The sequence below is a fragment of the Calothrix sp. CCY 0018 genome, assembly GCF_963920925.1.
GTDB lineage: Bacteria > Cyanobacteriota > Cyanobacteriia > Cyanobacteriales > Nostocaceae > Rivularia.
Map to the genome: position 1 here is coordinate 1 of NZ_CAWUDI010000010.1, position 57,671 is coordinate 57,671.

The following is a 57,671-nucleotide window of genomic DNA, read 5'->3' on the forward strand; positions in this document are numbered from 1 at the left end:
GTCGTAACCCAACATTGGTATTTGAGATATTATGAAATACCAATAATAAAGATGTAGGTTGGGTTAGACACGAAAATAATTTAAGTAGGCAACGTGAATTGATGATTATCGTGTCGTAACCCAACATTGGTATTTGAGATATTATGAAATACCAATAATAAAGATGTTGGGTTACGGCGCATAGATTAATATCTAGTCAAAAACTACCATTCTTCGTGCGCCTAACCCAACCTACAAGCTAACAACTAACGACTAACAACTAACCACAAAAGGTTTAAATACCTCAATTAATTCTGGTTTACTTACAGCCAAAGTAGGTATAGATTTCGCGCTATAATCTTCACCTACAATCAAAGGAAAAGGCTCGGATTTCAAAGATATCCAAAAACCTCCCGCAGCTTGTAAAATAACCCAAGCTCCGGCAATATCCCATACCTTGGGTGTCGCTTCAACAGCACCCAATACTGCTCCCGTTGCTACCGTGAGAAAATTATAGCTAGCAACACCAAGCATTCTAATTTTAGAAGGAAAATCTGGAGTAATTATCGACGTGCTGCGAGAGCATACGTTGAAAAAATGATTTTTACTAATTTCATCATCACTGGTTTTAATTAGAAGATTATTGCGAAATGCTCCCTGTGGTAAATCCAATCCAGAATCACCTTGCCAATAACCGTGAAAAGCTTCATTGGTAGGAGGAGCATAAACATAACCAAATACAGGTGTACCCTTGTAAAGCAAGCCTAGAGAAATACACCAGATAGGAATTCCCCTCGTAAAGTTAGTAGTACCATCCAAAGGATCGACAATCCAGCACCACTCATTATCAGGAAAAACTTTATCATTCTCCTCGCTGAGAACACCATGATTGGGAAATTGAGCCTTAATAAACTCTCGAATTTGATTATCAGCCCATTTATCGGCTTTCGTCACCAAACTACCATCAGCTTTATTATCGGCTTGCACCTTACCAAAATCTTGCATTAACTGCTTTCCGACTCTAACAGTAGTAGTTTGACAAAATTCTAAAATAGTATTCCAATCGTTCATATCTGAAAAGGTAATTGATAATTGATAATTGATAATTGATAATTGATAATTGATTTAATCTAATTCACCTTCCAAAATCGAACTTATCGCCACCTTCGCATTGCTTTGAAATTCTTTAACACTAATTCTACGTAGTAATAAAATTGCAAAAATCATTCCTATTGCTTGCAGTAAAAATACCAACCCATAAGCCATTGCTGGTAACTCAAACAGCATTTTACCTAAATTTAGAAAACCTCCACCAAGCACTGTCGCAGAACCTCTAGCCATTGATTGCGCTAATCCCCAAGCACCGATAAACGTACCCGCAGTTTCCGCCGCAGTCAAATCCAGCATTAAACTTGTAGCTCCTGCTGTCAGCATTCCAGATGATAAACCGAAAAATAGTAAACTACCCATCAATAAGCTTTTGCTAGCAGTCAATCCCGCCATAATAATAAAAATATTGCTGATTGCTGCGCTAATACATCCAAATTTAGTAGTATTTTTCTTTCCCAAACGAGGTACTACTAAAAAGCCACTTGAAGCAATCCCGATTAAAGTACCGATACCAAAAGGAACGTTTAATCTTGTGGTTTCAGCAATACACATTCCAAAAACTTCACCACCATAAGGCTCTAATATTGAATCTTGCATAAAAAGACTTATACTTAATATCAGTAAAAATCCGAAGAATAAACCTGTTTGACGGTTAGCGGTAAGAACTTTTAGTGCTTTTTTTAAAGTTATTTGATCTTCTCTTTCAACAGCTTGAGAACGTAAAGAGTAACGCGAATATTTTTTTTCTACCCCAAAAGTTGCTAAAATACACAGCCCAAAAACTATGGCTGGCATAATAATAAATACGGGATTGATTACAGCTTGGAGTTGCCCAATATCAGCTATTTTTTCAGTTTGAGCAGGATTGTAAGATAATATAGCCGCGCCGCAAACTTCTGGTGTTTCCAATAATCTAGAACTGACAATCGCTCCTATTACAATACCAACCATCAACATTGACCAAACAACCCCAATCAATTTAGAACGGTTGTCTTCGTCGGTTACATCTACTAACAAAGCCGCAAAAGGAGTAGAACTTGCACTGAGAGCTAAACCGTAAAGTGCAAAAATTAATGCCAATATTGCAGTCCAAGCGTAGGTTTGAAAACTCCACCCACGAGCCTGCAAACTAAAGCCTAACTGCCACACAACTTGCAGCGCTACAAATGAAATAACAGTAAAAAAAGCTGCTCCAATCCATACATACCCAGAACGATGATAGCCACCAATCGGCTTTGCATCGGACATTTGCCCAAACCAAATTCGCGCTGGGCTGACAAACTGGTACATGGCGATCGCACCTGCTGCAATCAAGGGTAAAACCTTAAGTTCGTCAATCATGACTCTGTTAAGTACACCCAATGTCAAAAGTGACATAATCCCCAGCCCCATTTGAAACAAACCCAAGCGAAACATTGTTAAAAGCTTGATTCTAGGAAGCGATTTTATTTTTTCCGAGTTGTTAGATTCTGGATTCGGTAAAGAATCGCTGTTTGCCATAACTACTTAAACGTAAAAATATAAATAAAGTCGAAGTAACCAAAATTAATTGGTTGCTGCTTTGCTATTATCCCACTAACGATTCATCAATAAAGCTTTCAATATCAACAACAGCGATACACTTAAAGTAAAGTATTGTAAAAATATTTAGTTACCAGTGGAAAACATCACATTAGGACAAAACGCTGTATCAGTCACCCCTTTGTGTCTTGGTACTTGGGCTTGGGGCGATAAACTATTTTGGAATTATGGCAATGACTACGGTTCGGAACAGGTAGAACAAGCTTTTGACGCTGCGATCGAAGCTGGCATTACTTTTTTTGATACTGCGGAAGTCTACGGGTTAGGACTATCAGAAGAATTGCTGGGAAAATTTATCAAAAAAACGGACAAAGAGGTGCAGGTAGCTACAAAATTTGGTCCTTTACCTTGGCGATTTTCGGCTGAATCTGTCAGTGAAGCATTAACAGAAAGTCTTAAACGTCTTCAAGTAGAGCAAATCGCTTTGTATCAAGTTCATTGGCCTTTTACTTTTTTCATGAGCCAGGAAACATTGATGAATGCTTTAGCAACTGAGGTAGAAAGAGGCAGAATTAAAACAATTGGTGTAAGTAATTACTCTCAAGAGCAAATGCAGGAAGCACACCAAATTTTAGCTCGTCGCGGCATACCTTTGGCAGTTAATCAAGTGCGTTATTCTTTATTAACTCGTCAAGTTGAAAGTCAGGGAATTATTGCTACGGCGAAACAATTAGGCGTGACAATTTTAGCTTACAGCCCTTTAGCTCAAGGTTTACTTACAGGTAAATATTCTTTAGATAGCAGTGTGAAACCTACAGGAGCAAGAAGCATAGATCCGCGTTTTAGTAAAGATAACTTACAAAAAATTGACCCAGTAATATCTTTATTACGCATCATCGGCGAAAAATACAATCGTACTCCCGCACAAGTTGCTCTTAACTGGTTAATTGCTCAAGGTAATGTAATCCCAATTTCCGGAGTAAAAACAGCAGAACAAGTTCAACAAAATGCTGGTGCCCTAAATTGGAAATTAAGCGACGATGAAGTTACTCAATTAGAGCAAATTAGTCGTCCTTGGTTAAATTAATTATTATTAGGTTAAAGGTCAAAACTCCTAACTCCTAACTCCTAACTGTTCCCTGTTCCCTATTCCCTATTCCCTATTCCCAACTCCTAACTCCTAACTCCTAACTCCTAAAAACAATAACTGGCTCCATTGCTTTCTTCTAAACTTACTTCTGAATTATCCAGAAGTATGAAGCTTGCATTGAAACCAGTTGCTTTGCGATTTAACACGCTTGGCTTAATTTTTTGGAAATATCAAGTTCGATTGATTCTACATTTATCTTCGGTTGTAGTTCAACTCATAACCGTTCAAAATTTTCCAGCTACCTATCAGTCTTTAACAGCCTTGTCAATAATTTAAGTAGTCAAACGAACCTGATATATTTGATGATTTCTCTACCAGTATTGCTCTATATGAAATATGAAATCAAGTAACCAGTAGAGATCCCGCCTTCTAGAAGAAAACCAAATCTAAATTTAAGATGCTGATTCTTTAGCAGCACTAGAAGATGTTTCCCGATCGTTTGATTTTAGTTTTGGCTTGGAGCTTGTACCACCACCGGCATTGCCACCACCACGTTTTCCATCTCTATTTTTACCTTCTCCCCAACGACGGCCGCCTCGATCGCTATTTGAACGACGCGATCCTCCACCACGAAGTTTGGGTTTTGCTGAAGAAGTAAAATTCTTTGCATCTTCTTCAGGTATGCTATCTGCTTTTAACCAATCTGGACGGGTTTGATCGTAAGCGATTTGTAATGCTGCTGCTGCGATCGCATGAGCATCATATTCTTCACTTAGTTCGCGCACTATCGGTAAAAATGAAGCCAAACGTTCGCCACTTAAAGCTTCTTTAACCTGAACTTGCAATTTTACCAACTGTTTCGCTTCAATTTGAGCGCGGGTTGGAATCGAAATCATTTCCCAGTTCTGCTTGTTATGGCGTTCGATAACTTGCTGTTTGCGTCGCTCGAATGACTGTACCAAGGAAATCGCAGTTCCTTCTTTTCCGGCTCTACCAGTACGACCAATACGGTGAACGTAAGTTTCTACACTATCAGGTAAATCAAAGTTAATTACGTGGGTAAGTTCGTCAACATCCAAACCTCTGGCAGCAATATCAGTTGCTACAACCCAACGAACTTGACGATTGCGGAAGCGTCCTAATAACCTTTCCCGCGCTTGCTGAGATAAATCGCCGTGATATTCATCAACGCTATGACCTGCTCCTTGCAACTGATTTGTTAGTTCTGCTGCGGTGCGTCGGGTACGAACGAAAATCAACGCCGTATCGGGATCTTCCATTTCCAAGATCGGCTGTAAAGCTCTTGCTTTCGTCCAGTGACGCGGTATTAAGTAAGCGACCTGATTAATTTTATTCGGAGCCGCTTTTGGCTGTTGAACCGTTACCGTTACGGGATCGTTTAAGTATTTATTCACCAACTGGCGAATTGAAGGCGGCATTGTGGCGGAGAATAAAGCGGTTTGACGTTCTTTTGGTGCCCGAGAAAGAATTTTCTCTACATCATCAATAAAGCCCATGCTCAACATTTCATCGGCTTCATCCAACACAAACCATTTCACCTGGTCGAGCTTCAAACAGCCCCGATCCAACAAATCAATGATTCGTCCTGGAGTTCCGACGACAACGTGAACGCCGCGCTTAAGCTGCATCATTTGACGGTCAATTGATTGACCACCATATATTGCCAATATTTTCAATCTTTGACTGCCAACAAATTCAGCAACAGCACTATGAACTTGAATTGCTAGCTCGCGGGTTGGAGCTAAAACTACTGCCTGTACTGCTTTGTGATCGGCATCTATTCTTTCCAAAATTGGTAAAGAAAATGCTGCTGTTTTACCCGTTCCAGTCTGGGATTGACCGACTACATCGCGACCGGATAACAGTTGAGGAATTGCTTGTTCTTGAATGTTTGTAGGTGTGCTAAAACCTAGTTTCTCTAATTGTGCAAGGCGTTGTTCTGAAATTCCTAAATCTTCAAAAGTAAGACTCATCAATTCTCCTATGTTTTAAGTTTAATCTTCAATAAATCATTTTTTGCGTTAATTGTTGACCATTAGTCAAGCAAAATTGATAACTAACAGCCAAAATTTACAGCTAAAAAACTTTTACGACTTCACCATATAAGTCGTATGCATCCGCAGCGTCAATCTTCACTTTGGCGATGCTCCCCAAACTTGCTTCCCCACGAACATATATTTGTCCGTCAACTTCTGGAGCAAATCGACTAGAACGACCGATTAGTTCTGCCCGAATGGGATTTTCTTGCTCAATTAACACATCAACTACTTTGCCAACTTCGAGTTGATTATTTTTCAAGGAAATTGGCTGCTGAGTTTGCATTAATATATCTCGCCGCTCATCCATTATTTCTTGCGGCAACTGGTTCGGTAGATTATAGGCTTTTGTTCCTTCCTCCGGTGAAAAAGTGAAAACACCCACATGATCGAACTCGTGACGTTCAACAAACTGGCGTAGATCCACAAAATGCTCGTCTGTTTCGCCAGGAAAACCCACAATGAAGGTTGTTCGCAATACGGCATTTGGCAATGCCCGCTTTATATTTTCAATAACTGTATCGTTCACCTGTCCTTGCCAGGGACGATTCATAGCGCGAAGAATTTCAGGGTGGGAATGCTGTAATGGCAAATCTAAATAAGGTAAAACATTTGCTGTTTCTTTTATAGCCGCAATTACCTCTGGGGTTAACCCCGTTGGATAAGCATAATGCATCCTAATCCACGGTACATTCACTTTACCCAGAGCGCGAAGTAATTCTGCTAACTGCGGTTTACCGTAAATATCTATACCGTAATTTGTAGTAATTTGGGAAATTAATATTATCTCCCGTACTCCTTGAGATGCCAACTGTTCTGCTTCAGCAACAATTGATTCAATGGTACGCGAACGTTGGTTTCCTCTTAAATGAGGAATTATACAAAACGCGCAACGATAATCACATCCTTCAGCAACCCTTAAGTAAGCTACACCTTCTGAAGTAGTCCGATAGCGAGGCGTTGTTTCATCGGCAATAAAAGTTGGTTCGGCACTTACTTGCTTGACACGTTCGCCAAGCTGGGTTCGCTCAATGACATTTACGATTTTATCGTAATCGCCCGTACCTACAACTGCTACTGCTTCAGGCAACTCTTCCAATAACTGCTCTTGGAAATGTTGCGCCATGCAACCAGTAATTACTATTTTCTTATCAGCTTCTGCTAATTCAACTAAAGTTTTAACAGACTCTTCTCGCGCTGCTGCGATAAAGCTACAAGTATTGACAATAACGTAATCCGCTAATTCTTCATTGCTATCTACGCCGTAACCTGCTTCTACCAGCAGACCAAGCATATGCTCTGTATCAATGCGATTTTTCTCGCAGCCAAGGTGAGAAATTGCGATTGTTGGCTTATCACCCATATTATAAAAGATATTTTACTGTTTCGAGTTGAACGTTTAAGCGAACGAAAAGGCGAGTGAAGGAATTTTGCCATGAAATATCGCAAAACTCATAGATGCTTAGTCTACTCTTTTTACCCGACATCAACCAACTATAAATTAAGGTTTTATCTAAATCGGAAATTAAGCAGATTGTGCTATGACATCGTATGTACTTTTAATTACACATAAGATATTGAATAGTTTTTCACGATCGCTCAGCCTGTTGTAGTTTTCTTTTACATACTGTTAATAAATGGTATTCGACATTACCGCAGTCCCTACAATACTGATTTACTCCTTAGGAAGCAGCCGACCGAAGTCGGTTTATGTAGAGAAGTCGCTACCCTATGATGTAATCCCAGGCTGAGTTACGCTTTAGTCAGCGGTAATATTACCCTTTTCCCTTTGGATTACCTGTATCCGTTGCAGCCTACACTGTTATAAATAAAGCTGCAAGCCGCTGCATCTCGGAGCGGCAGACTCCTCTTTTACCATGTTTTATCTTAACATATCTTATGAAATATTTTTTGCCAAATTACTTCTCTTGGAGGAGGTATCTGAACTATTTTATCTAAATATTTGACAAAGACAAATACTTTCATATTGCTGCTTACTTAAAAAGGGTACTCGAAGAATTTATTCGTTTTTGATTCAGAGATAGCGGTAATCCGGTTGACGTTCTTCCTGCTCGTAAACGAGCGGGGATTCACTTCATTACTGAAGTGGTTTCCTCTTTCTACGAGTCGGCTTGCGAGGTTGTGTTTCCACTTCCACGTAGAGGTCATTCTCTCCGGAGGCGTTAATTCCGTTGCGCCCCAACGTATTTGATAATTGGCTTAAAGCAGCTTTTAAAATATTTATTGCGGCGTTTTCGTCTCTATCGGCAACATAATTACAATAGGGACATTTATGAGTTCTAGTACTTAAAGTTTTTACTACTTTTTCACCACAGTTAGAACAATTTTGTGAGGTATATTTCGGCTCCACAGCTATTACCGGAACGGAATAAACTGTTCCAAAATACTCAAGCCATTCCCTAAATTTATACCAAGCTGCATCACCGATTGATTTAGCCAGATGATGATTTTTGATCATATTCCGCACCATTAGGTTTTCAACTGCTACCAAGTCGTTAGACTGTATGACGCGCTGGGCTAACTTACATACCCAATCGTTACGTTTGCGTGAAACCTTGAGATGCGCTCTACCCAATCGATTTTTAGCTTTAATCCGATTTTTACTTGCCTTTGTAGTACGAGATAAACGACGTTGATACTTTTTTATTTTTCGTTCGGACTTGATTAAAAATCTCGGATTATCTACCTTGTTGCCTTCAGAATCGGTGTAAAAATGATTTAAACCAAGATCTAAGCCAGTTTGTTTTTTAGTTAATTCTTTATTCTCCTTTCTCGTATAGTCAATCAAAAACTGAGCATAATAACCATCATGTCTTCTAACAATTCGTATGCGCTTTATTTGTTTGAGTTGATAAAAATGTAGATTACGAGTCCCCCATAATTTAAAAGTTCCTGCCCAATGTTCGTCAGTTAAACTTAGATCACGCCTATCGTCAGATAATTTCCAACCAGAAGTTTTATATTCAACTGATGCTCTAACTTGATATTTTTTAAATTTAGGATATCCTTGTTTCCCAGAATTTTTGGCTTTACAATTACGATAAAATCTTTCAATTGCTGCCCAAGCCCTTTCGGCATGAGCTTGTCTAGCCATTGAGTTTAATTGTTTTACCCAGGGATATTCGGGATTATCGGATAAAACCTTACAATAAGCATAGGCTTGGTTACGACTTTTAATTTTTTTGTCTATCCAAGCACGAATTATAGAATTACGCACGAATCGACCAGTACGAATCGCTTGGTCTAACTGTTCATATTGGTCGATGGTTCCTTCTAATTTTGCTTCGTAGACAATCATTTTATCGTAGCCTGCAACGATAAAATTGTAGCCTAGATGTTGGCTGGCTTACATCATCGCCCGCCCTATAACGATGAGGCTTTACGCGCCTTGTCAGGTAAAATAGTCTTCGTGTGTTTTTTTGTTTGGTTTAACCAAGCATATAGATCGCTGCTTGGCTGGTTAATTCCTCTACTAAAGAAAGGTTTACGGCCGGTGTTTTTTGCTTTCTGTCCTTGCTACAGAATACATTTAGGATATTGGTTGTAGTAACACAATTGTTGCTAAGGCTAAATATTGGCGCAAAAGAGCGTTGTCCGTTCGGGAAACCACACAGAGTCCGTAAAAAAAAAAGACGTGGATTTATATCATTTATTTAAAACACGAAGACCCGTTATTGGTGTGGTTCACTTGTTACCGCTACCAACTTCACCGCGTTGGGGAGGTAGTCTCAAAGCGGTAATCGACCGTGCCGAACAAGAAGCTGTTGCCCTTGCTAGTGGGGGAATTGACGGCATTATTGTCGAGAATTTTTTTGATGCGCCGTTTACTAAAAATCGGGTAGACCCTGCGGTTGTAAGCGCTATGACTGTTGTAGTGCAGCGCATACAAAACCTGATTACTTTGCCTATAGGTTTAAATGTATTGCGAAACGACGCTCACAGCGCGATCGCCATTGCAAGTTGTACTGGAGCGCAGTTTATCCGCGTTAACGTGCTGACTGGGGTAATGGCAACAGATCAAGGATTAATCGAAGGAGAGGCACATCAGTTACTAAGATACCGTCGAGAATTAGGTAGCGAGGTGAAAATTCTCGCGGATGTATTGGTGAAGCACGCTCGCCCTTTAGGTTCGGTTAATTTAACTACTGCCGTCCAAGACACCATCGAGCGTGGATTAGCAGATGCAGTGATTTTGTCAGGTTGGGCTACAGGCGATCCCCCAAATCCCGAAGACTTGGAACTAGCATCGAGAGCGGCAAAAGGTACTCCAGTATTTGTTGGTAGTGGAGCTAGTTGGGATAATATTGCTACACTCATGCAAGCTGCTGACGGTGTAATAGTTTCTAGTTCTTTGAAACGCCACGGCAATCGCGACCAAACAATAGACCCAATCCGTGTCAGTCAGTTTGTGGAGGCTGCTCGGCGAAATTTTAACCTAGGAGCGAGAACCGAATCAGTATCTTCTTTAAAGCTACATTCGTGACGTACTCCCAACACTCAACACTATATTACTTAGCATTACTTAGCGATCGCTAAGTAATATAGTGTGGGCTTCTCAACTCACATTAAGAACTTGGTGCTTCATTGGGAATCTATTGATTCTTCCTCCACATCCAGCTTGACCGCTAGACCTTTAACGGCTGCAATGGCCCTGTTTACTATGATTTTTCCACTAGTACACCACGGCTTAAATAAGGCAACCATTAAAAATGGCTGAAAAGCTTAGAAAATCAAACTTCTTACTTCTTACTTCTTACTTCTTACTTCTTACTTCCGCCAAGCGGTACTAGCCACATCACGAGGCATGATGACATGACATTCTGGACAATTATGTACCCTGACACTCAAGTCTTTAGGCACATCGGTCCCACATTCGGGGCAAAGTTGACTCTACACTTTCTGCTATTTATCCAGTCTTTTCTTTGTCGCAGTGCGTAATTATAGACACGGCGACATTGTTCAAGCCAATCAAGCATCTTAGCTTCTTGGTCGATATCTGGATGAATGCGGTATGTATAAGTTAAGATTTCCATAATCATATTCTTACAGATTTTGCTGCCTTGTTAGAAAATCTATGGATTGCAAAATTTTCAGGCATCGAGGCTTCAATTTTGCTCAGGCGTGGCTGTATCCTAACGGCAACACCTTGGGCGCAACTACTGCTCCCGTCTTAAATCGCCCTAGCTTTTCGCACGGACTTATCCACCCCCGAACCCACGACAGTTAAATGCGGAAATTGGGAATAATGGTGGTTTGCATTTGTAGTAGTTACCAACAAATCTGCGGAACAGCAATAAAAAAGATTTTTATTGTTTGATTTATTGTTTGAATGCTTGAGGTCTAATTATTTTAAGTCTAGTTACACTAAAAGTAACTTCGGATTCTTGCAGCTAATTTTAGTTTTAACTAAATTAAGCTATAGCAATCCGATTTTAATTACGGAACTGTATATAGATTTAGAATAATATTTCCTAAATTATTCCCCTTAACCGATTTATTAATCCCAATTAATAATGTTTTAGCTTATGATTCGTCGTCGTTCTACTCCTTGGATTCATCGCTTCTCACGTTTGCTCATCGCAGGAATCGCTTCCTGTGGTGCTTTAGTCACTGGTTATCTGACCATTGTTAAGCTATCGGGAGGAGAAGCGGCTTGTACTGCTTCTTCTGCTGCTGCGGGTACGGGTGCTGGATGTAATAGCGTTCTTTCAAGTCCTTGGGCAGAAGTTCTTGGGCAACCATTAGCGTTATTCGGATTTCTAGCATATTTCAGTATGCTGATTTTTGCTCTTGCGCCTTTACTTTTAAAAGGCGGAGAAAATAAAGAACAGCGTCAGAAATTAGAAAACTTAACATGGACTTTTCTGCTGATCGGCTCAATTGCCATGACGGTTTTCAGCAGCTATCTAATGTTCGTATTATTTAGTTATCTCAAAACTACTTGCCCCTACTGTATTGCATCGGCTCTGTTTTCTCTAACTATGTTAGTGCTGACAATTATTGGCCGTAGTTGGGAAGATATCAGTCAAATCTTCTTTACCGCAGTTATCGTGGGAATGGTAACGCTAATAGGCACTTTAGGCGTTTACGCTGGTGTGACACCAGGTGGTAGTGTTCAAACCGATTCTCCTAACGCAGCACAAGTTGCTGAAGATGGAAAAATTACTTTTACTCCTACTAGAGATAATCCTCCTCAACCAGGAGTTGGCTGGGAAGTTACCACCACTTCTGGGGAAGCGGAAATAGCATTGGCGCGTCACCTCAAAGAAATTGGAGCCAAAGAATATATTGCATGGTGGTGTCCTCATTGTCACGATCAGAAGCTATTGTTTGGCAAGGAAGCTTATGAAGAAGTTCCCCATACAGATTGCGCTCCTGCTGATACTCCTAACGATCAAAAACCGGAGTGTAAAACAGCTGGGATTCAAAGTTATCCCACTTGGAAGATAAAGGGTAAAACTTATACCGGAGCGCAGAGTCTTGAGGAACTAGCAAAAGTTTCTGGTTACGAAGGTCCGACTAATTTCAAGTATTATCTGAATCGTTAATTTTCTTTTGATTTATTGTCATAAAGGTACAAAAGATTAAGTTTTTAAGTCAACAGAGGTATATACTTCTGTTGGCTTTTTTATAAGAGGATGTTTTAAAAGTGGGGGGCTATTGTAAGAAAGCTCACAAGGTTTAAGCTCAAATTGAAGACATATGCATCATTAGAGCCATGAAAGACAGCATATCTTATGAATCTGACATGGGAACAGTGGTTGTTAATTGAAGACCTGTTTCCGGAACCATTGCCTGGTGGTCGTCCACTCGTCCACGTACTGTAGCAATTTATGCAGTAGTAAATGCGATTTTATACGTTTTGATTATTGTTTTTAAAAACTGGATTTATTTTAGGGACAATTAAACCAAAAATCCCCACATTCCAATAAATGCAGGGATAAAAAATATTATTTGAAATAAAGGTGAGCAAAAACCTCACCTCTATATAACTACTTAGACTCGGTGAAGTCAGCGTCAATTACATCATCACCACTTGGGGAAGCACCTGCATCACCAGTCGCACCGTCGGGAGCTTCACCACCGGGAGCAGCACCATCGGGAGCAGCACCAGCTTGTTGATACATATTGCTACCAACTGTGAATAATGCTTGTTGCAATTCTGGCATTACCTTTTGAATTTGCTCGTCGTCTTCTTTGGTGACGGCTTCTTTCAAATCTTTGACTAAACCTTCGATTTTGGTTTTGTCTTCTTCGGGGACTTTATCTCCCAATTCTTGCAACTGCTTTTCTGCTTGATATGCCAAGGAATCAGCTTGGTTTTTGCGGTCAATTTTCTCGCGACGTTCTTTGTCGGTTGAGGAGAAGCTTTCAGCTTCATTAACCATTCTTTCAACTTCGGTTTTATCCAAAGTGGAAGCACCAGTAATACTGATGGATTGTTCCTTACCAGTACCTTTGTCTTTCGCGGTAACGTTCAAGATACCGTTAGCATCAATATCGAAAACAACTTCAATTTGAGGTACTCCACGAGGTGCGGGAGGAATTCCATCAAGACGGAAAGTTCCCAAGCTCTTGTTGTCGTTGGACATTTCACGCTCGCCTTGGAGTACGTGAATTTCTACGTTGGTTTGTCCGTCAACTGCGGTGGAGAATACTTCTGACTTCTTGGTAGGAATGGTGGTGTTGCGAGGAATAATCTTGGTCATTACGCCACCAAGGGTTTCTACACCCAAAGACAACGGACTTACGTCTAAAAGTAAAATTCCGGTAACTTCACCAGACAGTACGCCAGCTTGAATTGCAGCACCAACAGCTACAACTTCGTCAGGGTTAACTGTTTGGTTGGGTTCCTTACCTAATACGCGCTTAACTACTTCTTTTACTGCGGGAATACGAGTAGAACCACCAACCAATACGATTTCATCAATATTATCTTTGGTTAATTTTGCGTCGCGCAATGCATTTTCAACCGGAATGCGACTGCGATCGATTAAGTTCGAGCAAATTTCTTCAAACTTACCGCGAGTTAAGGTTGTATCCAAATGCTTGGGACCATCCTGAGTTGCGGTAATGAATGGTAAGTTAATTTCGGTTTGAGTAACGCTCGAAAGTTCGATTTTAGCTTTTTCTGCGGCTTCAGTTAAGCGTTGTAAAGCTTGCTTATCCTTCCGTAAGTCTAAGCCTTCTTGCTTTTGAAATTCTTCAGCTAAATAATCAACAATCTTTTTATCAAAGTCGTCACCACCAAGGTGAGTATCTCCAGAAGTAGAAAGTACTTCAAATACGCCGTCGCCAACTTCTAAGATCGATACGTCGAAGGTACCACCACCAAGGTCAAATACCAAGATGGTTTCGTTGCTCTTCTTATCCAAACCATACGCCAAAGAAGCAGCAGTAGGTTCGTTGATAATCCGCATTACTTCAATACCGGCAATCTTACCAGCATCTTTAGTTGCTTGACGCTGAGAGTCGTTAAAGTATGCAGGAACGGTGATTACTGCTTGGGTAATAGTTTCGCCAGTGTACTTACTAGCGTCGTCAACTAGCTTGCGGAGAACTTGCGAGGAAATTTCTTCCGGAGCAAACTGCTTACCAGCTTGAGGACAATCGAGTTTAACGTTGCCGTTGCTGTCTTTAACTACTTTGTAAGAAACTTCGGTTGCTTCGTGGGTGATTTCTTCCTGCTTGCGCCCTAAGAAACGCTTAACCGAGTAGAAAGTGTTCTCCGGATTCATCACCGCTTGACGCTTAGCGATTTGTCCGACAAGGCGATCGCCATTTTTCGCGAAAGCAACAACACTAGGTGTAGTGCGAAAACCTTCGGCGTTAGCAATAACTGTGGGCTTCCCACCTTCCATTACTGCTACGCAAGAATTAGTTGTACCTAAGTCAATTCCAACTACTTTTGCCATTTTCTTTTTGGCTCCGTATAACTACAAAAACAATGAATGAGAATATAAAAGGTTTAATTTTGAGGTAACTGGCTCTTAAAAGCAACCACTAAAGGCATCAATATGAAAGCATTTATTGAGCATTGAGCCACTGGCTATCCTATTTACACTGTTATATATACTGAGCCTGTGCAGCCAGTGAATGAAGGGTGGTTTCCCGAACCCGTGAATGGACGGTTGTGCAACAATCAGGTGTTGAAGGCTCAATCAGTGTTTGCTTGTACAATGACTAATGTATGAGAATTAATACTATGAGTAATTCGGGTGAACCGTAATATTAATGTGGTGTTTGCCGTCTTTTTGCTAAAAAAAGCAATTATTTATTAGTTCTATCGCTAAAAATCTAATTAAAAACTATTTTTTTACCCATTGTTAACTCTATTTTTAATTAGAAGTAAAGCAACTGGCAATATCTATTTGAAGAGTAATGATTTTTTCTAAAGCTATTGGGAAGAAATTTGATTTGAACTTGAGATACTAGATATAAGTTATACCGACTTTCAAATTAACTCGAAACTTTGCAATAGTTAAAGATTATTTTTCCTACTTAAAATCTAGTACTTTCGATATCAACATAATATTTCTTTGGGAAGTAAAAGGTATGGTATCTGCTAGCTAGCGTTGGAATAGGCTGTTTCAAATCAACAAATAGCAGCCTGTAGAAAAGCTAGATAAAGGACTTTCCCGAATGTTCCCAATCACAAATATTGTTGAAAACTACTGGTTAATAGGACAAGCGCCAATAATCACAGAAGGATATGTAACTCCTCAAGAAGCATCGCTGATTTTTTCAGGGCCGCAATTTTTAGTTGCTTTAGCCTCTGGAATCGTAATGGCGATCGCCTTTCAATTACTGCTGACTAATTTCTCAATCGCTATCGGAATTTCATCGTTAGGAGAGTGGGATTCTGACGATGACGATACTGACACGGTAGGTGGAACTGTTAAGAAGGTAGAAGCGAAAGTCGGTATTTGGGCATTAATTACCGCGACGATAGCTTTATTTATCGCTAGCTTTTTGGCGGTGAAGTTAAGTTTAATCGAAAGTACGCTTTTAGGCGGAATTATTGGTGTAGTAATTTGGTCTACATACTTTTCGCTGATTGCTTGGCTGGGTTCGTCGGCTGCTGGCTCGCTAATTGGTTCGCTCTTGAGTACTGCCAGTTCTGGCGTGCAAGGTATTATCGGTACGGCGACAGGTGCTTTAGGTGCCAATGCTGCCAAAAATCAAATGGTTTCTACCGCAGAAGATATTACCGCCGCAGTTCGTCGGGAGTTAACTTCTGGGATTAATACAGATAGTATTAAAAATACTGTAGAAACTTCTTTGGGGTCTGTAAATTTACCCAATCTTAATTTAAACGAAATTCGCGGTCAATTTGATCGGGTTCTTCAAGATAGCAATTTAAAATCTCTTGCTAATAGCAATTTATTACAAAGCGTCAACCGCGATACTTTTATTAACTTAATTAGCAATCGGACAGATTTTTCCCAACAGGATATTAACAAAGTTGCAGATCAACTCGAAGCAGCTTGGACTCAAGCTGTAGGAAGTCAAAATCCGACGCAGCAAGTCATGGATTTGATTGAAAAATCTACTCCCGAACAATTAAATTCAGAAGATTTAGGTTCGCAGCTGGAGAAACAACTAGCAGGAGTTGCAGCAACTGGCGGTACTGGTTTATTAATGCAACAAGCGCTTAAATATGGCTTGGGTGCAGCGGTTCCGGCTGTGATGAAGAATGTTCATTTATCCGATTTGGATATTGATAAAATCAAACCTCAGTTGCAAAAGCTCAAGGAAAAAACTCCCGAAATCGATATTGATAAGATTAGCCAGCAGTTGCAAAATCTTAAGGAACAAGCTACTCAGAAAATATCTCAAGCATCTGCTAATAACAATCCCATTAAGGAAGATGTGGAAGGATATATTCTTAATTCTTTCCCTTGGCATTTCAACCGTTTAACCCTCAAGGATGAATTTAAAGAAGCCATTTACGATACCGATGCAGATCCCAAACAAGTTAAACAGCGGTTAGAGGAAATTGATCAAGACTATTTAACCGATTTACTCAAGCAGCGGGAAGACTTGAGCGAAGCTAGGGTAAAAGAAATCGTCGGACAAATGGAAGAAGTTCGTAACGAAGTTTTACAAACTGTAAACGAAGCAACATCGCAAAATCTCCGCAGTCAAATTGAAGATTATCTTAGTTCCACAAGTAAAGATGAACTCAACCCCGAAGCAGTTAAACGCGATTTTAGCCAACTGCTAGAAGATTCCGAAGCCAGCTTTGAAGAATTGAGCGATCGCCTTTCAAATTTTGACCGCAACAATTTGGTAGAAGTGCTTTCTAAGCGTGACGATATCAGCCAAGAAGAAGCCGATAACATAGTCAATCAACTTGAAGGTACCCGCGATGAAGTTTTAAATAAAGCTCAAGAATTGCAGCAGCAAGCGGAAAATAAAACCAACGAATTACGCGAAAAAGTAGAAAACTATCTGCTTAAAACCAATAAAGACGAACTCAACCCCGAAGGAATCAAACGCGAATTCAAGACACTTATAGACGATCCAGAAGTCGGAGCTAAACAGTTACGTAAAAGGCTTTCGCAATTCGATCGCGATACGTTAGTTCAGCTACTTTCTCAGCGCGACGATTTGAGCGAAGAAGAAATCAACAAAAACATTGACCAATTATTGTCTGTACGCAATAACGTCTTGCAAGCACCGCGAAAAGTTGCAGGTAAAGCTAAACAGCAATACGAAAAAACAGTACAATCTATCTCAGAGTATTTACGCAACACTGAAAAAGAAGAACTCAACCCCGAAGGAATCAAGCGCGATTTACAAAAACTGCTTGACGATCCAAAAACAGGAGCTTCAGCAATAGGCGATCGCCTTTCCCAAATAGATAGAGAAACCTTGGTAAAATTGCTTTCTCAACGCGACGATTTGAGTGAAGAGAAAATCAACCAAGTAATTGACGATGTACAAGACTCAATCAGCGACATTGTAAAAGCACCTCGTCGTTTAGCAAAGCGTACCGGCGAAAAAGCTAGAAGTTTCCAAAGCCAAATCGAAGAATATTTGCGTAACACCGACAAAGAAGAACTTAATCCCGAAGAAATCAAACACGATTTACAAAAACTGCTTGAAGATCCAAACACAGGAGCTTCAGCGATACAGCAACGCTTCTCTCAAGTAGACAGAGAAACATTAGTTAAATTGCTTTCTCAACGCGACGATTTGAGTGAAGAGAAAATTAACCAAGTAATTGACGACGTACAAGACTCAATTAGCGATATCGTAAAAGCACCTCGTCGTTTAGCAAAGCGTACCGGCGAAAAAGTTGCCAGCTTCCAAAGCCAAATCGAAGAATATTTACGCAATACCGACAAAGAAGAACTTAACCCCGAAGGAATCAAACGCGATTTACAAAAACTGCTTGACGATCCAAAAACAGGAGCTTCAGCAATAGGCGATCGCCTTTCTCAGATGGATAGAGAAACCTTAGTTAAATTGCTTTCTCAACGCGACGATTTGAGTGAAGAAAAAGTCAACCAGGTAATCGACAACGTACAAAACACAATTAACGACATCGTAAAAGCACCGAGTCGTTTAGCAAAGCGTACCAACGAACAAGTTGCCAACTTCCAAGCCAACATAGAAGAATATTTACGCAACACCGACAAAGAAGAACTTAATCCCGAAGGAATCAAACGCGACTTACAATTACTATTGCAAGATCCACGCGCCGGAATCGCAATACTAGGCGATCGCGTTTCTCAGTTTGATCGTTCCACATTAGTTTCGGTACTTTCGCAAAGAGAAGATATTTCCGAGGAAGAAGCCAATCGGATTGCAGATCAAATCGAATCCACTAGAGACTCAATTGTGCAACAGTATCAGCAGGTGCAGCAACAGGTGCAATCTGCGGTTGACGGCAGTTTAAATAAAATTCGTAATTACCTCAACTCTTTGGAGCGTCCAGAGCTAAATTACGAAGGAATTAAACAAGACTTTACAAAGCTATTTGACGACCCACAAATGGGCGTTGAAGCATTACGCAGTCGTTTATCAGAATTTGACAGAGATAGCTTAATTGCCGTACTAAGTTCCCGCGATGATATTTCCCAAAAAGATGCAAACCGCATAGTAAATCAAATTGAATCAGCCAGAGATAGCGTCTTAGAAAGAGGAGAGCGCATCCAGAAAGAAACCAAGAAAAGATTAAAAGCCGTTAAAAAACAAGCTAAAAAACAAGCCAAAGATGCCAAAGGAGCCGCAGCAAGTGCCGCATGGTGGTTATTTGGTGCAGCCTTGGCATCACTTGCAGCAAGTGCTGTAGCCGGAGTATTAGCCGTCAGAAGCATATATTGGTGGTAGTCGTTTAATCTTGAATTGAATCACAAACCCGGTTTTTTTTATTGAAAAGCCGGGTTTTTCTATATCTCAAATTCTTATTATAGCCCCCCTTAAAAAGGGGGGTTGGGGGGATCTAACGTGTGATATAAAAGAATTTTTGAGAATTAACTTTAATATTACAAACAACAGCGCGATAAAATCCTTTAAGCGCCAAATTATTACCATTTCATCAGCGTGAAAACAGATAGCATCTTCTACCGGCTTTTTAAAGAATTCCCCAGCATCTTTTTTGAATTAATCGGCAATTCACCACAAACAGCAAATGATTACGAATTCTCTTCCGTTGAAATTAAACAAACAGCATTCCGAATCGATGGAGTTTTTCTTCCCAAACAACAAGAAGAAAACCCAATTTATTTTGTAGAAGTCCAATTTCAAACCGACGAAGAAATTTATTTAAGGTTATTTTCAGAAATATCTTTATACCTCCGGCAAAACAAACCTAAAAATCCTTGGCGAGGAATAGTCATTTATCCCAGTCGTAATGTAGATACAGCAGATATCAATCACTACAGCGAATTTTTTGCAAGCGGACGAGTTACCAGAATTTATCTAGATGAATTAGGAGAAACAGCATCATTACCAGTAGGAATTGCTACCATAAAACTAATAATTGAAGATCGAAATACTGCCATTGTTGCCGCAAGAGATTTGATAGCTAGAACCCAGCAAGAAATCAACATCCAACAGCAGCAAAGGCAGTTATTAGAATTGATAGAGACAATATTAGTTTATAAATTCCCCAAGATGAATAGAAAGGAGATTGAAGCGATGTTTGGATTAAGCGACTTGAAACAAACCCGAGTTTATCAAGAAGGAGTAGAGGAAGGAAAACAAGAAGGAAAGCAAGAAGGAAAGCAAGAGGGGCGTGTAGAATTACAGATTGAATCTATACCTAGATTATTAAAGTTGGGTTTAAGTATAGAACAAATCGCCCAAGGTTTAGATTTGGATTTAGAACAAGTTAGAAGACAAGTAGAAAATCAAGATAAATAAAATTAGGACTTACGCAGCGATGATCCACACCCTGGGGGTGAAAACATAAAATATAGCGTTCCACCAGATATTAAGATCCCCCCAACCCCCCTTAAAAAGGGGGGCTTTGCGTCATTTATTTAGTCCACGGAGGTGGACTTTGCTTGTGTAGTAGCGGTTTCAACCGCCAATTATTTACAATCCCCCATGCCCAATCCCCAATCCCCAATCCCCAATCCCCAATTCCCATGCTTTCCCCCGCACTAAAAACAAAACTTTCAACTCCTTTAAAAATTGGCTCGGTGGAAGTCAACAGCCGAGTTTTACAATCACCTTTATCCGGCGTTACCGATTTAGTATTTCGCCGTTTGGTACGTCGCTATGCACCTGATTCGATGATGTATACCGAGATGGTTCACGCTTCGGGTTTGGCTCACGTCAAGCAGTTACCCAAGGTAATGGATGTTGATATAAATGAACGTCCAATAAGTATTCAATTATTTGATTGTCGTCCGGATTTTCTTGCCCAAGCTGCTCAAAAAGCCGTCAAAGAAGGTGCCGATACTATCGATATTAATATGGGCTGTCCGGTAAATAAAGTGACAAGAAAAGGCGGGGGTTCTTCACTTTTAAGACAGCCAGAAGTCGCCGAAGCAATAGTAAAAGAAGTTGTTAATGCAGTAGATATTCCTGTTACAGTAAAAACTCGCATTGGTTGGGATGATGCGGAAATTACTATTATCGATTTTGCAAAACGAATGCAGGATGCAGGAGCGCAAATGATTACTATTCACGGACGTACTCGCGCTCAAGGATACAATGGTAACGCTCGCTGGGAATGGATTGCTCACGTTAAAAAAGTGCTTGATATTCCGGTTATAGCTAATGGAGATATTTTTTCTGTTGAATCAGCTATTAAGTGTTTGGAATTAACTGGTGCTGATGGGGTAATGTGTTCGCGTGGTACTTTGGGCTATCCGTTTTTAGTCGGAGAAATCGATTATTTTCTTAAAACAGGAGAAAAGTTACCTTCAGCAACAGTTATTCAGCGTTTGGAATGCGCTAAAGAACATTTAAAAGCTTTGTGGGAATATAAGGGAAATAGAGGAATTTATCAAGCACGAAAACATATGGCTTGGTATGCCAAAGGTTTTGAAGGTGCTGCTGAATTACGACAGCAGTTTAATACAGTTGAAACGGTGGTTGATGGGGAAGCTTTGATTGATGAAGCAATTGAAAATTTGGCAAAAAATAATTTGTTAATCGCGTGAAAATTATTTTGTTGACATCCCAAACCTTTAGCGCTAAAGCACTTACTAAAAACCTTATTGCCCGTTCCCTGTTCCCTATTTTCAAATCTCTAAAAAGCTCCAAATTCTTCAAATTCACCCAGCATTTCCTCAAAAATCTCATCAACTATTTGTTGATTTCTTTGTAAAACAGGAGGGCCACCAAGAAATTGTTTAATTGTAATTTTCTTATCTCTAAAATCTTTCACGAAGTTACATATTGAAGAAATTACTTCGATTTCAGATTCTACTTGTTCGACGGTTTGAGAAATCGGATCTATTCCTCCTTTAACGGCTTTTCTATAACCTGAAACCATTTGTCCTTCGTTCGTATTCTTCGCTAATCGCAACTCGCTTTTTAAATTTTCATACTGAGTTTTAAGAAATTCGTTATGCTGTTCTAATTTATTACATTGTCTGGTTAAGTCATCCTCACTGTTAATTGAAAATGATTCTTCTACCTGATGCAATCTTTCAATTTCTAATAATTTGGCTAAATCACCTTCTTGATAGGCTTTATTAATTTCTTTCATGATTTCTGTATGGTGCATCTGGATATCACTATCTTTTACTTTGTCGGGGTGAAATATCTCAGCTAACCTTAGAAATATTTGACGGATTTTCTTGGATTCACTACTTCTTGTCGCAGAAGAAAAATCAGGTTGTGTTTGTTGATATTCTTGTTCGGAATCCCCAAAGCTATCTCTATTTTCATTCCCCGACTCGGAGAAATCACTTTCTTCTTCCTCTCCCTCAAAAAAATCTTCTGGGAAATCATCTTCTATCGAACTTAGTTTGACGCTGATTATTCCGGCAACTTGAAGGCTACGATAAACTTGCTCAATATTTTTTCTAGTTTGCTTGCCTAACTTTCGTGCAGTCAAAATTTGATCAAATAGTGAATGTATTTCCTCATCCAGAGATGCCATTTTTTGGAAGCAAGGAGTGCATCTACCGTGTATTTCTGTTGCCACAGCACGCATCTGTTCGAGAAAGTTCTTCTGCTCGGTGCGTTTTTTCTTAATTTGCTTGAGTAACCACTGATGTTCTTTTTCTAAGGTTTCCAGACGAATATGGAAAGATGATAGAGCAAGTGAGGTTGCTGGTGAAAACGTAGATGGGGATGAAACTTGTGTAGACATAAAAAATATGGGTTTGTTCCAGGCTAATGTACCAATTAGAACTGCATTCAGGAAAGTAGTTACTTCCTGATGGCTACCAAACTTCTAATAATCTACTACTTTTTGCCATTTTATCAACGCAGGTTAGTAAGTAATTAAGCAGAAAAATTTTTATATTTACTACTCAGTTATATAGCTGCTGCCCGTTGCCCGTTGCCTGTTCCCTTACAAAAATTTCAGCCCCAACGTTGTTTAAGTCCTGAATATACACTAATCAGTTCAATCTCTGATTCCTTTAAAGATAATAATAAAGGTTCTCTACTATTACTAAAAGGATTATTGATTAATCTAATTATCCAACGCCTCGCTTTATCTTCTGGAGCCTCAACTATACCGTGAAATTTTAATGCGTATTTGGGGTATAGTATTTTAACTAAGCTTCCTATTTCAATTATCTCTACCATTTTCAAACTTGCTTGATAGTGGATTTATTTAAAAGAAGTTTTGTATTTATTTATTTGTATTTATTTTTTTACTATTTTGCGTTCGGGAACCAACTTGCTGAAGCTTGTTGCAATTCAGTCAAATTATATTCAGATTTCCAGCCACAATGGAAACATTGGAATCCAAATGTACGATTTGTGATATATTCACGATACTTTATTCTTACAGAACCGCAACAGGGGCAGATTCCCATAAGTACCAGCGATTTTAACTCTTTTACTGTTTGTTGTTGTTTTTCAAACATATACTTAATCCTTTGTATTTTGAAGTGAACTAAGCTATTTACTTTTAAAGTTTTACAAATAACTGTGCAACTTAATTACTGTATCGATATAAATATATATTGTAGCTTTTCGCAAATCATTTGCAATAAAGGTTGAAAAAAATCAGTTTAAACTAGTTTTTATTCCAACTTATTATATATCTATATTAATTTTAAGATAATTACTTGATCTTTTTTCTGAAAATTATTATTAATATTATTGTGCAAAGTAAATAACTTATTTTTGCTTTTTATAATTACGATTCATTGAAAAAAATAAAAAACTTATTCTCACCCTGTTATTTACTGGCTATTCTTTGAATTACCATACAGCAAAGCTAGAAACGATAAATTTATTACTCATCGAAGATACAACAATTTTTAATGAGCAACAAAAACATTCCTTTTCTCAATGCTCAAAGAATAAATAAAAATAAAGGAAATACTTTCAGAGATTTAACTTTCAATCAACTTGATTGTTCGTACTGAACAATCCGCATCAAAGCTTCCTATTATATTTAAAATTGCCATAATATTAATTCCTCGTCTGTACGTTATCGTACTTACTTCTTAAGTTTGTTTCGGTTTGAGCAAGCGAGTATACTCATTTTTTATGACTCTATAGCATTCGCAGGCTGTAGCATTTAGAGCTTCTCGATCTAGAATACTAATTTTACCACGGGTATAACAAATCATTCCCGCTCGTTGAAGTGTGCCTGCTGCAACAGTTACACCCGAACGACGAGTACCTAACATTTGAGAGATAAATTCTTGGGTAAGATGTAATTCATTTTTCATCACGCAATCTTGCGTTGTCAGCAGCCAGCGAGCAAGTCTTTCTTCAATATTATGTTGTCTATTGCACGCAGCGTTTTGTGAAGCTTGGGTGAGTAATGCTTGCGTATAAAGTAACAAAAGTCTTTGCAGTTCCCCACCCTTATCAAACTCGCTTTTTAATATATTGCCGTTAAGCTTTAGTGCAGTACCCTCAATTTGAACTATGGCACGGCTCGTAGTCGAATTACCTCCTAAAAATACGGGTAAACCCACCAACCCTTCTTTACCTACCAAGCTTATTTCTGTTGTGGAACCGTTTTCCATTATTGAAACTAAAGAAATCATCGCCAAAGTAGGGAAATAAACTTCTGTCATTTTTTCCCCTGGTTCCCATAAGACTTCTCCGGAGGTTAAGTAAACATATTCTAAATGAGAAACTAACCGTTGATAATCCTCTGAAGGTAAAGCTGCTAGCAATTGATTGACTATTGCACCACTAATATCGTCCGACATATGAAAGAACACAATCTTCTTAATTGAGTCGTATTTGTAAAAATATCTAACGACACAAGAAGAATAAAAATATCTAAGTCATGTCTAAAGGCATTTTTACATTGAATTGCCTACCATATCAACACAGCAATAATATCAATATCAATGTTCAAAAAGAATTCCATAGCTGGATTGTTGGATTTATCGAAGCCTCATAAGCTTGCTACAACGAATAGAACCTAGAATCAAAAATGGGATTACTTCTGCTGACACCGTATATCTGTAAACAAAAGAATACCTCTATCCCAGGAAAAAACAGTACGATATCGTACATAGAGTTGGGAAAGTTTAAGAAAATATAAAAATTTCACAATTCAGATGTCACGACTCAAGCGATTGAACTCATTCTGGATTAACCCATAGCATTCGCAGGCTGCTTGCTCAAGTTCATTTCTCTTCAAAATAGTAATTTGTCCCCTGCTATAGCTAATCAACCCTGCTTTCTGAAGTGTTCCCGCCGCTTCTGCAACGCTAGCGCGACGTACTCCGAGCATTTCGGAGATAAATTTTTGGGTGAGCGGTAACTCTGGCTTATTTACACAATCATTTACAAAAAGCAGCCAACGAGCAAGTCTTTCCTCAATCAGATGATGCGATTTACAAGCAGTTATTTGCGATACTTGGGTTAATCTTGCTTGAGTGTACAGTAAGAGCTTTGTTTGTAATTGTTTTTCTCTTTCAAATTCGCTTTTAACTATCGAGGCATCCATTTTTACAGCATTACCTTCTACCTGCACGATCGCACGATTTGTAGCAATATTTCCTCCTAAAAATGTAGGAAGCCCTATCATTCCTTCAGTACCTACTAAACCGATTTCTGTAGTTGAACCATCTTTCATAACCGAAACTAAAGAAATCATTGCTCCTAAAGGAAAATACACTTCTTTTATCAACTGTTTCGGTTCATAAATAATTTGCCCTAAAACCAAATTGACAGGCTCTAAATAAGGAATAAGACGCTTGTATTCTCCAGGGGGTAAAGCCATCAGTAGTTGATTAGCCGATATTTGAGGCGAATCAAACATAGGGTAATAAAATCTCTTCTTGTTAACGTTTTACTCAGGCAAAGCCAATATTACTTTCTTATAAAATTATTAAAGGAATATTCTGTTTAGATAACCATCTACCTTATTTAAAAATAAGTTACGCTTTTCTTGATTGAATAACACTTTTCCAATAATTAGAACCTACCTCTAATAAGATATAGTACGTTACGATTATTTTAAAGCTCATAATGTTTTTTTAATAAACAAGAATAAGTATTATTTATAGTGGCGATAACTAATACTTGTATTCTGTACAAAATTTAGATAATTTGAAGTAAAGCCTTATCTTCTAATATCAATCTTTGGCTGTAGATAATTCACCGCTTTGATATAAATCTTCTAACACTTGAGTTGCACAAACGAAAGCTACCAATCCAATTATTGCGATAGGCTGTAAACTTATCCCAACTACAGCCAGAAATATCAAAATTGCAGCAGCACCAAGTCTGTACTTTGCTCTTACTTTGCATCGAAATATCAACCCGGTTCGATGGAGAATGCTTAAACTTAGCATACACATGGCTACTCCACCACAGATCAGCCAGCGATATGGAGTTGGTAGCGCTTGATTTACATTGCTCATTATTACTTTTTCCACACCAACTCCTGTAGTAGCAAGTCCAATTACTAACGGTAAATGTCCGTAAAGCCAAACTTGAATTAATCCTAATTTTCTATCAACATTAGCACTTAAAATAGAGCCGCTAACATTTTCAAAATAAATCCACCACAAACTAAAAGCAATACTAAACCCAAACACCGCAGAAATTGCGCTTTGTGTGTCCCATTTTTGTTCAGAAACTCCATGTACAACGGCAATGATTGCTTCACCCAAAACAATAATTGTAAACAGTCCAAAACGTTCCGGTAAATGTTCGGGATGGGGAAGTAAAGCAACTTGAAAACGTTTTGCAGTGATTCCGGTAATGAAGTCTACAGCTAAACCCAATCCCCAAAGTACAAAACGTATAGGAATTGGGATAAAAGCTGATATTAACCACAAAATCGCAGCAATAGAGAAACCAAAACAGTAATATTTAGCTAAACCTCTGGCTTCCGGAATATGTTTAATGACTCGCAGGTATTCTAAAACTAGGGTAAATCTTGTTACAGCATAAGCAATTGCAAAACCAGCAGAACTTTCGCTTAAACCATGATGAATATTAACAGCAAGAGCCGCCACTGCCAGCATTTGTAAACCAGTTAATAGCCGATGTTTAATATCATCGCTATCAAATCGATTTGCATAAAATGTAGTTCCAATCCATGCCCACCATACTGGTACAAATAAAAATACAAACCCAAGAAAACCTTTTAGAGAAGTATCTTCATATAGATAATGGGCAATTTGCGAAACAGCAACTACATAAACCAAATCGTAAAAAAGTTCTAACCAAGTAGCATGACGGTGTTCGTCTGCTGCTTCTTCACCTATACGTAAACGGGGAACTTGCAACCAGCCTTTCATATTAATAATTAGTAATTAGGAATAAAAATAAATATCTCATCAGTATCCGGCGGTTGAAACCGCTACTACACAAACAAAGTCCACCTCCGTGGACTAATCAATTATTTAACCCGCGCAGGCGGGTTTTGCTTGTGTAGCCGCGACTTATAGTCGCCAGGTGAAGTATATAACTTGACTTTTCTGAATCCAAAATTAAATTGTTTCAATCTACTACCAATTACCGATTACCTACAAAACTTTCTGTCGCTTATTATTAATAGTTAATAATGCAATTACAGCACTAGCAACTGAAGCAGCTGCGGCAATAAACATGATTAAACGAAAACTATCTACATAGGAAAGTGCAATTGCTTTTTCTATTGCATTTGTTAACTCATTGCTTATATTATCTGGAACTTTTGCGGCAGCTAAATTTATTCTTTCTGTCGCTAAGGCTTGCCTCACTTGAAATGGTACGTTTAACTTTGCCAAACGTCGATCTAAACTAAAATTAAAAGTATTGAAAACAAAGATATTAAAAATAGCGATCGCTAATAATCCAGCGGTACGAGAAACGGCGTTGTTGACTCCGGAAGCAACACCAACTTGACGCTTTCTCACCGAACCCATAACGGTTGTTGTTAAAGGAGCAACGCTAATTGACATTCCCAATCCTAATACTACAATAGCGGGAAAAAATGTTATCCAATAACTACCGCCGATTCCGGGTATTGCAAAGAGGATAAAACCAACTGCTGCGATTATTGGCCCTACCACCAAAGGTAACTTAGCATCGTAGCGATTAACTAGATTACCAGACCATCGCGACAAAAAGAACATCAGCAGAATAAATGGTAAAAACACCGCACCAGCAGCCATCGGAGAGTAACCTTGAACCTGAATTAAATTGAAAGGAACAAAATAGAAAACTCCTCCCAAAGCTGAATATAGTAATAATGTCAGTAAATTAGCACCCAAAAAGGTACGGGATTGAAATAAAGATAAAGGCATCATCGGGCTATAGATATTGGCTTCTACAAAAACAAACGCACCCAAAATAATTATTCCAAATACCGTGCTGCCGATCGCTAAAGGATGAAAAAGTCCTAAAGCAGAAGATTCAATTAATCCAAAAACTGAGCTTCCCAAACCCAAAGTTGCCAGCGTTGCTCCCCAATGATCCAATCGGGTAAACTCACTATCGCGACTTTCGGGAATGTGACTAAATAAAATTGATAGGATTGCGATCGCGAACGGTACATTAATAAAAAATATCCATCTCCAAGATAGATTTTCTATCAGCCAACCACCTAAAATTGGACCAAAAGCCGAAGTTATAGCTGTAAAACCCGACCAAGTACCAATAGCTTTGCCGCGCTCGGAATCGATAAAAGAAGCACTTATAATCGCCAAACTTCCGGGAACCAATAATGCACCTCCAACTCCTTGAAAAGCACGAGCAACTATTAGTTGATTGATATTAGGCGATAAAGCACACCATCCAGAAGCAACAGCAAATAAAGTAACTCCACAAGCATAAATCAATCTTCTGCCAAATCTATCTCCTAAAGAGCCACCTACTAAAATTAAAGCAGCTAGAAACAAAGCATAAGATTCAACTACCCACTGTACTTGAGTAGCGTTTGCATTCAAAGATTTTTGCAGTACTGGCAGCGCTACATTGACAACAGTGCCATCAATCATTGCCATACTCGAACCCAGTATAGTCGCCACTAGTACCCAGCGTTCGGTAGTGCGAGAACAAGAAGTAGAGCATCGTTTAGCATTGATGACTCCGGTATCACATGGCGATTTAACAATGTTTGACATTTCAAGCACTAACGCGACTGTCAAAATTCTACCGGACTTTGTTAATTTTTCTCTATTAAATATAAAATAGTCATTTTGTCAATTATCTTTTTGTCGATTTTGAATATATTCTTAGAGATATACTGGAGATATCTAAGCTTGCATAAGTCCGATTTTTTATAATTAACAAAAAAGCATTTTTAAGCAAGCAGAATCTAACGATTTTGTACTAAAATAAATTTAAGGTAGAAACGCTTTTAAATGATTAAATCAGAAGCGTTTCTACTTGTTAAGAATGTTTGCTTTATCTATTAACCGTAAAAATGGCTGAAAAATCCGACCGTCAAAAGCGAATTATGGAGCATCTTGCTCGCAGTACAAACGATTTTATTAAACCTAAAATTAATTCTGTTGAGAGACAGCAGCGAATTTTAGAGCATGTTCGTATGACTAAAGGTTAAATTGATTTCAAGGTGGGAGATTCCCGCCTTTTTTTATGCTAATTTGTAATATTTAATTGTTTTTTTATTATCAAAATTATTATCGTTTACGCAAAGCCCTGCCTAAAAAAGGGGGTTGCGCTTGCATAAATTCTTTAAAATTCACATCTTGCACCCCGAATTCGTCTTTGCCCTAATTCTCGCCTTGTAAGCCGGAGGCTTTCTCGCAGAGAAATAAATTGATGCGGCTAATAAACAAAGTACGTTAAAACGCACTATAATCACCTCAAAGTTCTACCTAGTACCGCTTGGCGGAAGTAAGAAGTCAGGGCAAACGCATCTAAAATTGAGCTAGGTGCGGCGTAGCCGCACCAGCGCGGGCAAGCGATGGTAGAAATCAGCCCATAACCCATAATTTAGCCTCAACAAAAATAGGAGTATTAAATAATACAAAGTAATCTGGAAACTAGGCAGTGAATACCAGTAGATATAATCATCTAAAATAACTAAAAATATAATTTTAATTAAAATGAATCGATTAACAACTTAATCCTAAAACTTTCGCAAGATAGTTATCATCCATAGCAGCTAAAAATTGTTTATTTTTAATTCCAAGCTTTTTACTTTTTTCTTGACCTAAAAGATTAACTGCAATGTGACGGAGGACAGCAAAATTTTGCGGTGCATTATCTTTCCTAATTCTACAACCATCTTCATTTAACGCTACATCTAATATCCAATGCAATGAATTTTCAATACCCCAATGGCTGCGAACTGAGTCTCCAAACTTTTTTGCATCCAAATTTAAACTACTAATATAATAGCGAGTTTCAACAGTTGTTTTACCGTTCTCAGTTCTAACTGATTCAACCATACCTATACTGTTTAATTTGCTCCATTTATGATCTGAATCAATTCGATTAGAGATATTAGAAAGCATTAAATAATTACGTATCTCTTCGCGTCCATGACCTAACTCACGAGTGCTGTAATGACTTGCATACTCGCCTTTATTACGTTTTGATATTGCTTCTTTAAATAGTAATTCCGTACTTTCATAGAGGCTTTTTTGGTTCTTTTTTAGTGAAATTATATAATCTCCATCTTTTTGTGATATAAGATTAACTATTTCTTTTTGACATCCGATTGCGTCAATTGTGACGATACAACCAGCAATATCTAACATTTTTATCAATTCTGGTATCGCTGTAATTTCATTCGATTTCTTATCAACTTTTATTTGACCTAAAACTAATTTAGTGCTTGTTGCCCAAGCACTTACCATGTTAATCGCACGATTTCCAGTTTTCTTATCATATGAATGTTTTAAGCTTTTACCATCGATCGCAATCACTTCACCATCCGTTACAATTGCAACTGATTTTATCCAGTAGGAGAAACATTCCTGAAATTTTTCTGGATTAATAAGAGCAAATACTCTTGCAAATGTATCATGTGATGGGATTCCGTTTGGCAGTTTTAAAAAACGTTTTAACCACTCTTGTTTTGCTTGTCCATATGTTTCAATTGCTACCCAAGATTCAGCCCCACAAATTACTGCACAAATCGCAATCGTGATTACATCAATTAACTGATGCCGCTTTGTACGCTCAATTCTAGGGTCTTCAAGATCCACAAAATAATCGCTAATTGTCTGCTTTGGTTTCAGTTTCACTATTTACCACTCCGCACCCATCCTAATTTTTTTAAGCTACCACAGATTGACAGAGCAGCAGTCCTCCCAGAGGGCGATCGCACGGACGGTGCTGAGTGCAGCTACGCTGCACCAGCACCTTTTAAATTAAGATGCGTTTGCCCTGAGTAAGAAGTAAGAAGTAAGAAGTAAGAAGTTTGATTTTCTAAGCTTTTCAGCCATTTTTAATGGTTGCCTTATTTAAGCCGTGGTGTACTAGTCTGATTTATCAGACTTTGTATATCAGCCTGGGAATTTATTCCAAGGCGGTTGTGAAGCCCAACTGAGAATATTGCAAGATGTCTGAATAATCAGAGTTTGCTTATAAGAGAGGGGAATTTATTCCAAGGCAATATTGAGAATGGTGCAAAACGTGAATCAAAAGATACTTTAAAAAATAATATTTTAACTAAAAACACTTTCTTTGTTGGATAACTTTTACAGTATTTACTTAAGGCAAAGAGCTTTCTGTTACATTAATGTCTTTTGGGGAAAGCTTATAGTCATACAAAAGATTCAATTTTTACAAAATAAATTGTTTTAATAATTACTTTTGATAAGTTTACTATTTAAACGAAAATAAATTTAAGATTTTAGATAAAATAAGTTTAATCAAAATAGTTAATATATTGCTTTAGTTGAGGTCAGGAATGGTTTCATACCATTTTGCTAATAGTTTATATCTATTATTCTGTTTTAATTATACATCTATATACCGATTAGCTCAGTAATTATCTCTAAAAAATAATTTATTCGTAAATTCAATCTTTATTATCCGAACGCTTCAGTTATCATAATTTCTCTACAAGCCATGAAACCCTCTGAATCCCAAACCGAAAGTCAAGAAAATAGCTCTTTAAAATCTAGACAATCGCCACGATGGACGCAACGTTTAATCTTGATACTGATACCAGTAGCTTTAACTATTGGTGGAGTCGCAGTACTTTTTAATTTGCTCGCTCGCGAAAAGAAATCACCTTCAAATATTACCGTACAACAAGCACCGCGCACCGTTAAACTAGCCGATGTACAAGCAAGTCAAATAAAAGAAAGCTCGGAGTTTATTGCCAGTTTACAATCATTAAACTCCGAGAGTCTGCAAGCAAAAACTCAAGGTAAAGTATCACAAATTTTTGTAAAAAAAGGAAGCCAAATTACAGCGCAAGCTCCATTACTACAAATTGACTCTAACAATCGAGATGCTGTTAATAATAGCAGTAGTGGTAATAGCGCAATACAAGCAAAGCAACTACAGCTACAAAATGCTCGTACCCAGCTTCAAGAGTTAAAAGTTCAACAATTATCGAAGCTGCAAAATTTGAGATTGAGTCAAGAAACTTACGAAAAATATTCTAATTTAGCTGCACAAGGTGCCGTATCCAAACAAACCAAAAATCAATACGCTGAGAAACTTAACGCTGAAAAACTCGAATTTAATAATTTAGGTGCCAAAATACAAGCACAGCAAGCAACTGTATCTAGTTTAGAAAAAGCATTACAGCAAGCACAATTAAAAACTACAAATAACCTTCCTGCACCACAGACACCACAGAAGCAGCAGTACAAAATTAATGCTCCCTTCAAAGGTACGGTAGCAGATATTTCAGTGAAAATTGGAGATTTAGTAAACCCTTCAAGTAGAGTTGCTACGGTTACTCAAAATCAACCTTTAGAAGTTGATATTCCAGTTTCCCTTGAACATAAATCGCAGCTACGTAAGGGAATGGCAGTAGAAATCATCAACTCCCAAGCTGAAAATATAGGCACGGGTAAAATATTCTTTATTTCCCCAGAAGTTAATCAAAATACCCGCACTATATTAGTAAAAGCATTATTTGACAATAAAGAAGAAAAAATGCAAGCGGGACAATTTGCTAAAGCGAGAATTAATTGGAATCAGCATTCCGGTTTATTAATTCCTACTACAGCAGTATTTCGTATAGCTGGGGAAGCTTTTGTATATGTAGCGGAAAAAGTAAACTCTACAACAGCAACCTCAACCCTAGTCGCCAAACAAAAACAGGTTAAGCTAGGTAAAATTGTAAATAATAAATATCAAGTCATTGCAGGATTGCAGCCAGGAGAAAAGGTTGTTATTTCCAAATTATTGAACATCAAAAATGGTGATGTTTTGATAGTTAAATAATTGCAATTTTACTCAGTTGCACCTTTACGTACAAAAAGTGCAAGAGTTCCAAGTATTAGAAGAGCGACTCCCCACCAAAGAGAATCACCGGGAAGAACTTTTAGTATAAGCGTAGTTATTCCAGAACTCAGCAGCGACCATCCAATTGTTGATTGATTACCCATTGAATTATTTTCCTTACATTACTTACTGTTCCAAGATTAATTATTCATTTTGGAAAAATAATCTACTAAAAGCATTAGAACAGAACTGGTCTAAAGTCGTATTTTCTACAGTTTATACTCAGCCTTGTAAATTATGTTGATATTTAAGCTATGGTCGTTTGTTTCTTAAAAATCTATTGTGTAAGCATTTTCATTTGAACTAGCTTTACCAATCTTTATTATCTAAATATCTCTAAGTACCGTTTTTAAAGAAATGGCGAGTAGTTCAATATATAATACGGTAATAATTTATATTGGCAGATTTAGACCACTTAGGTTATATTATTCAACCTATGCCGGTGCATCCCTCAAATCTGTCTGCTAGAGGTTGCCCAAACACCAAAACCATATATCATACAGATAAATTAACAGAAATTAACAATGGTAGAACCTCCAATTAAAAAATCCGATCGCCAACCAAAACCGGATCAAGGCAGTTCTGAAACTAAGAGTTCTGAAACTAAGAGCTTTACTCCTCCGGTCAAATCAGAAGGCAGTTCTGAAAAAAAGAGTTTTACTCCTCCGGTAAAATCAGAAGGCAGTTCTGAAACTAAGAGCTTTACTCCTCCGGTAAAATCAGATCGTAAAGATAGAGACAGCGATAGAGATAACAATAGAGGTGGAGGCAGAGGTAAAGGTAGAGGTAAAAAATCATCTGAAAGAGATGAAATCAAGGCTCCAGTTAGTCTTGCATTAGCACGCCCACCCAAGCCAAGCAAACCTCCTGTTAAGGTTGAACCTGAACCAGAAGAAGTTTCAGAAACTGTTGCAGAAGAATCTCAAGATTCCCATGAAGAAGCACCAGAAGTTGTTGCAGAATCTCAAGATTCCGGTGAACAGCAAAACAATTCATAGTTTGTGCTTTTAGTTGCAAAAGGGGAAATGGGTAATAGGTAATAGGTAATAGGTAATTGGGAAAAATTCAATTACCAATTCGCAATTACCAATTCCCAACTCCTAACTCCTAACTTTTCACTTCTTCACACGCTCCCCAAACTGGATTAATCTTTCAATCATTGCCAGACGATTTTCCCAGACTCCTACTTGATAGGGGTTATCTAAAGCATTTTGCTGCATTAATGTTCTAAATTGAAATTGGAATCTAATTAATGATGCTTTGGTTGTTTGTAAATTAGCTGGCGATGGAGATTTTGCCAGCTGATTTAAAGCGTTTTCTAATACTTCTGCTTGACTGTTGAATTCGGAAATTCTGCTAGCAGACATTTTTAGTTGCTTATTTTGTAATGTAAATTTCCATTCTTTTTGTAGGGAAGCATAGCGCAAAGCAGCAGTTTTGTATGGTTGGCGGTAGGGAATCGGTTCGCGTTCGGTACTACCTTGAGTACTGCTGAAAATTTGCTGTAGCTGTTGATTTTGTAAGTTTTCGGCAGCGAATAATGCATAACCACCTACTTGTAAATCCCTGATTAATTGTACTTGGTCAAATGCTCCTAAAGTCGGTAAATTTAAGAGACGAATTCCGGGAACTAACAAGGTAGATCCTAGTTTTTTCGATAGAATCCAGGGCTGTGCTAATCTGCTGAAAGTTGGAGTATCTAAAGCGTAAGTCATGGGAACTATTAAGTCGATATCGCCTCGTTGTGCCCAAACTTCCCAATGTTGCTGTAATTTACTAATTCTTTCTTGTTCCGGTAGAGGAAATACCGCCACAGACATAATTAAATCGGGTTTCTTTTGTCGCATTTTTTGCGAAACTTGAGCGACAAAGCTATCTATTTGCTGAGTACGAAAAGCCGTCCAATTTTGCCACATATCCCCTTGACTCGGCGAAATTGACAGTGGATCGATTCCATAACGCTGTTGAAATTGCGATCGCGCTGCTTTACCATAACCATAGCTGCGGTTTCGTTGATGATCTTGAAAGGGATAGCGAATGTAGTCTAAATGTAAGCCGTCTACGTTGTAACGGGTAACAATTTCTTCGTACTGATTTAATAAATACTGTCGTAATTGCGGATTTGCAGGGTCAAAAAACGGTTTATTTTGACCTTCAGGAATCATCTTTCCCTGGCGATCGTAACCAGCCCAATCGGGATGAGCGGCAAGTACTGGACCGGGATAGTTGGAGTCAATACCCAATATTGTATTATGTCGCTGGTTTCCTGCTGCAAAAACCCATACCCAAGCGTGTAATTCCATACCTCGGTCGTGGGCTAATTTGACGGCGGATTTTAATGGGTCCCAGTTACGAGTTAAAGGATTTTGCTGAGGTGCAACTTGACTGGGATAAACTGTATAACCTGCATTTACTGTTTCAAAAAATACCGTATTGATTCCGGCTTGCGAAAGTCGATCAAAAACTTGGGCTAATCCTTGCTCGTTTTTAGCTTTAACAATAGTTCCTCGATCGAGCCAAATTGCTCGAATTTCTGGTTGAGCAAACCTTTGATTTACTGGAAAGTGATTCCACAAAGAATTTTTTGCAGCTAACCATTGTTTGCGAGCTTCAACGTATTTTCTATTCGCTACTAACTGCGGTAGTTGTTGGACAACTTCTTTTGCTTGCGATACCGCTTGCTGGCTGTTGAAAGCTAACGCTCCGGGTTGACTGGATGCAAATTGTGCGGGTTGAGCTTTTGCGGTTTGAGTACTTCCGTTATTTATCGCTGCAACTGCTAGATTTGCGCTTTCTACTCGACCAATTAATTTTAGTAATTCTTGCTGTAGTACTAGTGTTTCATTACGGCTTATTGGTTTACGGGAATTAGGTTCAATATCAAGACGTACCTCATCCTGCAAATTATCTATTGCTTCATCGGATAGCTCATCGGAACGTTTGAAGTTGATATTAGGAGAAGAATTATCGGGAATGACGGCAGTAATATTAAAGGAAGTAGAATTTCTATTTATTTGTGTCAGGGTATTGGAATTTGTCGCAGGTGTTTGGGCAACAGCAGAGTTATTACATTCAGTTGCACCACCTGGAATACTTTTAACGGCATCCGGCGAACTTGCGTGTCGGTTTAAAGCAGCTTGTAACCAAGCACTATCTAAACTAGGATTTGCAGCGCTATCAACTCCCCATCTCCAGCCAAAAAAAGTAGATCGTGAGGTAGCTAAAACGGCTGCGGAATTATCTTGATTCCATAGTGCAGCAGCTTGAGTAGTAGAGTTAGGAACCACTACACCACCACGCACTTCTCCGATTAAATTTTTATTATCGGCCCATCGCTGCAACTTATCTTGAGAAGGCTGAAGTTTCTGCGGTGAATCAAAACTAAATCCCCAGTAACCCCCCAAAAGGGTTTTAATTAATTCACGTACCCCCGGAGCAGATAAACTTCCCACGGGGCCACTTGCAATTACCTTTCCACCTTTATCTACCCATTCTTCCAAACTAATTGCTTGTGATGGCGTTAATGTTTCTACATTAGGTAAAAGTAGCACCGAGCGGCTTCCCCAATCAGCAGTATTTCTAATGCTATTTAAAGGAATCACGCAGTAATTAACCCCAGCTTGTTCAAGACGAGTAGTTATACCCTTCCACTGGTTAGCATTTTCGGGGCTTTGAATAACGCTGATAACAGGTTCAGTTGCCGCCGTAGCAGGCAAAATATTAAATAAACTACAAACTAAAAACTGGCATTTTACAAAAAATAATCCAGTTTGAATAGATTTTAATTTAACTTTTCTAATTCCTTTAACCTGGTTTGCCACTATTTATTCCCTAATTTGATTTTGAATTTTAACAACGGATGCTTTTGTTTTACGGAAAGCTCGCAAGGTGTAGATTGTCTTCCCCCTGAACTTTCCAAGACAGATTTTAGATTTTGAAGACACTGTATTGCTAAGGAACACCACAGTTTAAGAAAGTACATGGGATTTTACGGAAATTTTGCGGTGATATGGAAACCCGCAAAACACAGTGGCTCTCCATATTAGTGGAATGCCTTCCCGTAAAATACAACTATTATAGTTTTTGGTATTTGGTATAAATCCTAGCAAAAGCTGCTCGCGATCGCGGTGCGGCTCAGGTGCAGTTTACACAAAGTACTGCGAGCGCGTCTCCGTCAGAAGATACCTACAAAGGGAAATGTTGTTTTCGCCAAACTTTCCTGCACCACTCGCAATAATCGGAGGCAGAGCCTAAGCTGTTGAGAATGGTGCAAGATGCCCGCACTACAATAATTTGATATTTTTGTTTTAAAAAGACTTAGGATTTGTTAGACAGATGCATTGACTAATTTAGCAATCTTCTGGTAAGACTCCTCTGGCACTGCCAAAAAATCGTGACCAATTAGTTGATTGGAGCGATCGGGATCGAAAGACTCTAAATGCATCCGAACCAAGCACTTTGGAATAGAGAAAAATTTATAGCCGAAATCGCGTAGAATTTTAATCGCGGGTTGTTCGCTAGCTTTTCCTTGTAACTTTTCATTTAGCTCAAAAATAATTGCTTCAGGACGAGTTTTCAGCAATACTTCCCTTCCACCCTTAAACACTTCAGCTTCAAAGCCTTCGACATCAATTTTGATCAGTTTTATGGACTTTATACCTTGTTCATCCGCAATTTTAGACAGACGACGTACTAGCACTTCAACCACATCGCAGTTACCCGTCTCTCTATTACGAACAAGCGAACCCATTCCTGGATGATTTTGAGGAATTCGCAATTCGAGCGAACCTTCCTCTGCACCTAAAGCGATTGGATGCAACCGAGTATTAGACATCTTATTGCGAGCAAAAGTTGTTTCCAGAATACTCTGCAACTCCGGATTTGGTTCAAAACTATGAACTTGTCCGCGATCGCCAACTAATTTAGAGAGCCAAACTGTAACCGCACCGATGTTTGCACCAATATCCAACACCGTATCACCCGGTTTTACGATTTGAGCGCATATCCACGTGAGTTTGCGATCGCGTTCACCAACGTAAAATGCAGCACGCCCATTATAGTCATTTAAAGAAGCTAGAACTTCACCACCAGGAACGGCAGACCATACCCGTTCGTTACTAGCACCAGCAAGCTTTATAATTAATGAGTTATTTGCAAAACTTGCACATCCGCTGTAAAACGGATAAAACTTAGTCAAACTGGCTACCAATGACTGTCTAATTGTTGGCATCTTTAATTTCCTATTCAATAACAGGTTTTTATTGTTTGTTTAACACCACAAAACTCGTCGCTTTAGCTTCAGCCAATAGCAACTCAAACCCGATTGCCTTATTGACTGTACTTTCAATTATGTAATACAAGTTTTTATTAACTCTTCAACAGTTGCCACAGGATAAATTTTTACTTTTAAATTGTTAGTAACTTCCTCCACTGTTTTATCATCGAGAAATACTGATTCTCCATGCTTTAACATTACGCTCGGCAATAAAATTCCGTCTCCTAAATTTTCATTCTGTAATTTCAAAAGTAAATCGTGACCAGTTAATAAACCAGTAACGCTAATATCTTGTCCCCAATAATCGCTAGATAAAGCAAGCATCTTAACAGACAAACCTTCAACCGAATTTAACTGTTTGACAAGAGGTTGAAAAGCTTGCTCAACTGCATTTCCTACTACCCAAGTTAACTTTCTAGGTTCAACTTTCTGCGGTAATAATTCTCGCGCTGTTTGCAAAAATTCCTTAATAAAAAAACGAATCGAACCAACACCATTATCAATTTGGGGATAATCTTGGTATTCAGCTTCACATGGTAGTTCCTCACCTGCAATTAAAAACCATTCGTCGGCTAACCAAATGCAATTTGCACCAATAGTTTCTTGTAATTCTTGCTGCAACTTCCGCACTTGAGTAATTACTTCTCGTGCTTTCTCCTGGGTTACTGGTATAAGTTCATCCTCTTGGGGACGAAACCGCGTTAAGCCCACTGGCACTACTGCAACAGAAGCTACAGCAGGTAATTCGCCACTATGAAAAGACGCTAAATCGCGCAAAGTTTTGTCTAGATGTATGCCATCATTTATAGCAGGGCAAACAACTACTTGTGCGTGGATTTGCAGCCGTCTTTCCTGAAACCACTTTATGTGTTCTAATATTTCTCCCGCACGTTGATTTTTTAATAATCTAATTCTTACTTCGGGTTCGGTAGCATGAACTGATACATAAAGTGGGGACAATCGCATCTGTTCGATTCTTTCCCATTCTCGTTGCGGTAGATTAGTTAAAGTTAGATAAGATCCGTAGAGAAAACTTAAGCGATAATCATCATCTTTAAAGTAAAGACTAGAGCGTTTACCCGGTGGCTGCTGATCGATAAAACAAAAAGGACAGCGGTTATTACACTGGATTAAACCATCAAAAAGCGCCGTTTCAAACTCTAAACCTAAATCGTCATCGTAATCTTTTTCAATTTCAATTTGATGAGTTTTACCCTTCTGATCTAAAATCTCTAATTCTAAAAATTCATCAGCGCATAAAAACTGATAATCAATCAAATCGCGAGGATGCATACCATTAATACTAACGATTGCATCACCCACCTCAAATCCGATTTCAGCGCCAATAGAATCCGGTAATATTTTTGTAATACGAGCGGGGTTAATGTTCATGAGTTAAAAGTTAGGAGTTGGTAGGTTGGGTTAGGCGCACGAAGAATTATAGTTTTAATTAAAAATTGATGTTACGGCGTAACCCAACATTGCATTTTTTAATCATCAATATCCTACATCCTCGCCACGATAATGTTATTTATCAAAATGCTGATGTTGGGTTACGACACGATTAACAAATATTGTCGTCAGAAGCATTCATCTCTTTTCGTGTGTAACCCAACCTACTCTCTAGTCTTACAACTCCTAACTCTTAACTCTCATCCTAACTATTTTGCAAAAAGCCCGCAGCAATACCACCTAATATAAAAATTCCAAATATTAATCGATACCAAACAAACACCCAGGTACTTTGATTTTTCAGAAAACGGAGCAAACTAGCGATCGCCAAGTAAGAAAATACTGCCGATGAAATTATCCCTGCCACCAAAGAAGCGATCTGACTTCCATCAACCCCTGCGGCAAAAAAATCTTGTAATTGTACCAATCCAGCTATAGAAATAGCCGGAATACCCAGCAAAAATGAAAATCTGGCTGCGGTTTCTCGTTCTAAATTTAAAAATAATCCTGCCGTTAAAGTCGAACCAGATCGAGATACACCGGGAATCACCGCTAAAGCTTGAGCAATACCCATTAGCAAGCCATCTATCATTATTAGATGTTCAAAATTACGTTGCCGCTTGCTGAATTTTTCCGCCAATCCTAAAAGTATTGACATCACGATAGAAGCAATCGCGATCGCGCTCATACTCCGCAGCGGTGAATTATTAAAGTCGGGTATAAAAATTTTGAGAATTATTCCGCAAAATAATATCGGTAGCGTGCCAAAAAGAATACCTATACACAAGCGAAAATCAAAATCCATATAGTCCGAAAGAGCCATAGCCCTGCTAGCACCTTTGAAAATCCTCGATAAATCCTTCCAGAAATACCACAGCACCGCCGCAATACTTCCTAACTGAATCACGGCACTAAAAGCGACTCCAGGATCTCCCCAACCAAGCGCTACCGGAACGACTTTTAAATGAGCGGTGCTGCTAATCGGTAAAAATTCGGTTGCGCCTTGTATAAAACCTAAGAAAACAGCTTGCCAAATGTTCATTTGCTGCACGCGATCGGCAACTGTGGAAGGTTCGTTAGCAAAAGTTTTTAACGGATGTATTGTAATGCTGAATATGGCGGATGCTAAAGTTAAAAACCAGAATAATTGACGTTGAATAAAAGTCCGTATATTTGTTCTCGCCATTAAAACAAAACCAAACCTTCGGGTTTTACGAAGCTTTTTGTCATTATTCATCACAATGGGCCACTCATTAGATTTTGGATTTTGGATTTTAACAACGGATGCTTTTGTTTTGGCTTGAGAGTTAGGAGTTAGGAGTCAAGAGTTATGAGTTATGAGTAGCAAGTAAATTACCATCGCTACTGGTTACTCCTTACTCACTACTCGCTACTTTAAGAATCTCCCCATGCCCCATCCCCAATTCCCAATGCCCTGCGGCCGAATGTCTATATCTTGCACAAACAATCAGTAGACTCAAGGCTACGACAATACAAACAGTTACCAGTTACCAGTTATTAATCAACAACTGATAATTGTCTTTTAGTTACGCATTCTGAAGTACACCGAAATATAATCCAGCTAAGATGGCGATACCGAATATTACGCGATACCACACGAACACCCAAGTGCTTTGGGTTTTAAGAAATTCCACTAACCATGCAATTGCTAAATAAGAAAATATTGCGGATGATACTATACCTGCTAACAAGGTAAGCATTTCCGAATTAGCTATATTTCCTTGTTGTACATCTTTAATTAAACCTAAAAGTTCTACTAACCCAGACAAACTAATCGCGGGAATTCCTAATAGAAAGGAAAATCTTGCTGCTGTTTCCCTTTCCAAACCCATGAATAATCCCGCTGTCAAAGTTGAACCGCTTCGAGAAGCCCCAGGTACTAACGCCAAAGCTTGAGCGCAGCCCATTAATATTCCATCACCCATTGTTAATTTGTCAAAATTGCGCTGTCTGGTACCTTTTGTTTCCGCTAATCCTAAAAGCAGTCCCATCACAATTGACACAACTGCGATTACACCCATACTTCGTACAGTATTTTCATAAAACTCTCCCAACACAATCTTGACTAAAAGCCCCAAAACTACTATTGGCAATGTTCCAATCGCAATTCCTAGAGCAATGCGAAAATCGGTATCTTGATAATCTTTTCGTCTAATAGCAATCCACGCACCTGTCAAAACCCGCTTCAAATCTCCCCAAAAGTACCAAAGCACAGCCACAATACTACCAAGCTGAATCGCTGCACTAAAAGCAGAACCTGGATCTCCCCAACCTAATACGACTGGTACGGCTTTTAAATGCGCCGTGCTGCTGATGGGCAAAAATTCTGTTGCACCTTGCACAAAGCCTAAAACAATGCCTTGCCATAGGTTCATTTGCGAAGCTCCATCAACAACAGGAGTACTCGCATCTTGGCTCAGAACTTTTAATGGAAATGTCGCTACTGATACAACGCCACTTCCTACCATCAACAAGGGAAATAGCAAACGTTTGGATACAGCCATGAATATACCTATCTACCCGTAATTACCAACAATCACACTTTCAACTAATTCTGTAGTGTTTACAGGAAAAAAATACGACAGTTGAAAATAATGTTTCCTGTTTACTTAGAATTGTGAAGCTAAATTCTCGCTACAGCATACCCGCAAACCTCACTTTATTCTTTGTGTTTTTTTTAAAGATTTCATATTTGGCTACAATTGAGATACTATAAATATGCCCCCCCCCTGGATTCACAAATCTATTAGGAGGTTGCAAAAAGACCTTAAGAAAAGTTAAGCTTTGTAAAGAAAATTAAAATTTTGACTAATAATACGTTGTATTCATATACATTTTTTAACCCCGTGACTCAAACCGTTGAAAGCCTCGAATCCTTAAAAATCAACTCTATAGCTAATCAAAAAGCGATAAGTAGGGCAATACCCTTACATAAAGAGAAAGATGAGAAATTAAGGTCTTTCTCAACTTCTTCGTTAATACCTCTCTCGTTTGGGGTTAGATCTCGACAAGCTCTACTAGTATTTACTGCTGCGGTATTTCTGGTATCGGTGCCTGTATTTATTGAAGCGCCGCTGGTAAGAGTACTGCCGTGGTTGAGTGTAGCTCTAACATTGGGATGGATATGGCTGAGTAAATTATTGATGTCGCGGAATTCAACTTATGTTTGGGGAGATTTACTGCTAGGTTTCAGTTTGACTTGGTTGGCTGGTTCCATTTATTGGGGTTGGCTACGCTGGGAACCTTTATGGCATTTACCCGTAGAATCAATCGGTTTACCCTTTGCCATGTGGTGTTTGTATCGGAATTGGGGCAAAGTCGGTAACTGGTTTTATTTTGGTTCTCTAGTTGGTACAGTTTTAACCGACATATATTTTTACATTGTGGACTTGATACCCTACTGGCGGCAGATTATGGTTGTAGAACCCGAAGCAGCAACACCCGTTTTTAAAGCAGCACTTTCACAAGTACAAACACCGCTAGGACAAGCTTGGGCAGTTGTTTTAGCTGTTGTGTTATTAAGCGTGGGGATTATACCTTTAAAATATAAGCAGCTGCACTGGTATGCTTTTAGTGGAGCAGTTTTAAGCACAATTTTAGTAGATAGCTTATTTTTAATCGCTGCTGTTATAGCTTAAGTTTGGGCAATCGGCTTTGCGATCGCTGTAATAGCTAACAAAAGCTTTTGAAGGCAAAAATTTTGCTCTAAATCCTTAACAGTAAATATTAGATATATTGATAAGCTATATATTAGTTTTTGATAACTGCTGTGTTTGAATTAAGCTACTTACTACGAGCATCTGTCATTTGTGCATTATCTGTAACGAATGGCATCTAAGTAGGATTTGGCTTAAAGCTTTATGTAAGTTTGATGGAAAGAGGTAGAAATCGTGAAACGATTGGCGCATTTAGTAACAGTATTTAGTTTGTTAATCGGATTTTGGGGATGGTTAGGTTCCCACGGAGTAGCCCAAGCAGTAAATTTGAACGAATTTGCTGTTAACAATACTCCTATTTTTGCAATTGATTCGTCCCGAATATTGCGAAATCGAGCAGATGACAAACTTGCAGATGTTTATGGTGATAAAATTGATTTAAACAATACCAACATAGGAGCTTTTCAGAGATATAGAGGACTATATCCTACACTTGCTAAGAAAATAGTCTTTAACGCTCCTTACGACAACATAGAAGATGTACTGAATCTTCAAGGTTTAAGCGAAAGACAGAAACAACGCTTGCAAGACAACATGGATCACTTTACGGTTAACCCACCAGACGAAATATTTATTGATGGCGACGAGCGCATTAATAACGGTATTTACAGATAAACAATGCCAGTGTTTTGCAATATCGCAATTTTAAATCTGGGCGTTTTTGTTTGAAATTGAAATAATCCTCAAAAGGATAAATTAAGAGACGTTGCAGTGCAACGTCTCTTGATAGTATATTTTTTTATGAAGAACTCTTGATTTGAGCTTATAAAGCTTTTAAAAATATAAATTTTGACGAAAAATACTCTTCAAAATAAATTTGATGTTTTAGTAGTGGGTGCTGGTGCAGCTGGACTATATACTGCTCTTTGTCTCCCTCAAGATTTACAAGTTGGCTTAATTACTAAAAAAACTATTTCCTTATCTGCTAGTGAATGGGCACAAGGAGGTATTGCAGCAGCAGTTTCTCCGCAAGATTCTCCGCAATTACACGTCGAAGATACCATACGCGCGGGTGCTGGTTTATGCGAACCTTCTGTAGTTAAATTTCTTGCCGAACAAGCTCCGGAGTGCATTCAATCTTTAGTTGACTTAGGAGTAGCTTTTGATCGCAGCGGTTCAGAATTAGCTTTAACTTTAGAAGCAGCCCATTCTCGCCACAGAGTTCTTCATGCTGCCGATACTACGGGTTCGCGAGTCGTCACCACTTTAAGCGCTCAAGTATTACAACGTCAGAATATCAAAATTATTCAACAAGCTTTAGCGTTAGATTTGTGGCTGCATCCAGAAACTAAACGCACTCAAGGAATTAGCTTGTTTTATCAAGGCGAAATTCGATGGATTCAAGCTGGTGCGGTAATACTAGCAACAGGTGGTGGAGGTCAAGTTTTTGCTCAAACGACTAATCCGGCTATTAGTACAGGTGATGGTGTAGCTATAGCTTGGAAGGCTCAAGCAATTCTCAGAGACTTAGAGTTTATGCAGTTTCACCCTACTGCTTTAACTAAAGCAGGTGCTGACCGATTTTTAATCAGCGAAGCAGTGCGCGGTGAAGGGGCACATTTAATTGATAATCAAGGACGACGCTTTGCATTTGACTATCACCCATCTGGGGAATTAGCACCCCGAGATATAGTTAGTCGCGCTATTTTTACCCATTTGCAAAAAACAGAAAATGACCCCGCCACCGCAAATGTGTGGCTGGATATGAAACCTATTGCTGCCGAAAAAATTCGTTATCGCTTTCCCAACATCGTTAAAGTTTGTCAGCGTTGGGGAATCGATGTATTCTCAGAACCCATTCCCGTCGCACCCGCAGCTCATTACTGGATGGGTGGAATTAAAACAGATTTGATGAATCGTACTAACATTCCGGGTTTATACGCAGTTGGAGAAACAGCCAGCACCGGAGTTCATGGAGCAAACCGTTTGGCCAGTAACTCTCTACTAGAATGTATAGTTTTCGGCGCTCAAATGTCCCGTCTTAAGTTAGAAGACAATATTAATATTGAGATTGGGCATCTTCCTTCAGAGAGATTTAAGATTAATCCTTTAGATTACACTAAAGAAGTTAAATATTTACAAGAATTACGAAGTGAGATACCGCGTTTAGTTTGGCAATCTGCTGGAATTTGTCGAGAACGATCAAGCTTAGATAAAGCAATTTCTACTATCGAATCTTGGCGGACAGAATTCACTAACCTTAAATTAACTAAATTTCTATCTTCTTTAAATCCGCCAAAGCCAGCTAGTTTTGAATCGGATAATGCTCAAAAGCTATTGCTGCTGTGGGCGCAAGTCCGCAACCTGCTTGATATAGCTTATTTGATTCTTAAAAGTGCTGCTTATAGAACTGAAAGCCGGGGAGGACATTATCGTTTGGATTATCCCCAATCAAATCCTGATTGGCAAGTTCATACGTTAATACAAGATAATCATTGGTGGAAAGAAGGAAGCTATTAGTCGCGATTAAAACAGGACAATAACTACCGGCTTTATCTGGGATGGTAATCCTACTTATCTCAAATCAGATCCTATTACTTGACTTAAAAGCTTTATATCATCGGGTACCGCTGCCATAAGCGCTGGAAGGATGACCAAAATTAGGCGGTTGATATCCTGATGAGTCTATATAATCTTCTTCGTATCTATCTAAACTGTCTTCTACGGCAGGAATTGCATATTTAGGAACGTTATGATTTAAAGTCAAAGCGGCATCTGCAATTTTAGGGATTATTAAAGAAACTCCAAAAATCAAACATATTGCGCTGCTAATCTTTAAACTATTTCCTAAAAATTTTTGTGTATTAGTCTGAATCTTCATAGAACAATCGTACCTACGTGTATATACTTGTTTTTTTAATGAAATTTGAGTTAATATCTAATTAATTTTTTTGTCAAAAGTGGAATTACTGATAAATCAGCTTAGGTTAAAAAAAAGATCAATCTTTAGAATGAATACCGATTTATAACTTAAATATTGTCTGAATAAGTGGTAATACCAACAGAGAACTATCTACATCTGCCTATAGTTAGACATGGGGTGTAAATCTACTAATACAAGTATCTACACATCGGTTTTCTTCAACTTATCTTAATCTATTCAGTAGAATTACAGTATATATTGATTCATAAAGGTAAATACATACTGAAGATAGTCACTTTTTATCATTTTTTAATTAAACCTTCATTAGAGAAAATAACTAAAAATGGATAATCAATGTTGCCATATTGGCAGCTGTTTATAAAAGTTTATCTCTCAAAACAAAATAATTGGTAATTATACCTCAGTCAAAATGCTCAGAATTAAACGATCAATTTAGTCCCTTGGCTTTCATCTAACTGATTAATTCTACAGACTGGTAAATCTGGATTTCGGATATATCTAAAGATAGAGGCTCCTTGTTTTTGAATTTACCGATCGCACTTCAAGGGACAAGGTATCCAAGACCGCATAAGGTAATTTATGATACTCAACCTTGATGCAGATCAACAAAAGCTCCATCGTTTCACGGCGATCGGCTTTTCTGTTGGCAATTAGATGGGGATTTAAACCCTAACAAGACAGCTTACAGGCCAATTGCGGCGGTGGGGTATTTAACCCGCCCGTAGCTAAAAGCTAAAAGCTAAATAAATTAAAAACTCCGAAGTGCAAATTCATAGCGATTTCTTCCGAGATGCTTGGCACGATACATTGCAGCATCAGCTTGTTTTAGTAATGTTTCACAATTCTCAGCATTATCTGGATAAATGCTGATACCGATGCTCGCGGAAACTGTAGCATTATGATTTTCCAGAGCAATAGGTTCTGTAATAGTTCTGAGAATTTTGTCTGCGATTTTAGCAGCCACTTCTGCCTTGGGGATTTTACGTAAGATAATGGTGAACTCGTCCCCACCTAATCGTGAAACAGTATCGCTACCGCGCAAGCAATTACTAAGTCTTTGAGCAACCGTTACCAAGAGTAAATCGCCCATTTTATGCCCTAAAGAGTCGTTTACTTGCTTAAATCCATCTAAATCGACAAATAATAATGCCAACATACAATTACCGCTTTTTGCCCAAGACAAAGACTCATGAAGTTCCTCAGTAAAAGCTTTGCGATTTGGTAAGCCGGTAAGAGCATCATGATAAGCGATATAACGAAAATGGTCTTCTTGGAATTTACGTTCGGTAATATCGCGAATTATTCCTACTAAAAATAAATTTCCTGCTGAATCTTTATGAAGCGAACGTTTAGTAGCAATTAGATGAAGCTTGCCATATATATCCGTCAATTGTTCTTCATTTTCTAAAAACTTGTGAGTCTTAAAAACGTACTCATCGTTTTTGATAAAAGCATCCGCTTCATGTTTAGGGAAAAAATCATAATCGAACTTACCGATTAACTGCTTTTGTGGAGAACCAATTAAATTACAATATGCATCGTTTAACACAATCCATTGATGCTTTTCATTTTTAACAAAAATTGGGTCTGCAACTGTATTAATAACTTGCTGTAAAAAATCTTTAGATCGTTTAAATTCTTCTTGTGTATGAGCAATTTGACTAGTAATAACAATTACTGAACCAATATAAGTTATTAATGTAGGAATTAAAGGTATCCACCAGCCTTCTAAAAACAAAAGATAGGCGCAAACTGTAAATATAAAACTAATAAATAAAATTAATAGAAAGTTTTTACTTGAACTTCTAATCCGCCACCTAGTTATTGCCCCTATATAAGCCCAAATTGCAATGCATAAGTATTCTACTGGTTCCGACCAAACTCGTAATAATTTTCTTCCTTCAAGTGATGCAGAAATAATTTCATCAATAAAATAAGCTTGCAGTTCTACACCAGCTATGGACTCTGGCTCTGCAACCATAAAACTACTTGAGTATGGAATCAATTTTAAATCTAGCAAGCTTGGTGCAGTCGAACCGATAAGAACAATACGATCTTTAATCCAGTTTTCAGGTAGCTTCTTATTCTCATTTAATACATCTTTCAAAGGTATTGTGCGATAGCCATAAGATTTATCACCACAACCTTCAGAGCAAGCTGGCTTGGGAAAGTTAGATAAAAACTGATAGCCACCATCATCGGCGTTTACATAGCCACCATCATTCTTTTTAAATCGAATAAATTTAGCTTTACCTAATTGTAAGTATTCAGAATTTTTGGCGTTTTTAGGTACAATATTCTCCTTTCTTAAATAAAGCCGCGCTAATTTCAAAGCAAAGCTTTCGTATTCTCGATCCTTAAAATGGGCATATAGCAAGCCGCGACGTACTTTACCATCAGCATCTCGTATTGTGTTATTAATTCCTACCTGACCTTTTTTTTTCAATACAGATGGTGGGTTAACGCGACTGTTTTGACTATCTGATAGTAATTCAATGCCAATTAAATTCGGCATTGAATTAAATGCTTCCTCAAGTTCTTTTTTACCAGGTGGTACTGCTAAATCTCTATAAATATCTAAACCAATAGCACGAGGTTGATAACTATCTATTTTTTGTAATAATTTAGCAATATCGCTGTCGGAAATTGGCGAGCCAAATTTACGTAAAGAAGTTTCGTCTATAGCCACTATGGTAATTCGCTCTTGAGAAGCTTCAATTGGACGCAATTGAAAAAACCGATCTAAAACAGCCCACTCTAAAGGTCGCAATAATCCTAAGTAGCGCAATACAAGTACGCAAATTACTACGCTAGAAGCGGTAATGAATTCCCTATGTCTTTTAAAAAATTTTTGATGTAGTGTAAAGATAGATACTTGTAAATCTTTACCGATATTTTTTCTTATTCCCATTATCCGAGCGGGGGAAAATTTGTCAACTTAATATTTTTAGGGTACTAACTGTACTCTTCTGCTAGATATTTTATAAAATCAGATCGAACATCTAAATGTGTTTTTTTATTAGATGTACGAGTGAAAATTAATCATTCTAGTTATTTACTAAATTTAGTAGAGGTGTTTTAAGAGAACATGGTTCCCTGAAAAACTTAGATCATTTACATTTATAATCCTTTCAAATAAAAAATAGATCGTGGTGTCTGCTCCGCAAGCTCCCTTGTAGCTAGAAAGCGAAATGCTCCTACTATAGAAATTAATTAGAACGACTATAATGCAAATGATTATATTTATAAGTCACTAATTAGTACAAGTACTTGTAGCGCATAATAAAAGGGTACTTATATAAATACGCTATCGGCAAGTGCTAAATCGTAATTAATTAAAATCTATCTGTAAATTTTAATTCATTCATTGCATAAATATATACGTATAAAATTATATACGTGTTTTTATTACTATATAATTCGAGAATTGAGAATAAATAGGTTATAGCTTTAAAATAAATTATAGTCGATGGTTCTCTTCAGTATTTGAACTGAATATTTTTTTAGGCGATGCTATTTATACATTATTGATGAATAACTACTGAAGAAAGATTTCAGCTTAAACCTTGTGAGCTTTCTTACAATAGCCCCCCACTTTTAAAACATCCTCTTAGCTTCATCGCTTTGAATTCCTAGAAAAACAGCAGAATTATCTAATGCTATCGAAGAAGTACCCGGAGTTGAAAAGCTTCCTAATAGATTATTATCTCGATCAAAAGCAGAAACGAATGCACTAAAGCTAGGAATATCATCAACAGCTATTTGACTACCAGCAGCTTTTACAGGTTGATCAATCAAAAGTAATGCTCAAAGAACCTGGATTGCCAATAGCAGGAAAAGTACCAGGCACAAAACCTGTAAAGAGTAGATAATCGCCATTTGCAAAGTTACTTGGAATTCCCTCAGATTCAGGCAAGGTTTGAAATACAAATGGTGGAGTTAATCAATCTACTTCTACTTTGGGAATTTCTACACTTAAGCCCAAACTTTTTTCAGATGTTGCTGAGAACGAATTGGGTAGCAAATCGTTAGGATTCGGAGAACGAGGTTTAAATACTTGACCTAAGCTTAACCAGTCAACTCGGTTGTTACTATTTAAAGCATTTCTTTGAGAAACCAATGTAACTGCTTGGACTTTTAGAGATATGGAAGTTATAAAGGTTGTGAAAACGGCAATAGAAAGATTCACAAGTAAGAAGAAGTAAGTAATAAGTAATACCTCTACCTTTTAGGTAGAGGATTCAAATAATGATAAATTTGGTTTTTATTCGTCTTTAAAAGACGAGGCTTTATACCATATTTCGGGCTAAAATTTATTACTTCTTACTTATTACTTTTTACTTCGCGACTTTTGCCCGAAGGGCTTTGGTGAACGAGAACTTGTCAATTCCAAAAACCTGAGATTTGATAGTCATACTAAAGCTTTAAAAAACGCTTTTACTCTTTAAACTCGTGAAAGCGTAATTATCTTTATTGTTAATTATTATGCCATCTTTATTTAAAAATATCCCACAAAGTCCGTCTGAATCTAATGTTAAGCAGAAAAACTTCTTGCTTATACCTCGTTCCGAACGGCGAGGATTCTTTGTTTTGTTTACGTTTATGACAGCTTTAGGATGGATTGGTGGAGGAATTGCCAGTCTCGCTTTAGAAAAGATTCTCCGAGAGAATATACCCGATTATTTTGTCCAAAACGAATTATTGTGGTTCCAAATTGCAAAGTTAATTGCTACTAGTTTATTTGCATTAATTTTCGCCGCAGATCAATCTATTCCCTTAAATAAATATATCTCTGGTTGGTCATGGATGTTTGCAACTGCAATCGGCTGGTTAGTAGGTAATACCGTTTCTACAGCTTGGATTGCCTACATTTCTTCTATGGCTGCTTCAACAAATCAAATATCACCACAAGCAGCAATCTTTTTTGCAATATTACCAACGGCTGCTTATATTTTTTCTGGTTTATGGCTGGGTTTATTGCAATGGTTAGTATTGCGAAAACAGGTAAAATGTGCATGGTGGTGGAATTTTGTACCTTCGATTTCGTACTTTTTTATTAGCGTTTCAATACTATTTATTTCTTTAGTACAAAACTTTATTCCAGCAATACATCGCGATATTACTTTATTTTTACTAACTCAAGGATCGACAGCATTGATTTTGGCAGTTATTCCCGCTATTGCTTTTTGTCGTTTGCGGAAAAACAATTATCAATGAACAATTATCAATTATCAATTTTGAACAAGGTTTATAGTGAGGACTTTAGTCCTTAGAGCGATAAATCGCTTACTACGAACCTTTTCACTATTAGACAGTATTGCTTGGTACGCTCGCGGCTGAAGCCATAACGCACCCTACTGTTAACTGTCATCAAATTGATAATTGATAATTGTTAACTAAAACTTAAAACCCCTTCCGAAGCATCCAAAGTTACCGTTACACCTACGGGTAAAGCTGCATTGGGTGCTTGATGTCCGAAGGGTAAGTCTGAAACTACGGGAATACCTAAATCCCCAAGGCGATCGCGCAAAACTTCATCTACACTAAAACTAGGAATATTTGCTGGTACTTCGCAATTGGTAAAGCTACCTACAGCAACTCCGACTATTTTTGATAAAGCTCCACTCATTCGCCATTGAGTTAGCATTCTATCGATGCGGTAGGGGGCTTCTCCTACGTCTTCTATTGCTAAAATTACGCCATCAAGCTCTGGCTGCATTGGGGTACCCAAAAGATGAGTTGCGACGGTAAGGTTTGCTGGAAGTAATTTACCGCTAACAATGCCACCTCCCCATCCTTTACCTTTTAAAGGTTCAAGAGATTTACCTTCTACTAAATCGAATAATCTTTGTATTGACCAAGTTGGTTCTTCCGCTAAAGTAGTCATTACGGGTGCATGAATTCCACAAATCCCAGCTTTGTAAAGACTCCACAATAAAGCTGTGATATCGGAGAAACCTATTAACCATTTTGGTTTGGAAGCGTTGGGAGTTTCTTGATTTTGCAACATCCACGTCCATTCTTCCAAAATTCTTGTAGTGCCAAAACCACCTCTAGCGCAAAGAATACCGCGACATTCGGGGTCTTGCCAAGCTGCGGCTAAGTGATTGCGGCGATTTTCGTCATTACCAGCTAAATATCCCCATCTATCTTCTATTTCCGGAATTACTTCTACTTGATAACCTCGCGATCGCCAAATTTCTACACCACATTGCAATGCTTTAAATTCTCGCAAAGCACCGCTAGGAGCAATTACTCTCAATAAGTCTCCTGGCTCTAAAGGTTGCGGTATTAGTAGATTGTTGGTGTGTTGAATTTTGACTTGCATTGATTGCTGGTTATTTGTAATAGAGATGGATGGGGAAGATGTCATTCTTCGATTGTGTTTCCTAGTTCGCAATTAGGAAGTGTTTATCCGTAAAATGAGTTGAAAAAATAATCAACAAACCTAAAAACTTCTGAAATTTTCCGAATTTTAAACCTGAAAATTCAAAATGTCCACAAACCATTTTTCAAAACGTTCGCCTAATGCTTCTAAAGAGAATACTTTTTGTGCGGTATCTCGGCAAGTTTGACGGTTTATTCGATCCAAACGCTTTGTAGCTTCTATTAATCCAGTAACGCTATCTGGCTCTACTAAAAAACCAGTTTCGCCGTGTTTAATAATAGATGCGGGGCCACCTCGACTATAGGAAATTACGGGAACTCCACAAGCTAATGCTTCAATTGCTACATTCCCAAATGCTTCCACCCAGCGAGGTGTCATAATTAACGCCTGACACTGACGAACAACTTGCTGCATTTCTTTAGTAGATAAAAACCCTAGATACTCAAAAGGTGCATTTGAGTATACTTGCTGGATTTTCTGCCAGTAAGATTCATCTTGAATTTTACCCATAACTTTGAGAGGAATGTTAGTACTCTTTGCTACAGCGAGCGCATCTTCTAAACCTTTTTCCGGAGAAATACGCCCTAACCAAGCAAATTGTTGTTTCGGTTTGCCGCAAAATTGATACAAAGATAAATCTATGCCGCTGCTCAAATAATATATGGGAAAAGTTAATTCGGGAAAAGTAGCAGCCTGTGCGGAAGTGTAAAAACCAATTGTGCCGGGAAATTGTTTTGAAGTTTGGACAATAATCAGATCGAGAGCATCCGAGAGAGAAGCCATGCTAACAAAATGAGCTACTGGGATTTTAAGAAAAGGTGTCAAGTAAAAAGGCAACCAATCGTAAGCAAAGTTAACAATTAAGTCATATTCGCTCTCAACTTGACGAACATAATCCCACATATTAGCTAAAACGGGATTGCTCGGCATTGCGATCGGTGTTTCTCGCTCTAAACTTTGGGCAATAATTTGTAAACTCCCCGAAATCTGCATTATCGGCAAGTCATCCCATGTAGAGCCAGCAGGAGCAACAATTTGTAAATCGTGTCCCCGCCGCATAACTTCTTTGGCAATATTGTACAAACTTAATTCCACACCACCACCCAATCCAGAACCAAGAGGCCCCACGGGGGTAGAAACGAACAGTAATTTCATCCGCAATCAAGGCTTAATAATAAGTAAATATTAAGTCTCTAGGTTGCTTAATGCTAGGGGGATGGGGGGATGGGGTAACATATAACTATTTCCCTACTGCCTACTGCCTACTGCCTGTTCACTGCTCGCTGTCTTCCCACTTTTCTGGATGTTGCACGCGCGTTTGTGTTCCTTCTGATGGCAAGATACGTATTCGATTCATTTGCGAAATTGCATACCTGGCAGTTTCTTGTACTTCTGGATCTTCGTCTTCGGCTGCCATCGATAGCATTTGACTAATTTGAGCCATTACGTCATATACGCGGGTTAAGTCGCGGATGGCGTTTTTCCGCACGTCGGGGCTTTCGTCTTGCATTGATACTGCTAAAGCGCGATTCATTGGTTTGAGGGTGCGAGTACCAATTTCGGATAAAGCAGCCAAAATTAAACTACGTTGTTGCGAATCGGCATCAACCATCTGCTCTACCAATGGCTGAATCGCTCGCGAATCACCTTTTTGTCCTAATTCCCAAATGGCTTTACGTCGTAGTGTAGGGTTGGAACTCTCTAAATCCTCAATTAATTCATCTACAACGTTAACCTTGGCTAAACGCGAAGTTTTTTCTGTAGGAATTATTGGTGCAGATGGTGTAATTGTGGGTGGAATATCTTCAACATCGCTTGTTGGCAAATATTTTTGATCTCGATCGGTATCTGTAAATTCATATTGGGGTGGTTGAACTATTTCTGTATCATCATCTAGATCATCGTTAGCATAGGTGCCAGGATTTTTTGCTCGTTTGGAATACCTGAACAATTGAAATAGATAGAATAAAGTACCTGCACCAGCCAATATTCCCATCGCGATAAAAGCCAGTTTAATCCAGTCGGTTGATGAAGATTTTTGTTCCTCTGGAGTTTCTTCAGATACAGGTTCTAAGCTAGGTGTAGACGTAAAACTACTTTTTTCTAAAGTTGCTGTTTTTAAGACTTCCCTGGTTTGACTACCTGCAATACCGTCGGCAAGCAAACCCTTCTTTTGCTGAAATTCAATTACAGCTATGCGCGTAGTTGCACGAAACTGTCCGTCGGGGATGCCATTGTAATAACCCAATTTTTTTAATTGGGCTTGGAGTACTTTTACATCATCTCCCACACTACCTATTCTCAGGTTAGAGCGTGAAGTTGTATCATCCGAATCAGCTTGAGCAACTTTTAATAAAGATGGTGTTTTCTCATAGCTAACCGCAACTGCCGGATTGATGTTAAATCCAAAGCAACTCAGATAAGTAAATATAACTATAGAATAATGGCATCGCCTCATACAGCAAATTTCAGCAAAACAGTAGTTTAAAAGTTACCGACACAACAATAACTTTAATTTACTTAAATGTTAACTTTTTTCCTGACAAAAAAATTTAATCAATATATAAAGAGCTAGTTGATTCTTCACTGTATGTCACATTGATAAGCGTAGGATGCCCGTACCACAAGAGTTGTGAAGTGAATTGATAATGTTTGTTTACTGTAAAATTTCTGGCTCCGATTCTTTGACTGATATTTTCAGAGGAGTGAGTTGATTATCTGATGCTTCAAAAGCGGGTTGCGTAGTTATCTGGGCTAAATTTGCTTTATTATTCTGTCTTCCTAAAGCATCGCGCTGATTTATCAAATAAATACTGACTAAAGTTATCGTAACTCCCACCCATTGCAAAGTACTTAGAACTTCATTTAATAAGATATTGCCAAAGATCAAGGCAAATATCGGGGTTAAAAAAGTTAAAGAACTTAAACTTGTAAGATTTCCACTAGAAGCGAAATAGAAAAACACACCGTAGGCGATCGCACTACCAAATATAGCGGCATAACCCAAAGCTACCCAATCCGAGGGAATTAAATTCTGCCATTGTTGAGATTCTGTAGTTGCGGAAATTCCCCACAACGGTAAACCACCGATTATCATGTGCCATCCGGTAGCGGTAACAGCATCGGCATGACGGGTGACAAACCGAATCATCACCGTTCCCACAGCCATACTTAACGCAGCCAGCAGCATCAAAAATTCGCCGCTCTGGAAAAATGATTGAGAAATCGTAAACGAAGATTCGGGAGTATTAGAGAAAATACTCAAAATTAATTCATCGGGTAAACCAATTAGACTAATACCAGTAACCCCGATTGCTAACCCCAACCATCCGTATAAACCGATTTTTTCCGCAAACAGCCACGAACATAACAGTGCTACGGCTAAAGGTTGTGAATCAATCATCACCGAACCTAAACCCGCACCAGTTCTAACTAAACCTTCTGCTAAAAAGCCTTGAAACAGCGCTCCATCAACTAATGCAAACAAAGCAATCCACAGCCAAGCCTTCCAGCCCTTCGGTTGAGGTTTACCCATAAATGCCGCTGCAACTAAAACCAGTATCCCAGCCGGTAGTAGTCGCATTCCAGCTAAGAAAAAAGGCGTAGTATGCGGCATAACTCCTTTCATCGCCACCATCGCCGTACCCCAAAGGAAAAAAGGCGAAATTAATAACAATGGCTTTAAAGAAGAATCCAGGGACGCACTTTTATTTAACTGCATGGGATTACTGATTTGATTTACGCAGGTCAAGGTTAAATTTATCTTAACTAATTATTGCGTTTTGTAAAGGCATTAATACTTATTTTGGGGATTGGGCATTGGGGATTGTAGGTTGGGTTAGGCGCATTTTGGATATTTGAAGCGATACCAATAATTGATATTTGCAACCTAACCCAACATTAAATTTGTGGTTGTTAGAGAAAATTTTTGTATAATCGGACGGGCAGGGATGCCCATCCCACAAGAGTTTAGAGTTAAAATTAAATATTTTGTTGATATAGGGTGTGATTATGGATGATGGAAGAAAGCTTATCAGTGGTGAAAAGTTACTTAAAAGATATGCTTCTGGCGAGAGAGACTTTGCTGGATTAAGAATCAGTGCATCGAAGTTAGATGGACAAGATTTTCGAGAAATAGATTTTAGGGAATTTAAATTTTAAAAGAAAGCGCCATATTCGATGTTGGGTTAGGTTGCAAATTATATTTTTTGTATTGGCTTTATATTGCTCGTGCGCCTAACCCAACCTACATTTTACTTTCTTCAAAGGTTCCGATTAGATAGAATAATATTTCCCTCAATTACCAATTACCAATCCCCATCCCCAATCCCCTATCCCCTTCTTCATATGTCACTAACTCGCGCTGATTTAGAATCTAGCCGCTTGCATCAAATGATTTCGCAATCGGGTTTGGGAATGCAACTATTAAGCGAAAGTCAGTTGCAAGAGTCTATTCGCGTTACTCTTAAGGTTCATAAACCAAATACTGATGTTTGGCTGTTCGCTTACGGTTCGTTAATTTGGAATCCTGCGTTTAATTTTACCGAACGTCGTGTGGGAACTGTTTACGGTTGGCATCGCCGCTTTTGTTTACGGGCATTAGTTGGTAGGGGCACTCCAGAACATCCGGGTTTGGTGCTGGGTTTGGATTCTGGG

44 protein-coding genes (1 of these 44 running past the window's edge) are annotated in these 57,671 nt (G+C 38.5%); 15 read left to right on the plus strand and 29 right to left on the minus strand.

Translation table 11 applies throughout. The features are described 5' to 3' along the window. Positions 1–252: 252 nt before the first annotated feature. Both ACM03V_RS09365 and ACM03V_RS09370 read right to left on the minus strand, forming a co-directional pair. Positions 253–1,050 (minus strand): inositol monophosphatase family protein, encoded by a 798-nt coding sequence (locus ACM03V_RS09365; protein ID WP_414620497.1) that lies wholly within the window; start codon positions 1,048–1,050, stop codon positions 253–255. Positions 1,051–1,104: 54 nt separating this feature from the next. Further along, on the minus strand, positions 1,105–2,589 hold the full coding sequence (locus ACM03V_RS09370) for a BCD family MFS transporter (RefSeq protein ID WP_414620498.1): 1,485 nt from the start codon (positions 2,587–2,589) through the stop codon (positions 1,105–1,107). A 157-nt stretch (positions 2,590–2,746) separates the two neighbouring features. Here ACM03V_RS09370 and ACM03V_RS09375 point away from each other — a divergent pair, with 157 nt between their 5' ends. After that, positions 2,747–3,697, plus strand: coding sequence for an aldo/keto reductase (locus ACM03V_RS09375; protein ID WP_414620499.1), 951 nt, complete (start codon positions 2,747–2,749; stop codon positions 3,695–3,697). 455 nt (positions 3,698–4,152) lie between these two features. On the opposite strand, the gene ACM03V_RS09380 is transcribed toward ACM03V_RS09375, so the two are convergent. The 3 genes from ACM03V_RS09380 to ACM03V_RS09390 all read right to left on the minus strand — a co-directional run bounded on the left by ACM03V_RS09380 (position 4,153) and on the right by ACM03V_RS09390 (position 9,076). Beyond that, complete coding sequence (locus ACM03V_RS09380) at positions 4,153–5,694, minus strand: DEAD/DEAH box helicase (RefSeq protein WP_414620500.1); 1,542 nt, start codon at positions 5,692–5,694, stop codon at positions 4,153–4,155. A 103-nt stretch (positions 5,695–5,797) separates the two neighbouring features. Beyond that, positions 5,798–7,120 (minus strand): 30S ribosomal protein S12 methylthiotransferase RimO, encoded by a 1,323-nt coding sequence (gene rimO / locus ACM03V_RS09385; RefSeq protein WP_414620501.1) that lies wholly within the window; start codon positions 7,118–7,120, stop codon positions 5,798–5,800. Positions 7,121–7,855: 735 nt separating this feature from the next. Then, positions 7,856–9,076 carry an RNA-guided endonuclease InsQ/TnpB family protein gene (locus ACM03V_RS09390; RefSeq protein ID WP_414620502.1) on the minus strand — a complete coding sequence of 407 codons (1,221 nt, stop codon included), beginning with the start codon at positions 9,074–9,076 and terminating at the stop codon, positions 7,856–7,858. Positions 9,077–9,412: 336 nt separating this feature from the next. Here ACM03V_RS09390 and btpA point away from each other — a divergent pair, with 336 nt between their 5' ends. Then, positions 9,413–10,261 carry a photosystem I biogenesis protein BtpA gene (gene btpA, locus ACM03V_RS09395; RefSeq protein WP_414620503.1) on the plus strand — a complete coding sequence of 283 codons (849 nt, stop codon included), beginning with the start codon at positions 9,413–9,415 and terminating at the stop codon, positions 10,259–10,261. A 284-nt stretch (positions 10,262–10,545) separates the two neighbouring features. Here the strand turns inward: btpA and ACM03V_RS09400 are convergent, their stop codons facing one another. Together ACM03V_RS09400 and ACM03V_RS09405 are read right to left on the minus strand one after the other, a co-directional pair. Further along, positions 10,546–10,638, minus strand: coding sequence for a hypothetical protein (locus tag ACM03V_RS09400; protein WP_414620504.1), 93 nt, complete (start codon positions 10,636–10,638; stop codon positions 10,546–10,548). Then, positions 10,623–10,811 (minus strand): helix-turn-helix domain-containing protein, encoded by a 189-nt coding sequence (locus tag ACM03V_RS09405; RefSeq protein WP_414620505.1) that lies wholly within the window; start codon positions 10,809–10,811, stop codon positions 10,623–10,625. The genes ACM03V_RS09400 and ACM03V_RS09405 overlap by 16 nt, the downstream gene beginning before the upstream one ends. 492 nt (positions 10,812–11,303) lie before the next feature. Here ACM03V_RS09405 and ACM03V_RS09410 point away from each other — a divergent pair, with 492 nt between their 5' ends. Next, the gene (locus ACM03V_RS09410) at positions 11,304–12,326 is read left to right on the plus strand and encodes a vitamin K epoxide reductase family protein (protein ID WP_414620506.1); all 1,023 of its coding nucleotides are present in this window, start codon (positions 11,304–11,306) and stop codon (positions 12,324–12,326) included. A 444-nt stretch (positions 12,327–12,770) separates the two neighbouring features. Here ACM03V_RS09410 and dnaK read toward each other — a convergent pair whose 3' ends face one another. Next, entirely contained in the window at positions 12,771–14,693 is a 1,923-nt protein-coding gene (gene dnaK / locus ACM03V_RS09415) for a molecular chaperone DnaK (protein ID WP_414620507.1), read from the minus strand. A 727-nt stretch (positions 14,694–15,420) separates the two neighbouring features. Between dnaK and ACM03V_RS09420 the strand changes: the two genes are divergently transcribed. From ACM03V_RS09420 to dusB, 3 genes are all read left to right on the plus strand, one after another. Beyond that, positions 15,421–19,119, plus strand: coding sequence for an MFS transporter (locus ACM03V_RS09420; protein WP_414620508.1), 3,699 nt, complete (start codon positions 15,421–15,423; stop codon positions 19,117–19,119). A 213-nt stretch (positions 19,120–19,332) separates the two neighbouring features. Further along, on the plus strand, positions 19,333–20,154 hold the full coding sequence (locus tag ACM03V_RS09425) for an Rpn family recombination-promoting nuclease/putative transposase (RefSeq protein ID WP_414620509.1): 822 nt from the start codon (positions 19,333–19,335) through the stop codon (positions 20,152–20,154). A 227-nt stretch (positions 20,155–20,381) separates the two neighbouring features. Beyond that, complete coding sequence (gene dusB, locus ACM03V_RS09430; protein WP_414620510.1) at positions 20,382–21,404, plus strand: tRNA dihydrouridine synthase DusB; 1,023 nt, start codon at positions 20,382–20,384, stop codon at positions 21,402–21,404. A gap of 89 nt (positions 21,405–21,493) precedes the next feature. Here dusB and ACM03V_RS09435 read toward each other — a convergent pair whose 3' ends face one another. The 6 genes from ACM03V_RS09435 to ACM03V_RS09460 form a co-directional block, all read right to left on the minus strand. Further along, positions 21,494–22,564, minus strand: coding sequence for a J domain-containing protein (locus ACM03V_RS09435; protein ID WP_414620511.1), 1,071 nt, complete (start codon positions 22,562–22,564; stop codon positions 21,494–21,496). Between the two features lie 215 nt (positions 22,565–22,779). After that, on the minus strand, positions 22,780–23,007 hold the full coding sequence (locus ACM03V_RS09440; protein ID WP_414620512.1) for a hypothetical protein: 228 nt from the start codon (positions 23,005–23,007) through the stop codon (positions 22,780–22,782). 872 nt (positions 23,008–23,879) lie between these two features. Beyond that, positions 23,880–24,599 (minus strand): Crp/Fnr family transcriptional regulator, encoded by a 720-nt coding sequence (locus ACM03V_RS09445; RefSeq protein WP_414620513.1) that lies wholly within the window; start codon positions 24,597–24,599, stop codon positions 23,880–23,882. Between the two features lie 353 nt (positions 24,600–24,952). Further along, on the minus strand, positions 24,953–25,663 hold the full coding sequence (locus tag ACM03V_RS09450) for a Crp/Fnr family transcriptional regulator (RefSeq protein ID WP_414620514.1): 711 nt from the start codon (positions 25,661–25,663) through the stop codon (positions 24,953–24,955). Positions 25,664–25,979: 316 nt separating this feature from the next. Next, positions 25,980–27,152 (minus strand): low temperature requirement protein A, encoded by a 1,173-nt coding sequence (locus tag ACM03V_RS09455; RefSeq protein WP_414620515.1) that lies wholly within the window; start codon positions 27,150–27,152, stop codon positions 25,980–25,982. 228 nt (positions 27,153–27,380) lie between these two features. Continuing rightward, positions 27,381–28,961: an MFS transporter gene (locus tag ACM03V_RS09460; protein WP_414620516.1), complete on the minus strand. Its 1,581-nt coding sequence runs from the start codon at positions 28,959–28,961 to the stop codon at positions 27,381–27,383. Positions 28,962–29,263: 302 nt separating this feature from the next. Here ACM03V_RS09460 and ACM03V_RS09465 point away from each other — a divergent pair, with 302 nt between their 5' ends. Next, entirely contained in the window at positions 29,264–29,401 is a 138-nt protein-coding gene (locus tag ACM03V_RS09465; protein ID WP_414620517.1) for a hypothetical protein, read from the plus strand. 517 nt (positions 29,402–29,918) lie between these two features. Here ACM03V_RS09465 and ACM03V_RS09470 read toward each other — a convergent pair. Then, positions 29,919–31,055, minus strand: a complete 1,137-nt coding sequence (locus tag ACM03V_RS09470; RefSeq protein WP_414620518.1) for an ISAs1 family transposase — start codon at positions 31,053–31,055, stop codon at positions 29,919–29,921. Between the two features lie 829 nt (positions 31,056–31,884). On the opposite strand from ACM03V_RS09470, the gene ACM03V_RS09475 reads away from it, so the two are divergent. Then, the gene (locus tag ACM03V_RS09475; RefSeq protein WP_414620519.1) at positions 31,885–33,219 is read left to right on the plus strand and encodes an efflux RND transporter periplasmic adaptor subunit; all 1,335 of its coding nucleotides are present in this window, start codon (positions 31,885–31,887) and stop codon (positions 33,217–33,219) included. Positions 33,220–33,227: 8 nt separating this feature from the next. On the opposite strand, the gene ACM03V_RS09480 is transcribed toward ACM03V_RS09475, so the two are convergent. Beyond that, positions 33,228–33,383 carry a hypothetical protein gene (locus ACM03V_RS09480; protein ID WP_414620520.1) on the minus strand — a complete coding sequence of 52 codons (156 nt, stop codon included), beginning with the start codon at positions 33,381–33,383 and terminating at the stop codon, positions 33,228–33,230. A 420-nt stretch (positions 33,384–33,803) separates the two neighbouring features. Here ACM03V_RS09480 and ACM03V_RS09485 point away from each other — a divergent pair, with 420 nt between their 5' ends. Then, positions 33,804–34,277, plus strand: coding sequence for a hypothetical protein (locus ACM03V_RS09485; protein WP_414620521.1), 474 nt, complete (start codon positions 33,804–33,806; stop codon positions 34,275–34,277). 117 nt (positions 34,278–34,394) lie between these two features. Here the strand turns inward: ACM03V_RS09485 and ACM03V_RS09490 are convergent, their stop codons facing one another. From ACM03V_RS09490 to ACM03V_RS09510, 5 genes are all read right to left on the minus strand, one after another. Further along, positions 34,395–37,100, minus strand: a complete 2,706-nt coding sequence (locus tag ACM03V_RS09490) for a family 10 glycosylhydrolase (RefSeq protein ID WP_414620522.1) — start codon at positions 37,098–37,100, stop codon at positions 34,395–34,397. A 506-nt stretch (positions 37,101–37,606) separates the two neighbouring features. Next, on the minus strand, positions 37,607–38,509 hold the full coding sequence (locus ACM03V_RS09495) for an FkbM family methyltransferase (protein ID WP_414620523.1): 903 nt from the start codon (positions 38,507–38,509) through the stop codon (positions 37,607–37,609). A gap of 117 nt (positions 38,510–38,626) precedes the next feature. Continuing rightward, positions 38,627–39,946: a TIGR03279 family radical SAM protein gene (locus tag ACM03V_RS09500; protein WP_414620524.1), complete on the minus strand. Its 1,320-nt coding sequence runs from the start codon at positions 39,944–39,946 to the stop codon at positions 38,627–38,629. Between the two features lie 265 nt (positions 39,947–40,211). Next, the gene (locus ACM03V_RS09505) at positions 40,212–41,192 is read right to left on the minus strand and encodes an undecaprenyl-diphosphate phosphatase (RefSeq protein ID WP_414620635.1); all 981 of its coding nucleotides are present in this window, start codon (positions 41,190–41,192) and stop codon (positions 40,212–40,214) included. Between the two features lie 361 nt (positions 41,193–41,553). Further along, positions 41,554–42,531, minus strand: coding sequence for an undecaprenyl-diphosphate phosphatase (locus tag ACM03V_RS09510; RefSeq protein WP_414620525.1), 978 nt, complete (start codon positions 42,529–42,531; stop codon positions 41,554–41,556). A 474-nt stretch (positions 42,532–43,005) separates the two neighbouring features. Between ACM03V_RS09510 and ACM03V_RS09515 the strand changes: the two genes are divergently transcribed. The 3 genes from ACM03V_RS09515 to nadB all read left to right on the plus strand — a co-directional run bounded on the left by ACM03V_RS09515 (position 43,006) and on the right by nadB (position 46,203). Then, on the plus strand, positions 43,006–43,665 hold the full coding sequence (locus ACM03V_RS09515) for a DUF3120 domain-containing protein (protein ID WP_414620636.1): 660 nt from the start codon (positions 43,006–43,008) through the stop codon (positions 43,663–43,665). Between the two features lie 252 nt (positions 43,666–43,917). Further along, entirely contained in the window at positions 43,918–44,358 is a 441-nt protein-coding gene (gene psbU / locus ACM03V_RS09520; protein WP_414620526.1) for a photosystem II complex extrinsic protein PsbU, read from the plus strand. Between the two features lie 174 nt (positions 44,359–44,532). Further along, the gene (gene nadB, locus ACM03V_RS09525; protein WP_414620527.1) at positions 44,533–46,203 is read left to right on the plus strand and encodes an L-aspartate oxidase; all 1,671 of its coding nucleotides are present in this window, start codon (positions 44,533–44,535) and stop codon (positions 46,201–46,203) included. A gap of 97 nt (positions 46,204–46,300) precedes the next feature. Here the strand turns inward: nadB and ACM03V_RS09530 are convergent, their stop codons facing one another. From ACM03V_RS09530 to ACM03V_RS09545, 4 genes are all read right to left on the minus strand, one after another. Then, positions 46,301–46,564 (minus strand): hypothetical protein, encoded by a 264-nt coding sequence (locus tag ACM03V_RS09530; protein WP_414620528.1) that lies wholly within the window; start codon positions 46,562–46,564, stop codon positions 46,301–46,303. Between the two features lie 811 nt (positions 46,565–47,375). Next, complete coding sequence (locus tag ACM03V_RS09535) at positions 47,376–49,538, minus strand: CHASE2 domain-containing protein (protein WP_414620529.1); 2,163 nt, start codon at positions 49,536–49,538, stop codon at positions 47,376–47,378. Between the two features lie 686 nt (positions 49,539–50,224). Then, positions 50,225–50,425: a hypothetical protein gene (locus ACM03V_RS09540; RefSeq protein WP_414620530.1), complete on the minus strand. Its 201-nt coding sequence runs from the start codon at positions 50,423–50,425 to the stop codon at positions 50,225–50,227. A gap of 145 nt (positions 50,426–50,570) precedes the next feature. Further along, positions 50,571–50,816, minus strand: coding sequence for a hypothetical protein (locus tag ACM03V_RS09545; RefSeq protein ID WP_414620531.1), 246 nt, complete (start codon positions 50,814–50,816; stop codon positions 50,571–50,573). Between the two features lie 296 nt (positions 50,817–51,112). Between ACM03V_RS09545 and ACM03V_RS09550 the strand changes: the two genes are divergently transcribed. After that, a complete protein-coding gene (locus ACM03V_RS09550) occupies positions 51,113–51,844 on the plus strand; it encodes a hypothetical protein (RefSeq protein WP_414620532.1) in 732 nt (243 codons plus the stop codon). A gap of 175 nt (positions 51,845–52,019) precedes the next feature. Here ACM03V_RS09550 and ACM03V_RS09555 read toward each other — a convergent pair whose 3' ends face one another. The 4 genes from ACM03V_RS09555 to ACM03V_RS09570 form a co-directional block, all read right to left on the minus strand. After that, positions 52,020–52,955 (minus strand): S66 peptidase family protein, encoded by a 936-nt coding sequence (locus ACM03V_RS09555; protein ID WP_414620637.1) that lies wholly within the window; start codon positions 52,953–52,955, stop codon positions 52,020–52,022. Between the two features lie 147 nt (positions 52,956–53,102). Then, a complete protein-coding gene (locus ACM03V_RS09560; protein ID WP_414620533.1) occupies positions 53,103–54,170 on the minus strand; it encodes a glycosyltransferase family 4 protein in 1,068 nt (355 codons plus the stop codon). 118 nt (positions 54,171–54,288) lie between these two features. Then, on the minus strand, positions 54,289–55,473 hold the full coding sequence (locus tag ACM03V_RS09565) for a peptidoglycan-binding protein (protein ID WP_414620534.1): 1,185 nt from the start codon (positions 55,471–55,473) through the stop codon (positions 54,289–54,291). A 198-nt stretch (positions 55,474–55,671) separates the two neighbouring features. After that, entirely contained in the window at positions 55,672–56,736 is a 1,065-nt protein-coding gene (locus ACM03V_RS09570) for a DMT family transporter (RefSeq protein ID WP_414620535.1), read from the minus strand. Between the two features lie 290 nt (positions 56,737–57,026). On the opposite strand from ACM03V_RS09570, the gene ACM03V_RS09575 reads away from it, so the two are divergent. Together ACM03V_RS09575 and ACM03V_RS09580 are read left to right on the plus strand one after the other, a co-directional pair. Next, the gene (locus ACM03V_RS09575; protein WP_414620536.1) at positions 57,027–57,176 is read left to right on the plus strand and encodes a hypothetical protein; all 150 of its coding nucleotides are present in this window, start codon (positions 57,027–57,029) and stop codon (positions 57,174–57,176) included. A 186-nt stretch (positions 57,177–57,362) separates the two neighbouring features. Next, on the plus strand, positions 57,363–57,671 hold the 5' end (the start) of the coding sequence (locus ACM03V_RS09580; RefSeq protein WP_414620537.1) for a gamma-glutamylcyclotransferase. It continues 357 nt past the right edge of the window; the window shows 309 of its 666 coding nt (coding positions 1–309); its start codon is at positions 57,363–57,365; its stop codon lies off the right edge, out of view.

What these genes read in the sequence shown, in the direction of transcription:
- ACM03V_RS09405 (WP_414620505.1), bottom strand. Translation starts at nt 10,811, where the DNA reads ATGGAAATCTTAACTTATACATACCGCATTCATCCAGATATCGACCAA.
- ACM03V_RS09450 (WP_414620514.1), bottom strand. Translation starts at nt 25,663, where the DNA reads ATGTTTGATTCGCCTCAAATATCGGCTAATCAACTACTGATGGCTTTA.
- ACM03V_RS09565 (WP_414620534.1), bottom strand. Translation starts at nt 55,473, where the DNA reads ATGAGGCGATGCCATTATTCTATAGTTATATTTACTTATCTGAGTTGC.
- ACM03V_RS09460 (WP_414620516.1), bottom strand. Translation starts at nt 28,961, where the DNA reads ATGTCAAACATTGTTAAATCGCCATGTGATACCGGAGTCATCAATGCT.
- ACM03V_RS09365 (WP_414620497.1), bottom strand. Translation starts at nt 1,050, where the DNA reads ATGAACGATTGGAATACTATTTTAGAATTTTGTCAAACTACTACTGTT.
- dusB (WP_414620510.1), top strand. Translation starts at nt 20,382, where the DNA reads ATGCTTTCCCCCGCACTAAAAACAAAACTTTCAACTCCTTTAAAAATT.
- ACM03V_RS09560 (WP_414620533.1), bottom strand. Translation starts at nt 54,170, where the DNA reads ATGAAATTACTGTTCGTTTCTACCCCCGTGGGGCCTCTTGGTTCTGGA.
- ACM03V_RS09485 (WP_414620521.1), top strand. Translation starts at nt 33,804, where the DNA reads ATGGTAGAACCTCCAATTAAAAAATCCGATCGCCAACCAAAACCGGAT.
- ACM03V_RS09370 (WP_414620498.1), bottom strand. Translation starts at nt 2,589, where the DNA reads ATGGCAAACAGCGATTCTTTACCGAATCCAGAATCTAACAACTCGGAA.
- ACM03V_RS09380 (WP_414620500.1), bottom strand. Translation starts at nt 5,694, where the DNA reads ATGAGTCTTACTTTTGAAGATTTAGGAATTTCAGAACAACGCCTTGCA.
- ACM03V_RS09575 (WP_414620536.1), top strand. Translation starts at nt 57,027, where the DNA reads ATGGATGATGGAAGAAAGCTTATCAGTGGTGAAAAGTTACTTAAAAGA.
- ACM03V_RS09500 (WP_414620524.1), bottom strand. Translation starts at nt 39,946, where the DNA reads ATGAACATTAACCCCGCTCGTATTACAAAAATATTACCGGATTCTATT.
- ACM03V_RS09455 (WP_414620515.1), bottom strand. Translation starts at nt 27,152, where the DNA reads ATGAAAGGCTGGTTGCAAGTTCCCCGTTTACGTATAGGTGAAGAAGCA.
- ACM03V_RS09435 (WP_414620511.1), bottom strand. Translation starts at nt 22,564, where the DNA reads ATGTCTACACAAGTTTCATCCCCATCTACGTTTTCACCAGCAACCTCA.
- ACM03V_RS09390 (WP_414620502.1), bottom strand. Translation starts at nt 9,076, where the DNA reads ATGATTGTCTACGAAGCAAAATTAGAAGGAACCATCGACCAATATGAA.
- ACM03V_RS09410 (WP_414620506.1), top strand. Translation starts at nt 11,304, where the DNA reads ATGATTCGTCGTCGTTCTACTCCTTGGATTCATCGCTTCTCACGTTTG.
- ACM03V_RS09475 (WP_414620519.1), top strand. Translation starts at nt 31,885, where the DNA reads ATGAAACCCTCTGAATCCCAAACCGAAAGTCAAGAAAATAGCTCTTTA.
- ACM03V_RS09510 (WP_414620525.1), bottom strand. Translation starts at nt 42,531, where the DNA reads ATGGCTGTATCCAAACGTTTGCTATTTCCCTTGTTGATGGTAGGAAGT.
- ACM03V_RS09555 (WP_414620637.1), bottom strand. Translation starts at nt 52,955, where the DNA reads ATGCAAGTCAAAATTCAACACACCAACAATCTACTAATACCGCAACCT.
- ACM03V_RS09530 (WP_414620528.1), bottom strand. Translation starts at nt 46,564, where the DNA reads ATGAAGATTCAGACTAATACACAAAAATTTTTAGGAAATAGTTTAAAG.
- ACM03V_RS09570 (WP_414620535.1), bottom strand. Translation starts at nt 56,736, where the DNA reads ATGCAGTTAAATAAAAGTGCGTCCCTGGATTCTTCTTTAAAGCCATTG.
- ACM03V_RS09440 (WP_414620512.1), bottom strand. Translation starts at nt 23,007, where the DNA reads ATGGTAGAGATAATTGAAATAGGAAGCTTAGTTAAAATACTATACCCC.
- ACM03V_RS09550 (WP_414620532.1), top strand. Translation starts at nt 51,113, where the DNA reads ATGCCATCTTTATTTAAAAATATCCCACAAAGTCCGTCTGAATCTAAT.
- ACM03V_RS09465 (WP_414620517.1), top strand. Translation starts at nt 29,264, where the DNA reads ATGGCTGAAAAATCCGACCGTCAAAAGCGAATTATGGAGCATCTTGCT.
- ACM03V_RS09505 (WP_414620635.1), bottom strand. Translation starts at nt 41,192, where the DNA reads ATGGCGAGAACAAATATACGGACTTTTATTCAACGTCAATTATTCTGG.
- dnaK (WP_414620507.1), bottom strand. Translation starts at nt 14,693, where the DNA reads ATGGCAAAAGTAGTTGGAATTGACTTAGGTACAACTAATTCTTGCGTA.
- rimO (WP_414620501.1), bottom strand. Translation starts at nt 7,120, where the DNA reads ATGGGTGATAAGCCAACAATCGCAATTTCTCACCTTGGCTGCGAGAAA.
- ACM03V_RS09420 (WP_414620508.1), top strand. Translation starts at nt 15,421, where the DNA reads ATGTTCCCAATCACAAATATTGTTGAAAACTACTGGTTAATAGGACAA.
- ACM03V_RS09535 (WP_414620529.1), bottom strand. Translation starts at nt 49,538, where the DNA reads ATGGGAATAAGAAAAAATATCGGTAAAGATTTACAAGTATCTATCTTT.
- ACM03V_RS09495 (WP_414620523.1), bottom strand. Translation starts at nt 38,509, where the DNA reads ATGCCAACAATTAGACAGTCATTGGTAGCCAGTTTGACTAAGTTTTAT.
- ACM03V_RS09480 (WP_414620520.1), bottom strand. Translation starts at nt 33,383, where the DNA reads ATGGGTAATCAATCAACAATTGGATGGTCGCTGCTGAGTTCTGGAATA.
- ACM03V_RS09445 (WP_414620513.1), bottom strand. Translation starts at nt 24,599, where the DNA reads ATGTCGGACGATATTAGTGGTGCAATAGTCAATCAATTGCTAGCAGCT.